Here is a 57,671-nt window from a genome sequence, read left to right as displayed (position 1 = left end):
CGGCCGAGCCGTTCTATCGCCTCGTCAATCCGCGCAGGAAAATTCCGCCTCATATTTCCGAGTTGACGGGGATTACGGACGCGATGGCGCAGGAGGCGCCGGATCTCATGCAGGGCTTGCACGATTTTCTCGATTTTATCGGGAAGCGGGTGCTGATCGCGCACGGCAGCGGTCACGACAAGCAGTTCCTGAACGCCGCCTTGTGGAAGACGTCCAAAGTGAATCTGTCCCATCGCGTCGTCGACACGATGATGGTGGCCAAATGGCTGGAGCCCCGTCGCAAAAGCTATGGCTTAGACGAGCTTCTCGAATCGTACGGGATCGAAATCACCTATCGTCATCATGCGCTCCACGATTCTTTGATGACGGCCAAGCTGTGGTTCGCCTTCCTTGAGCGAATTCAAGCCAAGCAGGTATCGACGCTCGGCGATCTATACGCGTATCTGAGCAGGCATTAGCGCGCGGTCAGCCGAATCTCGGCCCAGGTGCCATCGCGGTTCGCGGCGTATGCGCGAACTGCTTCCGAAGGCCCGAAGCCCACGATCAAGTGACAGCCGCTGCCGTCCCATCCACGAATATCGCTGGCGCTCGGAACCGGCGGACTGGCCGGATGAGCGTGAAAAAAGCCGACGACCTCCCGTCGGCTTTTTTTGCGCTGCGTATGCGGCTTCGATCCAGGCGCTGGGCTCGAAGGCGAAGGCGGCAGCCGGATTGGGAGCGACGTTCGGAATAAATCGGATATCGGACACCGCGATAACGGCGTTATGGGGCGTTCCAAGCAGAACGCCGCAGGCTTCTAGCGGGAACGTTTCGCGACAGCCTGCTACGAGGTCGCGAAGAAGCGTGTCGGTCAATTGAACTTCGGACGGTTTGCGCATCGGGCGTCAACCTTTCTAACGGAAGGAGCTTTATCGGACCGAACTACGTTCAGTATGCGCGAGAACGGCGGTCGGTTGCAATGCCGGCGTCCGAGGGGATGGCATGAAACGGCAGAATCCGTTAAAATGAAGGAAGCGACCTTGGCGAAGCGAGGAGAAGGAATTGAAGCGTAACGTATTTATTGTCGTCCTATTTATCGTAGCGATTGCCGGCGTACTCGTTTATAATCTGGCGGGAAACAGTAAAGACGCGCGCGGGTCTATAGATGGATCGGCGGTGTCGGCAACCGGCGGCGCGCCGGACAAAATAGCGCCTACGAAAGGTTCGTTAGCGCCCGCGCTGAAGCTGTCGTCCCTGGACGATAGCGCGACCTACGAGGTCGATCCGAAGGCTCCGCAGGACAAGGTGCTGATCATCAATTTCTGGGCCTCGTGGTGCGGCCCGTGCGATATCGAAGCGCCCGACCTGGTCAAGCTCTACGAGGAATACAAAGGGAAAATCGAGCTGTACGGCGTAAACGCGACCAAGTACGATACGGTTAGAGGCGCCAAGGATTTTGTCAAGGAGAAGGCCATACCGTTTCCCGTGCTAATGGATAAAGAGGGCAAAGCGGGCGACGATTATAAAGTGTTCTCGTATCCGATCAGCTTCATCGTGGATCGCGACGGCATCGTCCGGCAGCGGATCGAAGGCGCCAAGAGCTTGAAGGAATGGAGAGCGATGATCGACGAGGCGATGCAGGGCGCGGCCTAGTCGCCATATGCCGCCTCGCGCAAGAGAGCGCGCCTTGGGACCGATGTCCTGAGGCGCGCTCTCTTCGTCTTCGTGCTTGTTCCGGCGATGTCAGTGGTTCACCAGACCGAGCGCCTCTCTGGGCGCCTCCGGGGCGAAGTCGCTCTGCGCCATGCCGAGCAGGGCATAGCGTATGCTGTCGATGAGCGCTTCCCAGCTTGCTTCGATGACGTTGGAGGAGACGCCCACCGTGCTCCAGCTGTCCTTGAAGTCGGTCGATTCGATCAGCACGCGAACTTTGGCGGCCGTCGTTTCCTTTTCGTCAAGCACCCGGACCTTATAATCGGACAGGTGGATCTCCCGAATGCCCGGGAAGTACTGGGAGAGCGCTTTGCGAAGCGCGTTGTCCAGCGCGTTGACAGGGCCGTTGCCTTCGGCGGCCGTGTATACCTGCTGTCCGCCCACGTTCAGCTTGACGATCGCCTCGGTCTGCGTGCCGGCCTTCGACTTTTCGACGAGGATCTTGAACGATTCGACGGAAAAAACATCGACGAGATCGGTATAGGCTTCGCGAAGCAGCAGCTCCAGGGACGCGTCGGCACCCTCGAACTGATAGCCCTCGTGCTCGAGCTGCTTGATCCGTTCGATGACGCCCTTCGCCTTGGCGCTGTCGGTCGTCACGTCGAGGCCCATCTCCTGGGCCTTGGACAGAATATTGCTCTGTCCGGCGAGCTCGGAGACGAGCACGCGCTGCTTGTTGCCGACCAGATCCGGCGAGATGTGCTCGTAGGTTTTGGAATCCTTCAGGATCGCCGAAACGTGGATGCCGCCCTTGTGCGCGAACGCAGCCGTGCCGACGTATGGCTGATTGACGGGGAGCATGACGTTCGCGATCTCGCCGACGTAACGCGCCACGGACGTGAGCGAGCGAAGCTGCTCGTCGGAGACGACGGGATATCCCAGCTTGAGCTGAAGCGTCGGGATAATCGAACAAAGGTTGGCATTGCCGCAGCGTTCGCCGTAGCCGTTGATCGTCCCTTGGATCTGGCGCGCGCCGGCGGCGACGGCGGCCAGCGTGTTGGCGACGGCAAGCTCGCAGTCGTTGTGCGTATGAATGCCGATCGGGGCGTTGACTTGGGCGGTGACGCCCGACACGATCTCGGCGATCTCGCTCGGCAGCGTGCCGCCGTTCGTGTCGCACAGTACGATCCAGTCCGCGCCGGCTTCCCGAGCGCGCGTCAGCGCGGCCAGCGCGTATGCGGGATTCGCCTTGTAGCCGTCGAAGAAATGCTCCGAATCGAAGATCGCTTCGAGCCCGTGGCGCTTCAGGAAGGCGATCGATTCGCCGATCATCGCCAAATTCTCGTCAAGCGTCGTCTGAAGCGCCGTATGAACGTGGAAGTCCCATGTCTTGCCGACCAGCGTCGCGGCCTTCGCGCCGGATTCGATCAAATTGCGCAAGTTGCCGTCCTGCTCGCAGGAGCTGTTCTTGCGGCGCGTGCTGCCGAACGCCGTGAGCTTGGCGTTCAGATTAAGCTCGCGGGCGCGCTTGAAAAATTCGATGTCTTTGCTGTTGCTGCCGGGATTGCCGCCTTCAATATAGTGAATGCCCAGCGCGTCGAGCCTCAGGGCGATCTTGAGCTTATCCTCTGCTGTCAGGCTGATGCCTTCTCCCTGGGTGCCGTCGCGAAGCGTCGTATCGAAAATGCTGATGGATTGGGTCATGGATCAAGGTACCTCCCGATAACGGAATAGCCAGTCGGCGAATATTCTAACTATTATAGCATGCGGCGAACCAATTGTAGAGGGAGGAATGACGGAGAACCGGGCGACGGGTGACCGCGGAGGCTTCGCGTATTATAATGTAAGGAGCCGAAAAACGCGCGAGGAGAATGAGCGGGATGGATGGCGGAGTTCGCGAAAAGCGCGGCAGAATTATATTGCATATGGACATGAACGCCTTTTATTGCTCGGTCCATGCGGCAGAGCAGCCCGATCTATATAAGGGAAAGCCGACGGCCGTCGCCGGCAGCGTGGAGCTTCGCAAGGGAATCGTCGTCACGAGCTCGTACGAAGCGAGAGCCAGAGGCGTCAGGACGGGAATGACGGTCAGGCAGGCAGAACGGCTATGTCCCGAGCTGATCCTCATCTCGCCGGACTTCGATCTTTACAGGCAATACTCCCGGGGCTTCAGACGCATCGCGGGAGCTTATACGCCGCAGATCGAATCCGTGTCGATCGACGAGTGCTTTCTCGATATTACCGGCAGCTCCCAGTTCGGGACCGCGATCGAGATCGCCGAGGCGATCCGGCGCAGGGTGAAGGAGGAGCTCGGGCTGCCGTGTTCCATCGGCATTGGACCGAACAAGCTGCTGGCCAAGATGGGCTCCGACATGCGCAAGCCCGACGCGGTTACCGTCGTACGGCGGCGGGACGTGCCCAAGCTGCTGTGGGGCAAGCCCTGCCAAACGTTGTATGGGATCGGCGGCAAAACGGCGGAGAAGCTACTAAGGATGAACATTCGGACGATCGGCGAGCTGGCGGCCGCGGACGAGAAGCTGCTGAAGGATAAATTCGGCGTTTACGGCGCCTGGATGAAACGCGCGGCGCACGGAATGGACGATGCGCCCGTCGAGCCGCTCCGCGAGGCGGCCAAGTCGGTCGGGCATACGACGACGCTCCCTGCCGACCTGACCAAGCGCGAGGAATTCCGCCGGGTGCTGTTGAATTTGGCGGATCAGACCGCGCGGCGGCTCAGGCGGGAAGGCATGATGTGCAGGGCCGTGCAGATCACGATACGCGATCCGGACATGAAGACGATCACGCGCTCCCATACGGTCGACGTGCCGACCGAGAACGCGGAGGACGTATACAAGGTCGCGTGCAAGCTCATGGACGCCAATTGGCGCGAAGGCGAGCCGGTCCGGCTGCTCGGGATTACGCTGCAGAGCCTGTCCCCGAAGACGGAGACGCCCGTCCAGCTCGATCTATTCGAATACGAGGAGACGCCGCGCAAAGAACAGCTCGTCTCCGTCCTCGACCGGCTTCGCGACAAATTCGGCGAGAGCGCTGTGCTCACGGCCGGCATGCTGACCAACGATCCGTCGGCCTTGATTCGCAACAAGAAAATCAGGGGAACTTCCCTGCAGACCGACTTTTTGCGCGAGAAAGAGGACGGCGAATGACGTCGCTATAAACCGAAGCTATAGCCCGGTATTCCTTATTTTTATTTGAAAGTCGCGGTCTTTTGTATTATATTTGGATTTAACCGGCGAACGTTTCCGCGTATTTCAGGCGGGATTGACTTTTTTTAGGAGGCTTATCATCTTATGGCTAAATTTACGTATGTCGATAAAGACACCTGTATCGCGTGCGGCGCGTGCGGCGCCACTGCGCCCGATATTTACGATTATGACGACGAAGGTCTGGCGGAGGTCATTTACAAAGGCGACGCCAACCGCGGAACGACCGAGATTCCCGAAGAATTGTACGACGATCTCCAGGACGCTTCGGACGGCTGCCCGACGGATTCGATCCAAATCGCCGACGAACCGTTCAACATGTAATTCGCGATTTCTTTCGGGTCTCGAACAGATGAGCCTTCCCGGTCGCCATTCGGCACGGGGAGGTTTTTTTGCGACCTTTTTTTGACAAAATTTGAACAATCTTTCCCCGGATTCAAGTATACTAGCAATGAAACGTACGATCGATTCGCAAAGGGCAGGGGAACCCGTGAGAGAGAAAATCAAAAGATTGGCCATCGTAATGAACGTCCTGCTATTGATCGCGCTTTTTTTTCGCGCACAACGAGCGCTGGCTCGGTCGTCTCGACAACATGCTTTACGACTACAATATGAAGCAAGCCGCAGGCAAGCCGCCGAAGGATATCGTCGTCGTCGCGATCGACAACGACTCGCTGGCCGAGCTGGGCCGGTTCCCGTGGGACCGCGCCGTCTATGCGCCGTTCCTCGATATGTTGAACCAGCCGGGCGGCGAACCGAAGGCGATCGGCTTCGATATTACGTTCAACGAAGAGACGAATCCCGACAGCGATCAGGCGTTCGCGGACGCGCTCGCCGCCTATGACAACGTCATCCTGCCTGTGATCGGGGATACGGAGGGGGACGTCTTCGGCGAGACCGTCGCAAGACCCGACTCGCTGCTCAAGGCCTATCGCATCGACGGACCGCTGCCCCGATTCGCGAAGCACGTCAAGCTGGCGAACATCAACCGGGTCGCGAGCCCCGACGGCGTCATCCGGCAGACCTGGCTCAAGATCCAGGACGAGGCCGGCAAGGTTTATCCGTCGCTCGCTTACATGGCGGCCGACATGGCCGGCGCCGATTTGTCCGCATACGACAAGATGACGGACCCCGGCAAAATTTTCGAAAAAAACAACGCGGTCGCCAAAAACACGATCACGATCGACTACCAGCTGAACACCGAGGACGTTACGACCGTATCGTTCAGCAGCGTGCTGAACGGCGAGATCGATCCGAGCGTCTTTAAGGATTCGGTCGTCCTGGTCGGCTTTACGGCGGTCGGATTGTCCGACGATTCAGGACAGGACAGCGGGACGACGCCGATCGAAAAGAAAATGCAGCTCGTGTACGTACATGCCAATATCGTGAACCAGCTGCTCGGCGGTACGTCGGTCGGTTACGCGCCTGCGTGGTCGATCTGGCTGGGCGGACTTGCGCTGTTCCTCCTGTTTGTCCTGCTGCCTTGGCGCCTCAAGAACATTTATTCGATCCTGCTTTATCTCGCGGCGGCAAGCGGATTGATTTACGGTCAAATGCTCGCTTACGACGCTTACAAGATTCAAATCGGCGTCGCGGACGCGATCCTTGCGGTCACGCTCGCCTATTTGACCAACGTGTCGCTCAAGTCCTACCTCGAGAGCGCGCAGAAGCACTTCGTCACGCGTCAATTCGGCCGCTACATATCCCCCCGACCTCGTCAAGCAGATCGTCTCGCAGGACATCGACATCAAGCTGGGCGGTGACTCCAAGACGATCACCGTCCTGTTCCTGGACATCCGGGGATTCACCCCCCCTGTCCGAGAAGCTGTCGCCGCCCGAGCTGGTCGATACGCTTAACACGATGTTCAACATGATCACGGAGACGACGCTCGCCAACCGCGGCACGATCGACAAGTTCATCGGAGACGCGGCGATGATTCTGTTCAATGCGCCGCTCGACGTCGAGGACCATGAACGGCTTGCGGTGAAGACGGCCTACGAGATACAACAGGGCATGAACGAGATCAGGCGGACGATCCGCGAAAAATACGGCTGCGAGGTCAACGTCGGCATCGGCATTCACACAGGCACCGTCGTCGTAGGCAATATCGGATCTTACCTGCGGGTCGACTATACGGCGATCGGCGACAACGTGAATATCGCGGCGCGAATCGAGTCGCAGACGAAGCCGGGGCAGATCATGGTGTCCGACGCCGTCTACGCCAAGACTTCCGCCCACTTCCGGTTCGACGAAGGCGAAGATCGCATGTTCAAAGGAAAGTCGCTGCCGATCCGCGTCTACGAGCTGCTCGGCTTGGCCGGAGCGTCCGCTCCGGCGGTCGAAGTCCCGAAGGCCGGTCAGAACGCGATTTAGAGACTTTTGTCGGATTTTCCCGGGATTTAGCTTCTATAAAATAGTAGGTAATGCAAGTCAATAGATCGAGTAGCCCATGAAGGAGAATGAAAATGAAAGCATGGAATCGCAAATCGGCCGGCGCCGCCGCGGCGCTCGCACTCAGTCTGACCGTTCCCGGCGCGGCGTTCGCGGCGGATACCGGATGGCTGCAATCGGGAGGACTGTACGAGATTCGCACCTGGGCGGGACAATCCGAATGGGGCAGCCAGGACGGCCCGCTCGCGGGGGCGACGCTGTTCAAGCCGCATTCGCTCGCCGTACGCGCTGACGGCAGCCTGGCCGTGTCGGACAGCGGGAACCATCTGATCCGCCTGCTGGCCCCGAACGCGCTGACTACCTATGCGGGACACTTCTCCGGCTCCGACGAGGGCGGCTTGCCGACGGGGTCGTATCACGACGATCTCGCAGACCGCGCGCTGTTCGATCAGCCGCTCGGCATCGCCATCGATGCGGCCGGGAATACCTATGTGGCCGACGCGGGCAACCATGCGATTCGCAAGATCGGGACCGACGGCAAAGTGACGACGCTGGCGGGCAGCGGCTTGTCCGGCGCGGCGGACGGGAAGGGCGGCGCGGCAACGTTCTACGCGCCGTCCGATGTCGCCGTCGACGCCGACGGCAACGTGTACGTGGCGGATACGCTGAACCACGCGATCCGCAAGATCTCGCCGGACGGCACCGTCAAGACGCTGAACGCGCCGTCGACGCGGGTCGGCCAGTACTTGCCCGGCGCGGCCGAGAGCTTCGGCGACTATCTGGACGGCCCGCTGGCGAACGCCAAGTTCAACGAGCCGAGCGGACTGGCGCTCGACGCCAAGGGCAATCTATACGTCAGCGACCGCGGCAATCAGCGCATCCGCTATATCGATTTCGCCGCGGGGACCGTCAGCACGGTCGCCGGCACGGCGCCGGCGCTGGGCGCCGACAGTCCTTACGCCGAGGGCGATTATCTGGACGGCGCGGCAGCCGAGGCGCGCTTCGACGCGCCGGAAGGCCTCGCGATCGCGCCGGACGGCACGCTTGTTATCGCGGACAGCCTGAATCATGTCGTGCGTCTCCTTAAGGACGGCCAGGTGACGACGCTGGCCGGCGAAGCGACGGAGCCGGGTGCCGTCGACGGCGTTCTGTATGCGGCGCGGTTCGACCATCCGACCGACGTCGCCGTCCTGGCGGACGGCAGCCTCGCGATCGCCGACGAAGCGGGCAACAAAGTCCGGCGGCTCGGAAAGTATGCGGGCGCGGCGGGACTAAAAAAGGACGGGGCGATCAAGACGCTGCTGAACGGCTCGCCGCTGAAGTCGGACAAGCTTGCGTTCGTGTCCGGCGGCGCGACGTATTTGCCGCTGCGGGCGGTCGGCCAGGCGACGGGCTTCGCCGTGACCTACGACGCCAAGACCAAGTCGGGCAAGCTGACCAAAGGCGATACCGTGTATGCGGTCGCGAACGGGCAGAAAAAGGTATCCAAAGACGCGGGCGGCGTCAAGTCCGAGCTTGCGCTTAATGCGGCGCCGGTGCTGAAGGACGGAAGCTTCTACGTGCCGGTCCGCTTTTTCGCCGCGGAGGGCGATCTCGACATTCAATGGGACGCGTCCGTGCAAGCCGTTATCATCCGCAGCAAAACGTTTTAAACCGCCCCTTCCCACGGGACCGTCCGCAGCGCTTGCCGCTGACGGACGGTCCTTTTTTAGAATGATAGAAAGTATAAAATCGACAGGTAACGCATTACAGCACTTTACAGCGCCTTAAGCCCCCCTCTTGCATCGTCGCGCGAGGCGAGAGGGGGGAAGTACGCTGGGTAACGCAGGTTTTTCAGCCGACTGGAAGAGCAGAGGAGGAAACGCCTGCCCATCCTTTGCAGGCATTCGCAAGTTATCCCTCGCGCAGACAAATTGCGAAACATGAGCGGCGGCATCCAATCCCCTCCGCTGACTTCACTTTCTAACCTTACGATGACGTTAGGAGGCAAGGTAAGCTTGAGAGGCAATAGAGAATTGCTGGGCAGCCGAATGCAAGCCGAGCGAAGATGCCGGACTCGGATGGACTCCGAGGACGCTATTTCATAAAAAAACGGTGCAATTGCGTTTATTACGGACTGGAGAGTCGTTATCCACCCAGATCCGGGCTAAATAAGTCTCCAATCCCTCAATAAAGGCCTCTGGGTCCGCGAGCTGGCCGCAAATCGCGTTAGGAACAAAAATAAGGGCTCCTCAGTCCGGCCGCTGCGCGACATTGCGCAAACAAAGGCTGCAAGAGCCGTTTTTCTTGCTGGCGCGGGAGGCGGCGCCGACTCAAGGGCTAATGCGATCGGTCCTTCGCACCGACATTAACGATAGCGTTCGCAGCAGGGAGGGAAAAAATAATGTCTAACGACGACCGTCTCGACGAACAGATCAAACAGTTCTACGAGCTCGGACCGGATGTGCACGATGCGCTCCCGATCAAGGATTATTTACTGAAGCACGGGAACAATCAGATGGCTTGGTACTTGCTCGGAAAGGAATACCTGTCTCGCGGGCAGGAGGCGAAGGCGAACTATTGTTTTGCGCAGGCCGGCCCCGTGTACGAGGCGTTCGAGTCCAAAAAAGAGCCCGCAGCTGAAGTCTGAAGAGAGCGTCGGCGCGCCGGGCAAAAATGCCAAGCCCGGCTCTTCCCGAAGACGGCGGGCCGGTTGGCTGGCGCTCGCAGGCGGTGCGGCTCTGCTCGCGATCGGGGTATTCGCTTACGCCCAGCAAGCGGCCGCGCCGCAGAAGTCGGCGCTCGCGACCGGCGGACAAGCCGCGCCGTCGGCTCAGGCGGGAGGCCAGTCGGCGCAGGCCGAGGCTTCGCCATCGCCGGAACAAACGGGCGGCGGAAAAGACGGGACCGCCGCGCAGGGCGGCGGCGGAAGCGGGAACGGCGGCGGCGGACCGGCAAAGCCGACAGGTCTGATGGCGGCGGCCGTCGGTCGCGACGAAGCGGGACAGGCCATCCTGGGCAAGCTGCTCACCGCGCAGGACCAAGCCGCGCCTTCGCTGCTTTTCAAATCGCCCCGGCTCGGCAACTGGATCGATTGGGTAAAGGCCGGTACGCCGATCGCGAAGGTGGATGCGCCGTCCGATCGGGCTGCGGCCAGCGTCGACTGGTACGATTCGGGCTGGTGTCCGTGCGGCACGGCGCAGGATGCCAAGCCGACGGCGGCGCGGATCGCGTCCTGGAAGCCGCTCCAGGAGGGCAAGCTCGTGCTGCGCTCGGCGATGATCGCCTACAAGCAGCGCACGGGCAAATGGCCGGCTTCGCCGAAGGCGCTCGCGGCTGCATACCCGAACAACATCATGTCGGGCTGGAATCCCGAGCAGACGGCATGGTTCGGCGAACTGTCGGCCGAGCTCTCGGCCAAGACGGCGGCTGCGGGCGCGGCGGCAGGATGGCCGAACGAGACGGGACCGGCAGATGGCAACGGCGCGCCGGCAGGGACGCTTGCCGCGCTGGCCGAGCAGCCGATCGAGATCGTCATCGACAAAACGAGGCATCGCCTGGCGGTTATCAGCGGCGGCGTGCTGCTGCGCAATTACGAGGTCGGACTCGGCGCGAAGGACACGCCGACGCCGGAAGGCAGCTTCGTCATTTCGGAAAAGGTAAGAAACCCGAACGGCAGCGCGACCGGCGCGTTCGGCAGCAGAGGGATGACGCTGTCGGATACGCTGTACGCGATTCACGGCACGGACGAGCCGTCGAGCGTCGGCAAGGACGAGTCGCACGGGTGCGCGAGGATGAACAAGCAAGACGTCGAGGAGCTGTTCGATCTGGTCCAGATCGGCACGAAGGTGACGATAAGCAAAGGGGGGGCTGCCCGTCGAGCTGCGCGCGCCGGAGAAGCGCTTCAAGCTGAAGCCTGCGCAGAACGAGACCAACCCCGCCAAAAAATACGAATGGCTCGATTAAACCGGATGCCCGCCAGGCCGGCTACGGATTGACGATCAGGAGGACGGCCACCGCGATGACGATGACGCCGAATACGGTACCCGCGATAATAATGCCGCGCTTGTTGACCTGCTCCTTGGTCTCTGGTTTGCGGTGAATCGGTGCTTGTTTTTTTTGGCGCGCTCATGGGAACCAACCTTTCCGTTTTACATAATCGGCATATGCTACTATTGTAAACGCTTGATCTTTAAAACGCCAGATGAAACGGCAGCCTGCCGGGGGCGATATTCCCTTTTCTTTTGGCGCAGAAAAGGCTAAACTGGTACGCGAGGGTTTTATGCGGCAACCGATGGCGCCGCGATTTGAAAGGATGCTGAAACGCTTGTATAAGTGGGTTAAACCGCTGTTTTTCAAAATGGATCCGGAGGATGCGCATCACCTCGTCGTTGACGGCATGGGCGCCGCCTCGCGGATTCCGGGCGTGCCGGCGCTGTTGTCCGGCATATGGGGCGTCCCGGATTCGCCGGAGCTGGCGGTCGATCTGCTCGGCTTCCGGTTCCGCCACCCCGTCGGACTCGCCGCGGGACTCGACAAGAACGCGAAGGCCGTCAGAGGCTTCGGCAGCGTCGGCCTGTCGTTCCTCGAGGTCGGCACCGTGACGCCGAAGGGGCAGCCGGGCAACGATCGTCCCCGCTTGTTCCGGCTCCCGCCGGACGAAGCGCTGATCAACCGGATGGGCTTCAACAACGAAGGGGCCGACGCGATGGCTGCCCGGCTCGCGCGGCTCGGCAAGCGCAAGGTCCCCTTGGCGGTGAACATCGGCAAGAACAAGACGACGCCGAACGAAGAGGCGGCTTCCGATTACCGGGCTTGCATCGCCAAGCTTTACCCGTACGGCGACCTGTTCGTCGTCAACATCAGCTCGCCCAATACGCCGGACCTCCGGGCGCTTCAGCACGGCGACGAGCTGCGGGACCTGCTGGCCGCGGTCAAGGAAGAGATGGAGCAGCAGGCCGCCGCGCACGGCGAACTGCCGAAGCCGATCCTCGTCAAGCTCGCGCCGGACAACGACGAGGAGCAGCTGTCCTATATGGCGCAAGCGATTGTGGAGAGCGGCATCTCCGGCATCATCGCCACCAATACGACGATCGGCCGGGACGGACTCACGCACCTGAACAAGTCCGAGACGGGCGGTCTAAGCGGCCGCCCGCTCACGCAGCGCTCCACCGAAGTGATCCGCTCCCTGTACCGCTTGACCGAAGGCCGGCTGCCGATCGTCGGCTCGGGCGGCATATTCACGGCCAGGGACGCCTATGACAAGATCCGCGCCGGCGCGTCTTTGGTGGAAGTATACACGTCCCTCATTTACAAAGGCCCGGGGGTCGCCAAGGAGATCGCGGGAGGGTTAAAGCGCCTGCTTAAGCAGGACGGTTTCACCCGGATCACGCAGGCGGTCGGCGCCGATCACCGGCGCTGAGCGCGGCAGGAAGGCATCCGTTCGCAAGGATCACGATAGCGCGGCAATGCGGCAGGAAAGGATGCGTAGACGTATGGACGGAAGAGACTGGAGCAAGTTCCTATTGCCTTACCAGCAGGCCGTAGAAGAGCTTAAGATCAAGCTGAAGTCGCTGCGTACCGAGCTGAAGGCCCGCGACGAATACGCGCCGATCGAATTCGTGACCGGCAGGGTCAAGCGGATCTCGAGCATCCTGGAAAAGGCGAAGCGGCTCAGCGTCCCGATAGACCAGATCGAGACGGGCATCGAGGATATCGCGGGCATTCGCATCATGTGCCAGTTCGTGGAGGACATTCACCGCGTGGCGGACATGATCCGCATCCGCAAGGATCTGCGGCTCGTATACGAGAAGGACTACATTACGAACTTTAAAGACAGCGGCTACCGCAGCTACCACATCATCGTCGAATATCCGGTGCAGACGTCGCTCGGCTCGATGCCGGTGCTGGCGGAGATTCAGATCCGCACGCTCGCCATGAATTTTTGGGCGACGATCGAGCATTCGCTGAACTACAAATACCGCGAGCAGCTGCCGGAGCACGTGCGGGAGCGCCTGCGCAAGGCGTCCGAAGCCGCCTTCGCCCTCGACCGCGAGATGTCGAGCATCCGCCAGGAGATCGTCGACGCCCAGCAGGACTTCGAGGAGAAGTCGGGCATCGTGCGCAAGGTGCTTAACGATATTCAAGGATTGTACTTTTTCCGCCGCGTCCGCGAAGCCGCGCAGTTCCAGCTGCGGTTCAACGAGCTGTGGGAGCAGGAGGACATGTGGGCGCTGGCGGAGCTGTCCCAGGAGATCCAGGCCGCGCTCGCCCGGGCGGGCAAGAGTAACAGCAGCCAATAAGGCTGCGGCGGATGGACTGCGGCCTGCGTTAGACAGCCGCATCGTCGGAGCAGGCTTCCCGCTGCAAGGTTGACGGCAGGCAGTCCGCTAGCCGCGGCCGTCCAAAGCCAAGCGAGGCGTTAAGAGCGTTCGGGCCGGCTGACTGGCGACCGGGGGCTCTCTTTTTTTTCATCTGCGGGTCAGGTCATGGATCGGCGCGAAGGTATGCGGTGGGCAAAGAGGACTGCAGCGAACAGTTGAACGCAAATCGGATAGCGGACATCGGACTCAGGAGACGCTTTCTCGTCAAAATCGGTCCAATCGCGATTGATATCGGACTGGAGGGACGCTATTACCCCGGATCAAGGCTAAACAGGGCCGGCCATTCGGCAATAGCGGCCTCCGTGTCTTCGAGCGGCGAGCAAATCGCGATAAGATCGAGAATAACGGCTTCCCGGTCCTTCTTCTTCGCGCTAATGCGCAAACCAGAAAGGCTGCAGGCGGTTTTTTATACGGAAAGCGACGGATATGGGGCTCCGGCAGGCGGAGAGAAGGAGGCGGGAATGGCGCTCCCGAAGGAATACGTAACGATGATGCGCGAGCTGCTGGGCGAAGAGGCCGAGGCGTTTCTGGCCAGCTACGGCGAGCCTAAGCGGACGGCGCTCCGTCTGAACGCGCTGAAGGACGAGCCTGGCGAAGCGGACGGTGCCGAAAAAAAGGGCGGGGACGAAGAAAACGACGGACCTCAGGCGGGACGGTCGTTCGTCCGCGGCAGAGACCCCGTGGCCTGGGCGGAAGGCGCTTATTATACGGACGAGACGGAGCGTCCCGGCAAGCATCCCTATTACTACGCCGGCCTCTATTACATTCAGGAGCCGAGCGCGATGCTGCCCGCCGAGCTGCTCGATCCGCAGCCCGGACAGCGCGTCCTCGATTTGTGCGCCGCGCCGGGCGGCAAGTCGACGCAGTTGGCCGCCAAGCTGCGCGGCACGGGCTTGCTCGTGACGAACGATCTGGCGACGGAGCGCACCAAGGCGCTGGCCAAAAACATCGAACGGGCTGGCGTCCGCGGCGCCGTCGTCACGAATGAATCGCCCGCGAAGCTGGCGTCCGCGTTCGGCGCGACGTTCGACCGCGTGCTCGTCGATGCGCCGTGCTCCGGCGAAGGCATGTTCCGCAAGGACGAGGACATGGTCCGGCAGTGGGACGCGGAATCGCCGGCCAGATATGCGGCCATGCAGGACGATATTATGAAGGAAGCAGCCAAGCTGGTTGCGCCGGGCGGGCGCCTTGTCTACTCCACCTGTACGTTTTCGCCGGTGGAGAACGAGGGGACGATCGCGCGCTTTTTGGCCGCGCATCCGGAGTTCGGCATCGTGGCGACGCGCTGGCCGGCCGAATGGGGTTTTGCGCCGGGACGGCCCGAATGGCTGACGCCCGAAGAGGTCTCTGCGCTCGGTCAAGCGCGCGCCGCGACCTTGGCCGGCACGATCAGGCTCTGGCCGCATCGGGTGCGCGGCGAAGGCCATTTTGCCGCGCTGCTCCAACGGGCCGGCGCGGAGGGAGCGGAAAGCGAGACGGCGAACGGACCGGCATCCGCGCGCGCCTCGGCCGGGGCGGAAGCGCCGGAAAGGCCGAAGGCGAACGAAAATGCGGCAGGCGGCGGTTCGCTTAAGAGCGCGAAGCGAGGCAAGCGTAACCGAACGGATCGCGGCGGGGCCGAAGCGGCAGGCCGCGGAAGTCCGGCTGGCGGCCGGGAACGGACGGGCGGCGATGCCGATGCGCTCGAACGTTATGACGCATTCGTGCGGGAAAGCCTGCACGGCTGGGAGCCGCCGGGTAAGATCCGGATCAAGGGCGATTACGTGTACGCGGTATCCGAGCTGGCCGGGAATATGCAGGGGCTGCGGCTCGTGCGCGAAGGCTTGCTGCTCGGCCGGGCGACGAAGCACCGGTTCGAGCCTTCCCAGGCGCTTGCGATGGGACTGAAGTTCGGCCAGGCCGCGCTTTGTCTGCGGCTGCGCGGAGACGACGAGCGCGCGATTCGGTATTTAAAGGGCGAAACGCTTCAGCCGGATCCGCAAATGATAACCGGACCGGACGGCGAGCCCTCGCGCATGCGGGGGTGGACGCTGGTCTGTCTGGACGGCTGCCCGCTCGGATGGGGCCGATGGGACGGAGCGACGCTGAAAAACGAGCTGCTGCCGGGCTGGCGTCAGGTGTAGCCGATTCCTTTTCCTGAAGGAAAGAAGGAGAAGCCATGAAAACGAAAATGAGACTCGACAAAATGCTCGGGAACCTCGGGTACGGCACGCGAAGCGGTTTGAAGTCGCTCGTCAGACAAGGCGCGGTGACCGTCAACGGCATTCGCGTCAAAGATCCGGGCATGCAGATCGACCCCCATGCGGACGAGGTCGCGCTGGAGGGCGAGCGTATCGTTTATCGCGATACGGTGTACGTCATGCTTCACAAGCCGGCAGGCTTCGTGTCCGCCACCGAGGACAATCGCGAGCGGACGGTGCTGGAGCTGCTTCCGGAGGCGCTTCGCGTGTTTTCGCCTTTTCCGGTGGGGCGGTTGGACAAAGACACGGAGGGGCTGCTGCTGCTCACGAACGACGGCAAGCTGTCGCACGATCTGTTGTCTCCGCGCAAGCATGTGCCCAAGACCTATCAGGCGCTCGTAGCCGGCCTCGTCGGCTCGGCGGATATCGCGACCTTCGCTACGGGCGTGACGCTCGACGACGGCTACGTGACGTTGCCGGCCGCGCTTCGCGTAGAAGGGAGCGCGTCAGGGGGAACGACTGACGGAGCCGAAGCGGCCGAGCATGCCGGCGTGGAGGCAACGCGGGAGGTGCCTGCTTTTTCGATGGCCAAGGCTGTCGAGCGGCTCGATACGTTTCCCGCGCTGCGGGCGAACCGGACGAACTGGCGGGAAGCGGTCGACGCGGGCGAGACGCTCAGCTGGATCGAACTGACGATCGCGGAAGGGAAATACCATCAGGTGAAGCGCATGTTCGAAGCGGTCGGCAAAAAGGTGCTGTATTTGCGCAGAAGCGAGATGGGACCGCTGCCGCTCGACGAATCGCTGGCGCCGGGCGAGTGGCGGGAATTGACCGAGGACGAGCTCGAGACCTTGCGCAGCTCCAAGAAAACGGAGGATCGTGCGCAATGAAATACAAGCTGATCGCACTGGACATCGACGGGACGCTGCTGAACGACGACCACGAATTGACGCCGAGGGTGAAGCGGGCGGTAACCGCTGCTGCGTCGGCGGGCGCCGAGATCGTCCTCTGCACCGGCAGAGGCTCGGCGAGCGCGCTGTCGGTACTCGCGCAGCTGGGCTTGTCCGGAACGGTCATCACGCACAACGGCGCTTCGATCGTGGATGGCGATTCGCGGGAAATTTTGCGGGAGTCGCCGATCGGCGCGGACGAGACGGCGCGCTACCTGGATCTGTGCAGGGAGCGCGGCATTCACTTCGATCTGAATACGGCTTTCGATATTTACGTGGAGCGCTTGAGCGAGGACACTTCGGCTATGTACGCGAACATGCTGGCGGAGCCGATCCTGCGATCGCGGGAGGACCTGTTCCCCGAGCGGACCGTCAAAATATCGATTTTCGCGCCAAAAGCCGACCTGGACGAGCTGGAGGCGCATTGGCGGGATTGGCGCCACGAGCTGCAGACGATTCGCAGCGGGGATTACTTTATCGATCTTCAGCACAGGGAAGCCTCTAAAGGAACAGCGCTCGGGCAGTGGGCGGAAAAGCGGGCGATCCCGCGGGAAAACGTGCTTGCCGTCGGCAATTATTTCAACGATATCGGCATGCTGCAATATGCGGGATACGGGGTGGCGATGGGTAATTCCCCGCCAGAGGTCAAGGCCGTCGCGGACGCGGTGACGGCGACGAACAACGAAGACGGCGTCGCGCTCGTGCTTGAAGCCTGCCTGGCAGCGGCGCCAACGCGCTAAAGGCTGGCGACGGTTTGCGCCAATGGCGCTTAAGGTCAAGCGGCGATTGGCGCCATACGCGAAAAAGCCGGCCCGAGGGCCGGCTTTTGGCGTTGCCGAGCGGCTTGACAATTAGAAGCCTGCACGAAGGATAATGACGAGCAGTATGAAAAGCACCAGAACGAACGCAGCGGACGAACCATATGCACCTGCAACACCGGACATGCGAATTCCTCCTTTGTCATTCAGTCGGGTCACCGAGGGGGCGGCCGGAACTTCGTTCCCGTAGGCCGCTTCGCCGCTCGGACTAATGTATAGTATGACAAAGTCCCGGAGCGGATTGGACAGATGCCCGGTTTCCTTCATTTTGGGCGCAGACCGGCCGGTGCGAAGCCGGCGCTCGCTTCAGTTCGTTCGCAGACCTTTGGGATAATGATTTTTGAGCTGGCCGCCGCTGGCTTTGAACCAGCCGAGCGGATAGCCGTCCGCGCACAGAAGCCCCCAGCCCTGGGCAGGCCGGCCTTCCCGATCGCCCTGCTCGCTCTGGCTCTGGTCGTCGAACAACGCCTCGCCGCGCAGATAAGCCGACACCGCCGCGCTGTCGGCCGGGTAATCGCGGATCAGCGCGGCATCCCCGGCACATACGGCATGCGCCAGCGCATGGGCCGGCTCGAAGCGGCCCTTCTTGACGTCGCCCAGGTGAAGGCCGGGACGATGCGTCCGCAAGCCGTCAAGCGACGCGGCCGGAAGCGGCGAGCCGGCGGGCTGCGGATACCAATATAGCGACTCGCCGAACAGCAGCGGTACGCCGGATGCAGGAAGCGCGTATCCCGGCAGCGCGCGCGCGGCGAACGCTTCGTACAGCTTGAGCGCGGAGACCGCGCCGGCGACGTCCGGCCGCGGCGATTTGCCGCCTTTGGCGCGCCGCTTGGACGGAAGATCGGAATCGACCGCCGGGAGTCCCTCTTTTTCAAGCACGGCTGCGAAGTGCCCTTCTCCTTCTCCGCGATGCGGCCACATCCGCTTCATCGCGACGAGCCTGAATGCGGGATGCGCCGCCAAAAACCAGGCGATCGTCTCCTCGTTCTCCTCGCGGTTGAACGTGCAGGTGGCGTAGACGAGCCTGCCGCCCGGCTTCAGCATGGCGGCGGCGTCTGGCAGGATGTCCCGCTGCCGGGCGGCGCACATCGCGACCGCTTCGACGGACCATTCTGCGCAAGCTTCGGGCTCCTTGCGGAACATGCCTTCGCCGGAGCAAGGCGCGTCGAGCATGATCTTGTCGAAGGCTTCGGGCAGACGCGCCGCGAGCTCGCCCGGCGTCGCCTGCACGACGACGGCGTTGGCGATGCCGAGCCGCTCGACGTTCTCGGACAAAACGCGCGCGCGCCCCGGATGAATCTCGTTGGCGACGAGCAGCCCCTCGCCTTTCAGCTTGGCGGCGATCTGCGTCGTCTTGCCGCCCGGCGCCGCCGCCAGGTCCAGCACGACGTCGCCGGGCTGCGGATCGAGCAGCTCCGCGGCGATCATGGCGCTGGGCTCCTGAATATAATAAAGTCCGGCATGGTGATACGGATGCTTGCCGGGACGGGTATCGCCATCGTAAGCGAAGCCCGTCCCGCACCAGGGCACGGGGGCAAGGCCGAACCGGGACGTGAGCGATCGCATCGCCGGTTCGCCGTTCGCCGCAGAGAGCTTGGGCGTATGGAGGCGGAGCCCGTACGAGCGGGGCGCCTCCATGCTGCGCAGGAACGCGCCGGTCTCGTCGCCCAGCAGGGCGGCGATCCGTTCGACATAGATTTGAGGCAAAGCAGTCATGGGCGTTCTCCTTACGCTTGATCGAATAACGTGACGCGGTTTTTGCCGGAACGCTTGGACCGGTACATCGCCTCGTCGGCGTGCTTCATGAGCTGCTCGGCCTTGACGCCCGGCGCGGACAGCGCGCAGCCGACGCTCACGGTGACGATCGTCTCCTTGGCGATGCGGGACCGGATGCGCTCGGCGACGGCCGGCGCGTCGGGGGAAGCCGACTGTACGAAGGCGACGAGCTCTTCGCCGCCGTAGCGGCCGGCAAGGCCGATGCCCTCGGTCTCCTCCCGAAGGATGGCGGCCGCCTGCTTCAGAACGACATCGGCGGCCTGATGCCCCTTGGTGTCGTTAAGCTTCTTGAAGTCGTCGATATCGCAAAAAATCGCCCCGACGGTCCCCTGGCCCGCGTGCGCGAGCGAATTCTCCAGACGGGCCGTGAAAAAGCGGCGGTTGTACAAGTCCGTCAGGCCGTCGGTAATGGAGGACCGGTACGCGGTCTGCATCAGCTCCACGACCCGCTCGAAGAGAATCATGAACAGGACGATATAATAGAATACGGGCAAAACGGCGGCCATCAAATCCGCAACGGAATTCGTCAACCCGAAATCCCGCGTCAAAAACGCGGCGAGCTGCCCGAAAAAAGCGAAGCAGAGACTGACGGCATATCGCGTTCGCTGCCTGAGATGAGGCCCGAACATCACGGCGAACAAGCCCGACAGCAATAGCACGTAACCGTCTTCGAACGCCAGCAGCAGGTTCGTCCCTTCCGCGGTGCCGGACTCCCCCGAACGTAACGGCGGTCCCGGACAGGAAGTTGCATACCGCGATCGTGACGCCGACGGCGAGCAAGCCGTAAAACCAGGCGCGGGTGCGCGCCCGCTTCCTGTAGTATAATTCGAAGAAAGCGAAGTTAAGCGCCACGAAAGCCGCCATATAAAGCGCGCCGTTCAGCCGGGACATCATGCGCCATTCGAGCAGGTTCAAAGCGTCGGCGAGCGCCAGGCCGTGATAGACGGCGAGCATGGACAGCGCGAGCAGGAGCAGGCGAAAGGCGCTGCTGCGATTGCCGGCGATCAGCCGGTAAGCCATGAACATCATCAGGCCGATGATGACGGCGGACGCGGCGGAGGAGGAAGCGAGCAGCAGCTCGCGATTGTTCCAGAAGTCTTGAACGTCCATGCGTATCCCCTTGCATCCGGTCCTTTGAGTGCTTGCCGCGCGGGCCGCGCAGACGGCATACCGCCGCCATCGCCGACCCTCGCTTGCAGAAACATATGTTCCACTATATCATAATTTAGACAATACGAGATAGTAGGGCTATAAGGAGGAATCGCCGATGAATATTTTACAGGCGTTGTTTTTCCCCCCGGAGCAGCCGGGCGGCGTATCTTCCATGGTGCCCTATATCGGCGAGCGTTTCCGCAAGATCGGCTGGGACATGGAGCTGTTCTCGATTCCGAAGCGAATCCGGAACAAGGGCCAGGAGCCGTTTGAATTCGATACGTTCGACTGGCGCCCGTACGCGGGCAGCCCCGTCGTCGACAAATACATGCAGACGCTGAAGGACTACGTATGGTGGACGAAGCTCCGGCTGAAAAACGGTTACGACCTGATTCATGCCCATCATCCCGTAGCAGCGCTGGCGCTGCGCAAGATTTACCCGGACACGCCGCTGGTCATGACCGTTCACTCCAGCTTCGAGCGGGAGCTGATCCTGAACGGGCGCATCGCGCAGGGCTCCCCCCCGAGCATTTGTTCCTGACGTCGCTGTACGGCGAGCTGGAGGCCAAGACGGACAAAATGCTGACGGTGTCGCATTCGTTCGCCGCCTATATGGGCGCTTATATGAAAAATCCGGAGCGGATCGGCGTCATTCCGAACGGATACGACGAACGCCGGTTCAAGCCGATCTCCCACGAGAACGAGGTCGCGCAGATCGTCACGGTCTGCCGCCTCGTCCCGGCGAAGGGCATCGACCTGCTCATCAAGGCCTGCGCCGAGCTGCGCAGGAAGGACAGGAGGTTCGTGCTGCACATTATCGGCGACGGCCCGATCCGGCCCGAGCTTGAGCGCTTGGCCCAGGAGCAGGGCATTTACGACGAAACGATTTTTTACGGCTATATGCTCCACCCCGAAGAAATGCTGCCCTTTTTCGATATCTTCGTGCTCCCGTCCAGGGCCGAGGCTTTCGGCTCGGTGTTCGCCGAGGCCGCGCTGTGCCTGCTGTCCCTGATCGGCACCGACGTCGGCGGCATCGCCGAGCAGATCGAAGACGGCGTCAACGGCCTGCTCGTTCCGGGCGAGGACCCGAAGGCGCTGGCCGATGCCATCGACAAGTTCATCCTCGATCCGCATTACCGCTACGAGCTGGCGCGCGCCGCCTGGAACAAGGCCAAAAAAGACGTACTCGCTGAGCCGCGTCATCCAGGAGCTGAAAAAAATATATACCGATCTCGGTCCGCCGGTCGAAGAGACCCCTTGAGGCGCCCGGCGCCGAGATCCATCCTGAATTCGGAGTTGAGAGGATGCAGCCGCCGTTTCGGTTCATGCATGCCGCCGACCTTCACTTGGACAGTCCGTTTCGCGGACTGTCCAAAGTTCCTTATGCGGTCCGCGAGCGGCTTAAAAATTCGACGTTGAACGCGCTAGACAGGCTCGTGGACACCGTGCTGCGGGAAGAGCTGGACTTCGTGGTGCTGTCGGGCGATCTGTACGACGCGGCCGACCGTTCGCTTCGCGCCCAGCTTCGCATGCAGCGGGCGATGGGAAGGCTCGCCGAAGCGGGCGCGCAGGTATTCGTCGTCCACGGCAATCACGATCCGTCGGGCGGCAGGTCCGCGCGGCTCGATTGGCCTGCCAACGTGCATGTGTTCGGGACGGAGGAAGTCGGCTGCGCGCCCGCCTATACGCGCGGCGGGGAGCTGGCGGCGAACGTGTACGGCATCTCGTACCGGGAGGCCGCGGTGAAGGACAATCTTGCGCTTCGCTACCGGGTTCGCGAAGGCGCTCCTTTCACCTCGCCGTCCTGCACGGCAACATCGACGGGCTGCAAGGGCACGACAACTATGCGCCCTGCAAGCTGGCGGAGCTGACGGCCTCGGGCTTCGACTACTGGGCGTTCGGGCATATTCACGACCGCCGCGTGCTGGCGGAGTATCCGCATGTCGTCTATCCGGGCAATATCCAGGGGCGGAGCATCCGGGAAACGGGGCCGAAAGGCGCGTACCGCGTGGACGTATCGGAGCAAGGGCGCGTCGAGCTCTCGTTTCGCGAGCTGTCCGAAGTCAGATGGCTCGTCCGCGAGGTGCGGCTCGGCGAGGAGGACGGCGAGCAGACGCTCAAGGACAGGCTGCTCGAGACCGCGGAAGATGCGCGCCGCGAAGCCGAAGGCAGACCCTTGGTGCTCCGCGTGCGGCTCGCGGGCGGCGGCGCGCTGCTCGAGCGCCTGCTGCGGGACGGCGAGGCGGAGGAATGGGCCGGCGAGCTGAGGAGCTGGCTCGGTTCGCCCGACGAGCGTGACGACTGGGTATGGGTCGAGCGGATCGCCGTCGAAGCCGTCGGCGGTTCGCGCGCGGCGGACGGGGCGGCGGCGTCCGAGGATGGCTTTCTGGGGGGAGCTGCTGCGGCTCTCGGCCGCGTCCGCGTCCGATCCGGACGCCTCGCGGGCGCTGCTGCGCGAAGCGGCCGAACCGCTGAGGCAGCATCCGAAGCTGCGGCAGTGGCTGGACGGACGCGACGACGCGCAGCGGGCCGAGCTGATCATGCGCGCCGGCGAGCTCGCGGCGGCGCTGCTGCGGGAAAGCGGCGATTGACGCATGCGCTTCGCGGGTTGCGAGACGAAGCGGAGTGCGCGCCGCGTGAACCGCTTCGCTTGACGCTTATAATGGCGCCAGGATGGCGCACGCCCGTGCGAATCGCCTGGCGCATGCGGGAGGAAGTGCGATGGCTGGCAATTCGGTCGTGACGGGCATCGCGTCATACGGGCGAAATGAGGTGCGCCGCAGGCGAGTGCGCACGTAGCAGGCGAGTGCGTGAGCAGCAGGCGAGTGAGTGGGTAGCAGGCGAGTGCGTGAGTAGCAGGCGAGTGCGTGGGTAGCAGGCGAGTGCGTGGGCAGCAGGCGAGTGCGTGGATGGAGGCAGCCGTTTTCGTAAAGAGATTCGGGCATCGTCCGGCCGGGAGGCGAAGGAATGTACATAGAGGAATTGCATATCGACGGCTTCGGTCCGCTGGCCGGCGTGCGGCTTCGGTTCGACGCGCGGACGACGGTCGTGTGGGGACCGAACGAAGCGGGCAAGAGCACGCTGCTCCGGTTCATACGAAGCATGCTGTACGGCTTCGCTACGCGTGCGCAGCTGCCCGAACGGGGCGAGCCCCTAAGCGGCGGGCGACATGGCGGCCGGCTCGTCCTACGCGACGAGCGAGGCCGCCAGCGCATACTCGAGCGGCATGCGGACGCGCCGCAGCGCAAGGGCGCGCCCGTCGCGACGCTGCGCGAGGCGGACGGCAGCGAACGGCGTCTTACGCAAGCCGAGGTCGAGCGGCTGCTGCTCGGCGGCGTGTCGGAGCAGCTGTTCAGGCAGCTGTTCGCCGTCAGCCTGGACGAGCTGCACGAGCTTCGCTCGCTGAAAGGCGACGAGATCGGCAATTATTTGTACCATGCGGGGATGGCCGGCGGGGCGGCGTTGACGGCGGCGGGCAAACGGCTGAGGGCCGAGATGGATCGGCTCTACCGTCCGAAGGGCTCGGTACAGGAGATGGGCGAGCTGCTCGCGCGGATCCGGGAGCTCGAGAATCGGCTGCGGCAAGGCCGGCAGGGTCTTGGCGCTTACCAGGAGGCGCTGGAGCGGCACGCGGCGCTGTCCGATCGCGCTGCGCTGCTGGAGCGCGCGCTGCCGCAGCTTCGCGTGAAGGCCGGCGAAGCGAGAGGGGCGCTGGACGGCCGCGAATGGTGGCTGCGCGCTGCCGCGCTTCGCGCCGAAGAGGAGGCGGTTGCGGCAGCACTTGCGGAAGAGGCGCGCGCTGCCGATCCGCTGCCGGCCGAAGCGGCCGCGCAATGGCGACAGCTCGTCGAGCGCAGGGCGCTTGCCGCCGTCGCCGCGGGACAGGCGTCGGCGGCTCGCGAACGGCTTGAGACGGAGCGCGCAGCGCTCGTCTGGGACGAGGGGCTCGTCGACCATGCGGGCGAGCTGGCGGCAATGGATGTGCGCGGGGACGCGCTGGAGGCGAGGCGGAGCGAGCTGGCCGGGCTTGAGTCGGACATGCGGCTCGCGGAGGAGTCGGCGGCCGCGGCGCTGCTTCGGCTCGGGCCGGACTGGCGGGAGGCGGATGCCGAAGCCGTCGCCGCGCTCGGGGAGCGTGAGGAAGCGCGCGTCATCGGCGAGCGGTTGGCGGAGGCGGATCGAAGGCGCGAGCTGCTGACCGCGGAAACGCAGCGTTTGCGCCGGCAGCTCGCGGCGTTCGATCAGGAGGCGGAGCGCCGCGCGGGCGATGCGGCAGCTTTTGCGCGCGACGGGGATATCCGTTTCAGGCCGCGCACGCGAGACGCGCTGCTCCAGGCCTGGCATCGGCTGGACGACGCGCTGCAGGCTGCGGCCGCGGCGCGGCGCGAATACGCCTGGGCGGCATCGGCCGCGGAGACGGCGGGACTTGCCGCGCCTGCCTCCGAGAGCGGCGGGGTGCCGGGCGACGGCCAACGATCGGAGACGCGTATGCGCGAAGCGGGCAGACGGACTTCAGGGCGCAGGGGCAGGCCGGTCGCGAGCCGTCGCGACCAAATGCCTGGCGCGGGGGGCTTCTATGCGCTCGCGCTCTTCCTTGGGCTTGGAGCGACCGCCGCGCTGATCGCGGCGTTTGCGTCGGACGAAGGGCGAATCGCATTCGCGGCGCTCGCGATCGTCCTCGGACTCGGCGCCGGCGCGTCGGCATGGGGCGGGAGAAGACCGCCCGTCGCGGCCGGAAGCGCGGCCGACGGCGCGGCTCAGGATCCTGCCGCCGCCGACGCGCTGCTTCGGCGGCTGGCCGCCGCGCGAGAGGCGGATCGACGGACGCGGCGGGAGGCCGGCGAGTCGTTAAGGCAGCTGCTCGCGCAGGAGGCGGCCGAGGCCGAAGCCGCGGCGTCGCTTGATCGCGAGCTGCCCGCGGGAGGCGATACGGCCGAAGCGGACGCAGCCGGAGCCCTCAGGCTCCGGCTGCGGGAAGCGGTGTACGGGGAGCTTGAGAGACTCGGGGAAGCGGATGCCGAGCAGTCCCGTCACGCCGAGCGGCAAGCCCGCAGAGCGGCGCTCGCGCGCGAGCTCGCCGGCGCGGAAGGGGAGCTGGCGGATGCGGAGGCGGCCATCCGCGCCGTTCGCGCGGACTGGTCCGCCTGGCTCGCGGCGCGCAAGCTGCCGCCCCAGCTGCAGCCCGCCGCGCTCCCCGAGCTCGGCCAGCTCGCCGAGCGGGCGCTGCAGCAGCTGCGGCAGCGGGCCAGGCTCGCGGCGCGGGCCGACGCGCTGCGGGCGGAGCGCGCCGCGTTCGAGGCCGATGCGGCGGCGCTGCTGGCCGCATGCCCGCCCGCCGCGCACAGCGGCGGCGACGCGGCGCTCGCGGTGAAGCTGCTGCACCGCGAAGCGCGGGAGCAGCTCGACAGAGCGGCCGCGGCCCGCGGGCTGGCGCAGCGGCTCGAACAGGCTGCCGCTGCGGAGGCGGCCGCGAGGTCCGCGCTCGCGGTCGCGGAAGCGGCCGTCGCAGCCGTCGTGCACGCCGCGGGCGCGGCCGGCGAGGACGCCTACGAACTGCGCCTGGAGGCGGACGAGCGCCGCAGGACGCTGCGCCGGGACCGGGCGGCGGCGCAGCTTCGGCTGTCCGCCGGCCGCGGCGAAGAGGAGCTGAAGGCGCTGCTGGACCTGCTGCAATCGCATGACGAAGTCGCGCTGGAGATGCTGGCGGACGAAGCGCGCAAGGCGGTGACCGCCCGCGAAGCGGAATTGGCCGAGACGCTGGAAGCGCGCGGACGTTTGGCAGAGCAGCTTGAGCGCCTTCGGCGCGAAGCGGAGACGGAGGAGACGGCGTTCGAGCTGGAGGAACTGCAAGCCGAGCTCGAGCGGCTGGCGGAGCGGTACGCGCTGCTCGCGACGACGGCGGAGCTGATCAGGCGGACGCGCGTCACGTTCGAGGAGGAGCGTCAGCCGGCCGTGCTGAAGCAGGCCTCTGCCTTTTTCGCGGAACTGACGGAAGGGCGGTACGCGCGCATCTCGGCGCCCGGCGACATGCCGGACCTGCTCGCGGAGACCGCGGATCGCCGGATCGTCGGCAGCGCCTTCCTGAGCCGCGGAACGCAGGAGCAGCTCTATCTCTCCCTTCGGCTCGCGTTGGCCGGCGCCGCTTCCAGGGAACAGGCGATGCCCTTGCTGCTGGACGACTTGTTCGTCCATTACGACGAACAACGGCTCAAGCGATGCGCAAACGTTTTGAACGAGCTGTCGAAGAGCCGTCAGCTTCTCCTTTTCACCTGCCACCGGCATGTCGCCGACACGCTCGCGCAGGGCGTGTCGGGCTCCCGGCTGCTCAAGCTGCCGTCCCTGACGGCGCAGCGGGACAGCGTAGACGCTTGACGATCCGACTATTCCTTCGGGCGAAGCGCCTTACTCAATGATCTGACTATTCTTTAGGGCGAAGCGCCTTACTTCATGATCCGCCTATTCGTCTCCGGCGAAGCGCCTCAAGAAAAGCCTTCCGGCGGAACGGACGGCGGGACGGGGCGCACCCGGTCCCTGCCCATGAGCATCACCCATCCCAAGCTCAGCATGCCGAAGATCGGGTACAGCGTCGTCAGCAGCGGACCGAAGCCGAACTGGCCGGCCATGAAGCACAGCAGCAGCACGAGGACGACGAGGGCGTTCAGCGGTATTTTCACGCGTTCCTGCAGTTGCAGGGAAAGACCGTAAATGTCCGCGACGAGCGTCGTGAAAATTTCCATGAAAATCAGAAACACGAAAATCCAGTGGATCCACGGTCCGATCTCTCTGGCGATGCCGCCCATCGGGATGTCGAACTGCTCGATGCCGGGCATGCGCGAAGATAACGCCAGGTGGCCTGCCAGCAGCATGCCGCCGATGCCGATGCCGCCGATCCAGGCGCCTCTGCGCAGCACGACCGGGTCTCCGATCCGCGCGCCGAGCGGCACGAGCACGGCCTGCGACATGGACAAGTTGAAGGCGCCGTACAAAAAAGGGAGACAGGATGGCCGCCCAGGGAGACAATTCCATCGGCAGGGTCATCCAGCGGTCGGCGCCGGGACCGCGCAGCGTCTCGACGACAAGAACGGCCGTGAATACGATCATGACGGGCACGACCAGCGTATTGATGGCGAGAATCGCGCTCATGCCTTTTCGCAGCAAGACGAAGCAGGCCGTCATCGTAAGGAGGAGGCCGGGCTGGTAGTTCAGATTCAGATGCTCCGAAAAAAGCGAACCGGCGCCGGCCAGCATGACGGCGTTGACGCCCAGGAGCACGACCAGCATCAGATGGCTGATCCATGCGCCCGCCTTGGCCCCGAACAAATGCTTGTTCAGGTCCTCGTACGATCTCGCGCGCATGGCGGCCGCCATCAGCATCATCTTGGCCCCGAGCCAGACGAACAGCGCGGTGGATACGAGGATCATCGGGCCGGCCCAGTTGCCGAACCGCGTAAAAAATTGCAGCACTTCGCGTCCGGTCGCGAACCCGGCGCCGACGACCGTGCCGATGAACGTGAATGCAACTTGCAGGCTTAAGCCCCATCGCCTCATCTTCGGCGGACCTCCCCCGACTCGTCCATGACTGTCCTTCTCTGAAGTCTATGAGCGAGCGGGACTGGCCATGACAAGCCTGTGAAGGGTCAGACGAGCGCCGAGCCGATCAGCTTGATCGTGAGGACCTCGTCCGACACGGGATCGAGATCCAGGCGGAGGATGCCGCCCTCGACGTCGGCGGTCATCGAGGACGAGGAAGGGACCGCCTTCAGCGACAGCCTGCGGGCGGCATCCGAGATCGAGCTGCCGACTTCGACGTTCGGCAGCCCGGAAGCGATTGCCGCGGACGAAATTTCTACGTAGACGACATGACCGGACGTATCGACGCCGACCGTCAATCCGCCGTATTCGCGAAGCTCGACCGTGCGTCCCGCGTCCGGCAGCGAATAGCTGTCGCTCGGCGGACCGCCGATCTCGGCTTCGGCGTCGGCCAGCGTCATGCCGAGCGAGATGCCGCCGATCCTGGGCGCATGCGAGTAGGCTGTTTCGGGCGTTCCCGCGGCATCGTCGCCAAGCGCATGAATCGACACCTCGGGCGACGGGGTCGGGGATGCACGGGAAACTTCGGCGGAAGAGGAGGCCGTCGATGCTTCCGGTTGAACGCTATGCGAGCTGCCGCATGCCGCGGAGAAAATAAGAATGCCGGTCGCGAGTACGCCGAGGAGCGAACGTCGCTCGTTGTATCGGCTTGTATGCATGAAAACACCGCCTTACATTCTTTTCTATATTTAGTTTGACCCGCCGGAGGGCGATAAAGTTGCTCGTCCGAACGGATTTGAGCGGATGCGCGCAGGTCTTTAGTTGCAGTATGCGAACGATAGGGGTACAAGGTCCCGGTATCCTGGCGCGCCGGCGGGTGTTGCGCGAACGCGCGGGGATATGGTATTTTATTCGGAAAAGAGTGGACGGAGAGATCGTAATGGAGATACTCAAACAACGGATTCTAGAGGAAGCGACCGTCGTGAGCGCCGGCGTCCTGAAGCTCGACTCGCTGCTGAATCACGGCGTCGATCCGGGCCTGACGATGGAGCTCGGCAAGGAGTTCGCGCGCCGCTTCGAGGGAAGGGACATCACGAAGGTGGTGACGATCGAATCGTCCGGCATTCCCGTCGCTTTCGCAACCGCGCTCGTCCTGAACGTGCCGCTCGTATTCGCCCGGCGGAAGAAGACGCTGCTGAACGAGCCTGACGCTTACTGCGAGCGCGTGCCATCCTTTACCAAAGGCATCGTCACCGATCTGCTCGTCTCGCGGCATCTGCTCAAGGCCGAGGACCGCGTGCTGTTCATCGACGATATTATCGCCAACGGCGACGCGGCCAGGGGGCTGCTGAAGATTCTCGAGCAGGCGGGCAGCGAGGTGGCGGGCATCGGGATCGTCCTCGAGAAGTCGTTCCAGGCAGGCGGCAGGACGCTGAGGGAGCTCGGCTATCAGGTCGAGTCGCTCGTCAAAATCGCTTCTTTGGAAGATAACGCCATAACGTTCGAAGACTAGTCCAATATTATTGTCATATAATCCCAAGCCCAACCTTGAAGAGGGGTCTTCCCGTCGGGCTGACATTTGTTCTATAATAAGGCTAAGTGCAGAGGGAGGCGAGCAGCAAATGGGAGACATGAATGTGTCGCAGCAGTTTTTCTTCGACAAGCTGGAGCAAGCCAAGATCCATTTCGAGCGCGCGCTCGACTGCAAGCATACGGAGTTCGACGACCTGTATCCTTATATGATCGAGCATCCGCAGTTTTTCTGGTACAAGCGATACGTCGCTTGGTCGGAGCTGCTCACGATCGTGAAGCTGTGCGACGAGCTGGAGATCACCTGGACCGAGCAGTTCACCGAGCGCCAGGCAGAGTACGTCCGCGGCCGCGTCATGTCGAGCAAGGTGCTCGATTATTGGTACGAGACAAACGAATCGCGCGAGCATGTCGGCTAACCAGCTGCCGCGTAGCATAGCAGGAGGACCCGGACGAGACGGCCGTCTTGTGCGGGTCCTGTTTTTTTGTATCTCTCATGCATACGGACAAGGAGGCCGCCATGGCTATCAGTGACGAGCAGCTCGATCAATACCGCGTCGAAGGCATTAAAGTTCGCGTCGTGCGGGACATTCTCCAGATCAACGACGTGCGGGGCATCGTCGTGGCGTGGGACGACGAATACGTGCTCATCCGGAGACCGAATCGCCGCGTCGTCAAGCTGCGCCGCAGCTATGCGATCGGACCTGCTTCGGAACCCCGGCAGGCGCCTGCGCTCGACGGAGCGCCATTTGACCTCGAGGATATCGGCGAGCCGGACGACGCAAATGACTGAAAATTACAACTTCGCGAACAAGCTTGACTTCGTTTCCCGGCCCGTGCTATTATGAGTCTCGTGATTGCGGAACATAAAGCGCAGCGCCGTTAACGGACAAGCGTACATCGTTCCAGACAAACGCATTTGCGGTCGTGGCGGAATTGGCAGACGCGCTGGATTCAGGTTCCAGTGGGCTAACCCCCCCGTGGAGGTTCGAGTCCTCTCGACCGCACCACTTCTGATCATCAAGATCTTGAATCCGTTTCGTAGACGGCGTTCAGGATCTTTTTTTGCATGCCCGGAAAATGCAGCGTGTTGCTAAGCCGCTGCGCTGGCCGGAGCGCGAATGGAGCTGTAGTCTCCCGTTCGTGAATGGAGCCGTAGCCGCCCGTTATTGCGGCACGGCAATTTCCGCTCCGGATCTTTGCGACTTGTACACCGCTTCGATGACGCGCACGACCGAGCGGCCGTAGGCTCCCGAGCAATACGGCTGTTCGCCGTCGCGGATGCATGCGAGCAAGTCCTCGAATTGCAGCCGGAACGGGTCGACGGAGTTGTCCGGCGTCGCTTCCCGATACAGCCCGCCCTGCGACAGCCAGACCGAACGGTGGCTGACGATTTTTAGCATGCCGTAGGTGAATACCAGCTCGGTTTCCTCGCGAGTGTCGCCGGCGTAGCCGGACAGATTTACCGTGCACGGCACGCCTGAGGATGTCGTAAGGAAGATCGCCGCGCTTCCTTCCACGTCGGGGTAGCCTTCGGCTTCATAGCTTAATGCGGCACGCACGTTTACGATCCGACTGTCGGTCAGCCATTGGATCTTGTCGATGGCGTGTGCGCCGAGATTGGCGACGATGCCGCCGCCGGACTTGGCGGGCTCGAGAAACCAGGCCGGCCGCTGCGGCGTGAAATAAGGGCTGTGTCGGACGTCGTTAATCATTATCAGCTTTCCCAATTCTTTCGATCGGATCAACTGTTTAGCCAGCAAGTTCGCCGCCAAAAACTGCTGGGTATGGCCGACGAACACGATTCGCCCATTGCGTTCGGCCGAAGCGAGGATTTCGTCGCATTCAACTGCCGAGATCGCCATCGGCTTCTCGATCAGCAGGTGGCAGCCTCGATCCAGGCAATAAAGCGAGGCTTCCTTGTGCAGAAAATGGGGAAGCGCGATAATCGCGATCTCCGGCCGAACTTCGTCGATCATGACGCGATAATCGGCATAGGCTTTTACGCCGAAGCGCTGCGCGCTTCGTTCTCCCCGCTCGGGACTGACGTCCGACAACGCGACCGCCGCGATTCCCTCCATGGCGGCCATCGCCTCCAGATGCGCTGCGCCGATGGCTCCTGCTCCGATTAACGCCGCATTAAAGGTCATAAGTCCGATAACTCCTTCACCATTTGATTGAAAAATACGGATAGAATTCTTTTTCTTGATCGACTGAATTGCGCAGCTTACGTGACGATTCCGGCTCTTGTTTGCACCGTTAAAAAGTCTAACGAAGGGTCTGATGCCGCACAATAGGCAACTTTTAAGCGGTAATCATTTATTGATCGGGAACGTTGGGTCTTGCGATCCGGCCCAATGGGCCAAAAAAGAGCTATCGTATAAAATGGTCTATTTTCATTAATTGAGCGATCCAGAATACTAGAAAGGGGTGCGCACCCGAAAACGGGCAGCGGATATGCGAACGATCGACGGTCGGCTGACCCGCCCGAAGCGAAGATGGAGGAATCGAATCTTGGAAGGGATGTGTGAGGATGAAGGCGAACAGAGTGGGTGCAGGTTGGAAAAGGCAATTGGCTGTTTTGCTGGTCGTGCTGCTGGTCGTTACCGGTTTTACGCCCCGATGGGTTTTGCCCGTAAAGGTCGCCGAAGCCGCGGATCCTGTACTGGCCAACGGCGGTTTCGAGGATGTGACGTCGGGCCTGCCGGATCATTGGACCGTCGTGAACGGGACGGTTGCCTCCGATACGTCTCAGGTACATAGCGGAACGCGCAGCCTCAAGTTGACCGATCCGAGCGCGACCGCCCAGGTATTGGTACGCAGCGACAAAATGCCGGTGATTCCGACGAAGGAATACGAGGCAACGGCCTATTCCTACAATACCCAAGGAGAGTCGATGCTGTATATCGAGTTCTGGGACGCCAACCAGACGCTGGTCGGGATCAACTATCTAGCGAACTCGACCTTGAACCAATGGAACCAGCTGGTCATCAAGGCAAAGGCGCCAGCCACCGCGGCGACCGCCAGCGTGCGGCTATATTCCCTGGCGACGAATGTCGGCACGAGCTACTTTGACGACGCGAACTTCAACCTGATCCCGCTGGGAATCTCGCTGCAGAACGGCAATATGGAAACGATAGAAAACGGCATGCCGAAAGACTGGACGCTTCTGAATACGACGAGCGTCGTCTCGCCGGCAACGGACAAGGTGCACGGAGGCACTTACAGCGTCAAGCTCACGGACAACAGCGCGACGGCGTCTACCGGTTTGCGAAGCAACAAAATCGCCGCTTCGCCGGGGCAGGCGTACGAGGCGACCGTTTTTTCGTACAATACGCAGGGCGTATCCGAGCTGTACGTCGAATTTATGGACGCCAATGATCATTATGTATCATACTTGACCGGCTTGAACAGCACACTCGATCAATGGAAGCAAATCAAGGTGACCGGCACGGCGCCGGCCGGCACGGTGTACGTCACGATTCGCTACTATTTGCATGGCGCGAACGTGGGAACCGCCTATTTCGACGACGCCGCGTTCCGCATGCAATTGGGCAAGCCGGTGCCGAACTTGCCCAATGGCTCTTTCGATGTGACGGCGAGCGGGAGTCCGGCGTCATGGACCGCCTCCGGCGGGACCGTAACCTCGGAGAACGCTACCGTTAGCGGCAGTGTTTACAGCGCGCTGATCGACAGTCCGGCAGATCCGAACGCGATCAAACTGCGCAGCAGTCCGGTACTGGTCGATGCCGGGGCTTCCTACGAAGCGACCGTCGATGCCTATGCCTTGTCGGGCGCGGGCGAGCTGCAGGTCGAATATTGGGATGACGGCGGCACCCTGCTGCAGGTAAACGCGGAGCAAGGAACCTTGACCAACCAATGGGAACCGGTCACGGTGAGCAGTACGGCGCCGGCCGGAGCGAAAATGATCACTCTGCGGCTCGGCGCAGGCGACGGTCTGGCGGGAAAAGTTTATTTCGACGACGCGACGTTCCGCAGGACCACGGCGCTTGCGAATCGAAAAACCCGCTCGACGATTTACACCGAAGCGAAGATCGACGCGGCGAGAGACAATATCGGGCTTTACGACTGGGCGGCCGCTGAGCGCGACAGTGCCGTGGCGAGGGCGAACAAGCTTTTATCCAAGGGACTCGACTTTTTGTGGGATTCGGTTGCCGGACAGACGCTGCCGCGCAGCTATGCGGTGAACCAGACGCTGGGAAGCCCGGTTACGGGCAAGGCCATCGATGCGTACGGCAACTACCCGTATCGCGCCGATCCGGTACTCGAACCGTGGAAGATCACCGATCCCAGCAGCGGCTACAAATTCCCGACCAACGACTTCGGCGCTTATTACGACAGCGGTTTGGACGAACACGGCGTGTTCCGGCCCGAGCTGGCGGACCGCAGCTTGCTGGTGAACACGCTGTATCCGGAAAAAGGCCCGACGTGGGGAGTCGACGACGGATTCGGCTGGGTGGACGACAACGGCAACCGGTATACGTTTATCGCCTATTACATGCACTGGTTCGATTGGTACGACGGCTCCAGCATGGTGCAAGGCGCGCTGGCGACGCTGCGCAACGCCTATTTGTTCACGGGCGATCTGGATTATGCCCGCGCCGGGGCCATTGTACTCGACCGGGCGGCGGACCTGTATCCGGAAATGGACATTTCCTTCCATGACAGAACGAAGTATTTGAATTCGCACGGCAATCGCGGTCAGGGCAAGGCGATCGGCTCGATCTGGGAAACGTATTTCATCAAAGATTTGATTAGCGCCTATGACGCCTTCTATCCGATGATGGACGATCCGGATCTCGTCGATTATCTGGCGGACAAGTCGGAGACTTACGGCTTGACCAATCCGAAAAGCACGGGCGGCGACATTCGCCGCAATATTGAAGACGGCATCATCCGGCAGGTGTATCCGGCCGTGCAATCGGCCCAAATCTACGGCAACGACGGCATGCATCAAAGCGCGCTGGCCATGGCCGCGGTCGTATACGACACGCTTCCGGAGACGAAGGACTGGATCGATTTCATCTTCCAGACGGGCGGCCTGCTGACGAACCCGTATCGGATCACCGGGGGCAATATTCTCAATTCCGAAGTTGCCAACGTGGATCGGGACGGCAGCGGAGACGAAGCGGCACCGGGATACAATACGGGATGGCTGCAAAATCATCGGCTTACCGCGGACGTATTGGAAGGCTACGACCTTTATTCGCAAGCGGATCTGTACGACAATCCGAAATTCAAAACGATGTTCGACGCCTACTATCCGCTCCTGATGAGCGAGAATTACGTGGCCAATATCGGCGACACCGCTTATACCGGCAATCCGTATACGGCGCCGCTTCGGCTGAACGATATGCTCAAGGCGTATACCGCATTCGGCGATCCGATCTACGCCCAGCTCGCCTATTATCTGAGCGGGAACTCGACGGACAACTTGCACGGCGACATCTTCACGGCCAATCCGCAGCAGGTCGGCGAAGATATCGCGGAGGCGATTCGCAACTACGGCACCCTGGATCTGCCGAGCGACAATCTGAGCGGTTACGGCTTCGCTTCCTTGCGCGACGGCAAGCACATTCTTTTGGACAGCGTTCCGTCCTATTCCTTCCCGGACATGAACGTTTCAGCCTCCACCGAAGCCTATTCGCTGTTCCCGGCGTCGGGCACGCTGCAGCTGGATGCGAATACGTCGGGCAAAAGCATCTCGTTTACGTTCGACGTCGCGAAGACGGACGAATACGACGTGAACCTGCTGCCGTTCCTGGCGGGCAGCTACGGCATTTACAGAATTTCGATCGACGGAACGCCGGTGGAAGATTACGATTTTTACGGGACGAACAACAACCAGTTCGTAACGCTGGACCGGATGACGCTGACGGCGGGAACGCACACGATTTCTTTTGCCAATCTCGGCAAAAACGCCTCGTCAAGCAATTACAAAATGGGTCTGCGCTCGCTGCAATTGATGAACGAGGCCTCCCGCAACGCCCGCGACAATCTCGGAGACAGGGAAAATACGCTGCGCGATTTCTGGACGTATTACGGCCGCAATTACGGCCACGGCCATTACGATACGTTGAATCTGGGCATGCATGCGTTCGGCCTCGATTTGTCGCCGGACCTGGGCTATCCGGAATTCGCCGATCCGTTGGACATGCACCGCGCCCAATGGGTCATCAATACGGTCAGCCATAACACGGTCGTCGTCGACGGACGCAAGCAGGCGGTTCAATGGGATGCCGAGCCGAAGCATTTCGACGACAGCGAGCAAGTGAAGCTGATCGACGTGGAGGCGCCGAAGGTATATCCGCAAACCGATTTGTACAAACGGACGACCGCGATGATTCGCGTCGACGAACACAATTCGTACGCGGTCGACTTTTTCCGGGTGAAAGGCGGCCACGACCATTATTTCAGCTTTCATAGCGCGGATGCCGCCGTCGCTACGGACGGGCTTAACCTCGTCGAGCAGCCGACAGGCACCTATGCCGGCCCTACCGTGGATTACGGGGTGCGCGTCGACGACATGGCCGGTTCGAACTATCAGGGAAGCGGATTCCACTATTTGAAAAACGTATCGCGGGACACGTCCCCATCCGGTCCGTTCAGCGTGGACTGGAACGTCAAGGATACGTGGAATGTATTCGGACAAGGCGCCGGAGCGGGCACGGACGTGCATCTTCGTCTGACGATGCTCGGCGACGTCGACGACGTGGCGTTGGCCAAAGGCGTGCCTCCGCAGAACAAACCCGGCAATCCGGCGACGCTGCCTTATCTGATCGCCCACCGCGGCGGATCGAACCTCGTCAGCTTGTTCACTTCGGTCATCGAGCCTTACAAGGAAGACCGTTACGTAGACGAGATCGAGACGGTGCCGGTCAAGCAAGCGGGCGTACTCGTCACCGACCATTCCGTCGAAGCGGTCAAGATCACCCTGACGACCGGGCGCGTCGATTACGTCATCAACGCGCTGGATCCGACGATTGCCTATACGGTGGACGACAAGCTTAAATTCACCGGGTTTTTCGGGGTCTATTCGGAAATCGACGGCAAGATGACGACGAGCTATCTGCATGACGGCGCGATGCTTGCTCCGATCGCCGATACGGTCGCTCCGGTTACCGGAGCGGTGACGGGGACGATCGAGGATTTCACGCAGACGCTGTCTGGCAGCAACGACATTACCGTGTCGGCGAATTTGGGCGGCGTGAATCCGTCCGACCTGATCGGCAAGACGATCGTGGTGGAGAACGACGGCGTACGCAACGCGACGTACCGGATTCTCGGCGTCACCGACCTTGGCTCCAATCTCTATAAGCTCGATATCGGCGAGAAAACGCTTATCCGTTCCTATGTCGACCCCAGTAACTTTGGCGCCGGGTTCGTGTACGATATCGCGGAGGATGCCGCATTCCGCATTCCGCTGACCCATCTCGATTACGCGGTGCGCACGACGGCGGCGGTGACGGGGGATAGGGACGGCGTATGGTATACGGAAGCGGTGGCCTTATCGTTCACCGTAGACGATAAAGCCAACGCGGCGGTATCGACCGAATACAGCATGGACGGCGGCGCAACCTGGTTGCCGTACACCGCCCCGGTCGTCGTGGACGGCAACGGCACCCATCTGATCGCGTACCGTTCCTCCGATGCGGCGGGCTACCAAGAGGAAGCGCGCACGTTGATCATTCGGATCGACCATTTTTAAGCGATAATCATTTTTTGATCGGAAACGTCCGGCCGCGCAAGTTTTAACGATCGGCCAAAAAAGGGCTATCGGGATAAAACAAACTATTTTCATTTGATTGGCTATCCAGAATAATAGAAACAGGGTGCGCACCCGAACAAGCACAACGCTAAAAGGGAGGGCTCGTTCGTTTGAAATCATTCCAATATGCACTCGCGACCATGCTTGCGCTGATGCTTTTCTTATCGGCCTGCTCGTCGGATAAACAAGGAGAATCGTCAAACGCGCCGTCGCCGTCGTCATCGCAGTCATCCGCCAACCAGACAGAAATACCGGAAAAAATAAAGCTGTCGATGATGATCAATTCCACGGCAGCCGACGCCAATCTGCCGCAGGATCCGTCCGAGGACTTCGTCCGTCAGGCGATCGAGGAGAAGTTCAATGTCGAACTGAAAATCGTCTACATGCCGCTCGGAACCGATTACGTCAACAAGCTCAACACCCTGATCGCGGCCAATGACACGCCCGATATCTGGCGGGAGGGCAACGTCGACGGCGGCAACAAACTGGCGCTCAACGGCGTATTGGCGGACATGACGCCATTCGTATCGGCGGACGCCATGCCGAATTATTTCAAATATTGGCTGACGGATAAGGAAGTGAAGCAGTTCCAGATTCAAAATCAGTTCCTGCGCCTGCCGATGCCGTTCAACCGGAACGTATACCGTTCCTATTACATTCGCAAGGATTGGCTGGATAAGCTCGGGCTCGCGGTGCCGACGTCCTATGAAGAGTATTACAAGGTGCTGCAAGCTTTTACGAATAACGATCCGGACGGGGACGGCAGGAAAAATACGTACGGTTTCTCGACTTCGGGCATGGGTAGCTCCATCGGGCTCGAATGGCCGGAATTTATCAAAAATGGATTGACCTTTGCGTCCTTTATCGAAGACAACAAATTCGTCGATATGCAAACAGATCCCCGCATCAAGCAAGTGGTGGACGACATTCTGAAGGTGATGAACGAAGGGCTTGTCGACCCCGACTGGTTCCTGAACAAAGGAACGAACAGCTACGACAATGCGGTTCAGGGCAAAGTCGGCATCGTGCTGTCGAACGACAAAGCCTTCGCTTACGACTCCAACCCGGCAAGCTTGCAGAACGACAGCAAGGCGCTTAATCCGAAAGCCGATTGGGAACCGTTCAATCCGCTCGGCCAGACGGCCCTGCGTACGGCGCCGTTACCCGGACCGCCGGTCCTGTTCTCGAAAAAAACGGCGGACAAGGATCCTGAGAAGATCAAACGCGCCGTGCAAATTCTCGATTGGCTGGCCAGCGAGGAAGGCTTTCTGATGACGCACTACGGCATTGAAGGGAAGCAGTATACCCGCAGCGGCAATACGATTACGCTGAACCCGCAAGCGTATCAGGAGGATATCGGCAAGAAGGGGAACTTCCTCGATATCTGGCAGTTCTTCACGCCGGCTACGCCGGAAGCGCTCGGCTTGGAAGTCATCGATCCGGGCGAAACCGACCGCGACCGGGAGATTTATAAATTTGTGACAAGCATTCCCGTACGGAACAATATCGGCACGTTCATCGCCGTTCCTGAAGGAATCGATCTCGGCGCTTTCCGCGGACGGCAGAATGAGCTGCAGGTGAAGATGGTTCTGGAAGAGAAATCGGGAGCGAAATGGCCGGAATACCGCGAGGAAATCATGACCAAGTATAAGGGCAAGATGTTGTTCGACGCCTATGAAGATCAAATCCGGGCGGCCGGCGGCATCAAGTAACCGAAAAGAAGGGCCGTTACAGGAAAAAGAGCAGGCGATCGTCAAGATAACCTGCTCTTTTTCGTATTGCCGCATCGCGATTCCAGCCGTCTAATTGGCGTTCGTTTTTAATCTGTGGCTGCCCGGCGTGATGCCGGTTATTTTTTTTGAAGACGCGTATGAAGGTGAGGGAATTGGCATAGCCGACCTGGACGGCGATATCCTGGATGAGGTCGGTCGTATGCTCGAGCAGGCGAACGGCATGCGCAATGCGAACTTGCGTGACGTAATCGATAAAATTCATCCCCAGCTCTTCCTTGAACATCCTGCTCAAGTGGCTCGGGCTCAATTCGAACAATTCGCCGATGCGCGACAGAGAAAGATCCGGGTCCGCGTAACTTTCCTCAATGTATCGTTTGACCTTTTGAATCACATGGAAGCGGGTGTCGTTTTGGCGCAGGCCATCCATGCTCGCGGCGGCTTCCTCTAAGATGCTCTCGAAGGACAGGCCAATGCCTTTTAGCGTATTGACCCGTTCCAGCGCTTCCTCCAGCCTTGGGGCCGTGTCTTGGGACCAGATGTCTTGAAACGGCTTTGGCAGCTCGGCCATCTCTTTCTGCAAATGATAGATCAAATACTGAAAGAGATTAATCAGGTCTTCCTTCGAGAAAAGCTGCCCTTGCAGCTTGCCGTAGAACTCGCGATACAGGCTGATCCACTCCGCATGTCCTAAACGAAACTGCTGGGCGATCGCGTGGATATGATTCAGTTGCCGGAACAACTCGCCCTTCGGCTGGTTGGCCAGATCGTCCGCGTCCATGACGCGATTGCCGCCCAGCGAAGTCTTGTAGGCCAGCGATCGCAAAGCCGACTCGAACGATGCCGCAATTTCTTCCGCCGCGCTCACGCAGGTGCCGCAACCGATCGTCACCGTATATTCGAGGTTCAATTCGACACTTTGACGCACGCGCTCGCTCACCTGGAGCGTTCCGGTATCGGGCTGGTCGACCGGGCAAGCGTGAATCGCCCCCAACAGGTTCGGGGCGATCCACTCCGACCACACCGGCAGCTGCGCCGATGCGGCGACTTCCTCCACGATCGTCTTCAGCATGAAGCGAAATTGCTCCCGGTCTTTCGCGGGGAAATCGGCTTCGAACGACGGATAATCGTCGATTTCGATGACGGCGACCCGAAACATCCCATGGGCTTCGTGAAGGCCCGAACGCTTCAATTCCGCCAGCGGGTCGTTATGCCGGTAAGAGAAGTTGCCGTTCAACAATTCCTGAAATAAATACGGCCTGCGGTGCAGGACATGCTGATTGTTCTCGTCCTGCAGCTGATGGGAGGTCACGGAGAGCTTCTGAAGGGCCGAGCTGATGTAACGGAACTCGTCTTTCCCGATCGTGGCCGCGTCCAGCTTGGACGAGAGCGTCTGATCGATTTCCTTCAGAATCGTCTTCACCGGTTTGTAGTGCCGCCGTGAAGCGACGATGACCCAAACGACGCCCAAGAAGACGATGGCCACGGCGATGGAAACCCAGACGTAGAACAAGTTCGAAACGAAGCTGAACAATTTGTCAGAAATAAGGAAGGTTCGCAAAGTCCAGCCGGTGTAGTCCGAGGTCAACTTGCTGCCGGAGCCTGAAGCCGTACTTTCGGCGGCTGCGGCAGAGCTTGCGAGCAACGGCTGTCCGTCCGCGTTCGTCAGCCGCACCTGATTGACGTCCAGCGCTACCGATTGTTCAATCAAACTGCGCAAGGCGGACGTCCGAACGTTGACGACGATCAGGCCGGGCGCGATAAAGTTGGGGGCGCGGACTAACGTGACGACCTCCTGCTCCGCGCAAAATTCCAGACAGTCGCGGTAACTGCGCGGACCTTCCCATTCGAACCTGTCCAGGCTGCCCATCGACTTGCGGATAAAGTCGCCGTCGCCGAATTGCTGCAGCGACGCGATTCGATACGGCGTCACCACCGTATCGTCCGCAGATCGGTAGAGGTAAGCGGAATCGACGAGCGGATTGTCGAACAGCACGCTTTTAAGGGCCACGGCTGCCCGATATCCGATATAGTCATCGTCGGCCGTGCGGGAGTAAAAGTCGGCCAGTGCCTGATTTTTCGTGATTTCCTGCATCATCGCGGTTTCGATCTCGTTCAGGGAGGCGTCCAATTGCTGCATCAGGTTCAGCGTCAATACATCGTTGGAATGCAACGTCGCTTTTTTCGAAATTTCGCCGATGACGAGGAACATCGTCGTGAGCAAGCTGGCTGAAATGATCAGAAATGCGGGCAAATACGAAATCAACAGACGGTTGAACCAGTTCTTGGTTTGCATACGCTCCGCCTCCGAACGCGTGATGAATTCAGCTCCTCCGACAGGCTTGCCATCCATCTAGTATAGAGGAAGCCTTTGAAAAGGGAATAGCTCATTTTCGACCGATAGACGGATTTTGCATCCGATGGACAAGCGAAGCCTGCCCGTCCCTTCCCAAAAAAAGAGCTAGCGTTCAAAAACGGGCTGTTTACGAACGAACGGCGCGTTAACTACAATTGGCCATGCGATCGCTCTCGCCGCAGCTGCGGAACATCCGTTTGGTCCAACTCTACGATTTGAAATTACTTAAGGAAGGGAGTCATTCATGCAGACGACGCTCATGCCGACTCGCCAACGCAGCCGACTGCGCGATTGGAGCCGCCGAACCTGGAGATATCGCTGGCTGTACCTCCTGATGGTTCCGGGTGTCTGTTATTACCTTGTGTTTCACTACTTGCCGTTGGGCGGATTGTTGATCGCCTTTCAAGACTACAATCTGATGAAAGGGATTTGGGGCAGTCCATGGGTCGGCGTGCAGCATTTCGAGGCGTTCCTAACGAGCCCCGATTTTCCGCGACTGATGAAAAATACGCTCATTCTGAGCGTGTACCGCATCGTATTCGGCATGCCGGCCGACATTATTCTGGCGCTGGCGTTGAACGAGATTCGCGTTCGCTGGTATAAAAGGGTCGTGCAGACGATCACGTACGGGCCTTATTTTCTGTCGTGGGTGATCGTATACGGCCTGACCTTCGCTTTCCTGGCTCCGAACGCCGGGAACGTCAACGTATGGCTAACGGATCAGGGCCATTCTCCGATTGCCTTCTTCACGACGGAAGCATACTTCCGCCCGATGCTCATTCTGACGGACATGTGGAAAAGCACCGGGTTCGGGGCGATCATCTATCTGGCGGCGCTGTCTACGATCAACCCGGAGCAGTACGAAGCGGCTGTCGTCGACGGTGCGAGCCGGTGGCGGCAACTGTGGCACGTCACCTTGCCGGGCATCCGCGAAGTATTCGTCCTGCTCCTGATTCTTCGCATCGGTCACATTTTGGACGCGGGCTTCGAACAGGTGTACATCTTTCTCAATGCGCGCGTCTACGCGGTCGGCGATATTATCGATACCTGGGTGTTTCGCGCCGGGATCGAACAACTTGATTTCAGCAAGGGGGTCACGACCGGACTGTTCAAGTCGGTCATCGGTTTCGTCCTCGTATGGGCGGCGAACCGGTTTGCGAAAAAGATGAACGGCTCCGGAATTTGGTAGAGGTGATGCTATGGCTGCCTTATGGAAAAGATCGAAGCTGGAGCGCGGAGCGGACGCCGCGATCTACGTCGCCCTTGGCGTATTCTGCCTAGCGACGCTGTTTCCGCTGTATTATGTGTTCGTTATGTCGGTTACTCCCTACAGTGAAGTGATGCGGCACGGCGGTTTCGTTCTGCTGCCGCGCAGCCTGACGTGGGACGCTTACCGAATGATCTTCGAAAGTCCGGTCGTGCCCAGAGCGCTGCGGGTGACCGTGTCGATCACATTGGTCGGGACGTTCCTGAATTTGCTGGTGACGACCGGTCTCGCTTACCCGTTATCGAAAAAATATTTGCCTGGCCGAAGTCCCGCGATTGTGGCGATCGTATTCACGATGCTGTTCTCGGGAGGCATGATTCCGCTCTATCTGGTCGTGAACGCGGTCGGTATCATGAATACCCTATGGGCGTTGATCCTCCCCGGTCTCGTGTCCACGTTCAACCTGCTGATCATGAAGACGTACTTCGAGAATTTGCCCTCCGAAGTCGAAGAAGCGGCGAAGATCGACGGCTGCGGCGATATCGCTACGCTCACGCGCATCGTCCTGCCGCTATCGCTGCCGATCATGGCCACGCTGGGACTGTTCTACGGGGTCGGGCATTGGAACGCATATTTCAACGGGATCATGTACTTGAACGACCGGAGCCTGTATCCCATTCAGGTGGTGCTCCGCAACATGATACAAATGCCGAACGTGAGCCAGGAGCTGCAGACGCAGAATCCGCAAGCGCTCGCCCGACTGCCGGCGGAAACCGTGAAGATGGCCACGGTTGTCGTCGCGATCCTGCCGATGCTGGCGGTCTATCCATTTTTGCAGAAGTATTTTATCCAAGGGATGCTGTTAGGTTCGGTTAAAGGTTGAACACTCGGGAGGGTTAACGGGAATGTCCAAAAAAATAAGAACGGCGGTTGTCGGGCTGAATATGGGCTTGCAGCATGCTTATGCGTTTCATGAATCGGAACAGGCGGATTTGCGCTGGGTCGTCGATCTGGACGAAGCGCGCGCCAAGTCGGTTGCGGAGGAGCTTGGCTGCTCGTACACGTCGGATTGGACGGCGATTCTGGACGAGGTCGACGCAGTCAGCTTGTGCACGCCGCATCACCTCCATGCCCCGCAGGCGCTGCAGGCGATTGCGGCCGGCAAGCATGTGCTTGTGGAGAAGCCGCTCGCCAATACGGAGGAAGATTGTCTGCGCGTCATCCGGGCGGCGGAGGAGAAGAAAGTCACGCTTATGATGGCCTACGTGCTGCGCTACATCCCGGCGATCGTACGTTTGAAGGAAGTGCTGAACAGCGGAAGGTACGGCCGTCCGATAAATGCGAGTTGCTGGGTGGAAGGGTTTTTGCCGCCGAACCCGGACAGCTGGTTTGCCCGAAAAGAGAAGCTTGGCGGCGGCGTACTGTTCAGCCATGGTTGCCATTATGTCGATTTGCTGCTGTGGTTTTTCGGCAAGCCGGAGCTCGTCGCTTCGCTCGGTACGCGATTGGGAACGGAATGGATGGAGGGCGAAGGGACGGCTCACGCAACGATCGCGTTCTCGAGCGGGACGCTTGGCCATGTCAGCTGCAGCTGGGGCATCAAACATTCGGGGGCTCCGGCCAGGTTCCACATCCAAACGACGGAAGGGCTTCTTGCGCTACCCGCGGATTACCGCAAAATTGAGTGGGTTACGGACAAAGGCACCGAAACGATTTATGAGGAGGCCCCGGCTTCGATTGAGCGCAAGAGCGGGAGCGTGAAATACGAGGTTGAGCACTTCCTGTCATGCATTGCCGGAGGGCGGGAACCGGAGACGAATGGAAGGGACGCGCTTCGCTCGCATCGGACGATTTGGGCGATGTACGCTTCCCGAGGCGAAAAGGTTCCAGAAGCCGCTCGTTAGGAAACAACGGACTTTGAAAGCCGAGAAGGGGGATTCGAGTATGTTAAAAGTCGGCATTATCGGCTGCGGATTGATGGGAAGCCTGCATGCGCGAACGCTTTATCGCATGCCGGGCATTGAAATAGCGGCGCTCTACAATCCTTCCAGGGAGAAAGCCGAGATATTGAGCAGGGAAGTGGGCGGGCGCGTTTACGACAGCTGGGAACAGCTGCTCGAGCAACAGATCGATGCCGTATATGTAGCGACGCCCGACCATTTGCATACGGAAATTGCCATTGCCGTGCTCGAAGCGGGCAAGCATTTGTTTCTGGAGAAGGTGATCGCGACATCGCCGGAAGACGGGGCGCGAATTGTCGCAGCGAGCGCCAAACGCCCCGATTTGCTGGCCATGATCGGATATCCGCTGCGCTTTGCGCCCGGCTATCGGAAGATGAAGGAGCTGTTGGCCAAGCGGGATGCGGGAAAGATGCTGCAAGCCTGGTCGATGCGCGCGCACTTTCTCGTACCGTCGCAGCGCGTATACGATAAATACAGGGACCAACATTACGATACGCCGAACTGGTATTTCGCCGGCAGCGACAAGGCGGGGCCGATTTATTCGCACGCTTCCCACGATTACGATTTGCTTCATTGGTACGGAGGCGACATCGACAGTGTATTCGCTTATGGCGCAAGCAGCGAGGCGTCTCAAGGGCTATCCGATGCGTTCACGCTGGCGGTCCGCTATAAGAGCGGCGCGATCGCTCAGGTGAGCACCCCCTGGGTGACGCGGGTCGAGAACGATACCACAGGCGTAGCAACGGAACGGATGACCATCGTCAATACGAACGGCGAGCTCCGCATCAAGGACGATAACGGCCCGGAAGAGCGAATATCGTTCGCCGACAACGATATGTGGGAGCGATTGAACGGCCATTTCGTCGCTTGCCTCCGCGAGAAGCGTCAACCGCTCGTGTCGCTTGAAGACGGGCTTCGCGCCATTGCCGTATCGGAGGCGGCGCTTCGCTCGCTTCGCGAACGCCGGGAGATCGCGGTCGATTACGGCGCGGTTCCTTCGAAGACGGGGGCGGCGATCGGAGGCGGCGGATGATCCGGCTCGCCTGCATGACTTGGCCGTATACGGCGTTTTCGTTCGAGCGGGCGCTTCGGGGAATCGCCGGGGCCGGCTATCGTTACGTGGCCTTCGGCTTGCCTCACGAAGGGAAGCGGGTGCCGGAGACAAGCGACGAAGCCGAGGCACGGGCCATCGTTCGTCAACTGGACCGTTTCGGGCTGGAGGCGATCATGCTGGCCGGAACGTCCTGGCTCGCGCCGGACCAACCGATCGAACGCGCGGCACGACTGTTTTCCTTCGCTCGCCTGGTCGGCGCTACCGAAGTCGTCAGTCTCGGCACATGGGGCTACGGCAGCTTTCCGGATGAACCGCTCGAAGCGGCTCGGCGCGCCTCCGACGACGAAGCGTTCGCGGCGCAATTTCGGCGGGTGGCGGACGAGGCGGAGCGTGCGGGCATTACCGTCACCCTAAAGCCGCATACGGGCAACACCGCGACGGCGGCGATTCTGAAGCGAACATTGGCTTCCATCGGTTCGCCTGCCGTCAAAGCTTCTTACGATCCGGGAAACGTCCGCTTCTATGAGGGAATCGATCCTGCGGCGGATTTCAAGGAGATCGCAGGAGAGGCCGTCTCGATGATCGCTAAAGATCACCGGGGTCTCCGCGCCAACGCCGATTTTCCTGTGCCGGGCGAGGGTGAAGTCGATTTCGCGGCGATCTTCCGCGAGATGCGATCGACCGGTTTTGCGGGATCGGTCGTCGTCGAGCGCGTGGACGGAACGGATGGCGGCGCGCTAACCGCAGACGAAATCGATCGCCGTATCGCCGCAGCACGCATCGGGCTCTCGCGATTGCTGGCGGAGAGCGGGCTGGAAGCGGAGTGAACGCAGCCCGGCGAACGGCGACGATTCGCCGGGCCATGAAAGCCGAAAAGGGGCCATTCGAAATGAAAAAAATAGTTTTGGTTGGTGCTGGCGCAAGAGCCCTTCAAATGTACGCGAAGCCTTTTGTAGAGGAATTGGGAGAATACGTTGATTTTTGCGGCGTTTATGATATTAATCCGATGCGCAGCAAGCAGTTAAGCGAGGAATGCGTGAATGTGCCTGTTTTTTTTGACTTTGCTCAGATGCTGGATACCGTGCGTCCGGATCTTGTCGTTGTTGCGAGTACGGATCATACGCATCATACATATATCGTCGGAGCGTTGGAATCGGGCTGCGATGTCGTATCCGAGAAACCGATGACGATTGACGAGCATAAGTGCAGGGAGATCTTGGAGGCAGAGAAAAGAACGGGCCGATCGTTAACGGTTGCGTTTAATATGCGTTTTATGCCATATGCGGCACGAATTAAGGCGTTATTAAAGGAAGGCGCGATAGGGGATATCCATCACATTGCGCTCGATTGGTATCTTGACCGCTCTCACGGCGCGGATTATTTTCGCAGATGGCATGCAGAGCTTGAGAAAAGCGGCGGGCTGCTCGTGCATAAATCGACGCATCATTTTGACCTGGTGAACTGGTGGCTGGATAGCAGACCCCGGGAGGTTCATGCTTTCGGAACACGCAAGTTTTACGGTCCGACCCGTCAAGAGCGAGGCGAGCGTTGCTTGACATGCGGATATAAAAAAATCCTGCGAGTTCGATTACGATATTTCGCAGAATGAATTTTTAGATAATTATTATTTGAAAGCGGAGCAAGCGGATGGATATATACGGGATCAATGCGTTTTTGGCGAGCGCATTAATATTTACGATAGCATGTCTGTAAATGTTCAATATGAAAGCGACGCGCTCCTGAGTTATTCACTCGTTGCCTACAGTCCGTTCGAAGGCTGGCGGGCGATACTGACCGGCAACAAGGGGCGGATGGAGGTTGGGAATATCTATAGTGGACCAGAGACTGAAATGGATACGAGCACGATACGGGTTATAAGGCCTGAGGGTGATATTGTCGAATATAAAGTGCCGCTGGGGTCGGGCGATCATGGGGGGAAGCGATGTGCGGATTCGCAGAATGATTTTCGCGGGCGATCTCCCGGATCCGCTTGGTCAACAGGCTAGCAGTCATGCAGGCGCGATGTCGTTGCTCATAGGCGTTGCCGCTAATAAAGCGATTGCCGAAAGGAGAACGATCGTCATTGCTGAATTAATAGATTAAAGGCTTTTATAGGGAGAGACGCGTAGATGAGCGCAACAAGGAATTTTTCGATGCAGCGCTACTGGATGGAAAAAATCAAAGACTGGGAACCGCTTTTTGCGTTTAAAGGGGCAACGCAAACGGATTGGCAAAATTGGTATAAGACCGCCTATCCGAAATTTCTTGAATTGCTGGGCGATTTTCCGGAAAAGGTTGCTTTGAACGCGGAAGTGGAATATGCCATCGAAGATGGGGACTTGATAAGAGAAAGAGTTGTATTTGATTCGGAGGCATGTATGTCGGTGCCTTGCCAGGTATTGCGTCCGAAGACCATGAAACTTGACGGAACGAATGCCGCTATTATCTGCAGTCACGGTCACGGGAAATACGGCAAAGATCCTGTTGCGGGCATTATATCTACCCCCGAACATGCGCAAGACATTAAATCCATGAACTATAACTACGCCGAGCAGATGGCCAAAGCAGGCTATCTGACGATAACCCCCCGATTTAAGAGGATTCGGAGAAAGACGGGACGGATTGGACCCTTTTCCGGGCAGAGATGCTTGCAATGTTAACTTCATTAAAGGCGCACTGCTTGGTCTATATACGCTGACGCTTAATATTTGGGATATCACGTGCTGTATCGATTATCTGGAGACCCGACCTGAAGTGGATGCGAACCGGATCGGAATGATGGGATTGAGCCAAGGGGGGAACCATGACGACCTTCGCGGCCGCAGTGGATCGGCGAATAAAAGCCGCTGACATTATCGGATACATCAATTCATGGGAAGGGTTTGCCATCGATAGGGCCAACTTCTGCGGATCCCAGATATTGCCTGACATATTCAGGTTTTTCGATGTGGACGATATCGCCGGTTTGATTGCCCCTCGACCCTTGTTGATTGAAATGGGTATTCACGACGATTGTTTTTTTTATTCAGGATCTGCTGAAAGGGTATGAAGGTGTCGAAAAGATCTACAAAGCTGCAGGAGCCGAGGAGAGGCTGTGGAAAGATGTAGGTCCGAGTGGTCATGCCTTTTTAGGCAATAAGGCGTTTGATTTTTTTTAAGGAAAATCTATGACTTTTCCAGCATCTTAACGAACGATAAGCTCCCGAACGTCCTTGCGACGATTCGGGAGCTTTTTTACCATTCGCAATCGGCGCGATCCGAGTCGTGCGGTATTAATTGGCAGCCGATCGGGGAACGCTATAGCGTATGAAGTCGGGAGGCATGCTGATGGCCGATTATTCTTCCTCGTCGATTCCCGTCCCATTCGATATGGACAGACCGATCTTGCCCGATCTGGAAGCGAACAGAGCGGCGCTTAACGAAGTGTTGAACGATTGCGCGGATGCCGTCCTTCATCCGTTTGCGACGGGCGACGGCAGGGCGGCGCTCCTGATTTACATATGCGGGTTGTCGGACAAGGCGCAGCTCGAAAAGATGGCGATGGAGCCGCTCATTCGAATGTCTTCCGAGGCGGACGGCAGCCTATCCGCGATAGCCCGTAAACTGCCGATCGCGGACCTGCACGAGGCGACGGCGATCCGAGAGCTGATCGAAGGGCTTTTTGTCGGTATGCCGTGTCTGCTGGTGGACGGGCAGGCTTGCGGGCTCATCATGAATATGGCCGATTGGGAGAAGCGCGGGATCGATGAGCCGATGGCGGAGTCGGTCGTGCGCGGCCCGAGAGAAGGCTTCGGTGAATCGCTCGACGTCAACATGTCGCTTATGCGCAGAAGATTGAGGACGCCGGACTTCAAGATGAAGACGATGACGGTAGGACGGCTGACCCGTACGAGAGTCGTCGTTTGCTATATCCAATCGGTGGCCAAGGATTCGCTCGTTCAAGAGGTGCTGAGCCGGCTGTCCCGCATCGATACCGACGGCGTGCTTGAGAGCGCGAATATCGAGGAGCTGATTCAGGACTCGACGCTTTCTCCGTTCCCCCAGCTGCTCTCGACCGAGCGTCCGGACGTTTGCGCGGCATCGCTGATGGAAGGCAAAGCGATGTTGATGATCGAAGGTACGCCTTTCGCGCTGATCGCGCCGACGTCCTTGTTCGCGCTGCTGCAGTCGCCGGAGGACTATTACCAGCGCTTCATGATGGGGACGGTGATCCGATGGCTGCGCTACACGTTTTTTTTGCTTGCGCTGCTGTTTCCTTCGCTGTACGTCGCCATCCTGACGTACCATCAGGAGATGGTACCGACCACGCTGCTGCTCAGCATCGCGAAGTCGCGCGAAGACATTCCTTTCCCGGCTTTGGTCGAGGCGCTGCTCATGGAGGTCTCCTTCGAAGCGCTGCGCGAGGCGGGCGTTCGCCTGCCCAAGCAGGTCGGCTCGGCCGTCAGCATCGTCGGCGCGCTCGTCATCGGCCAAGCCGCGACGGCCGCCGGACTCGTGTCGCCGCCCATGGTCATGGTGGTGGCGCTGACCGGGATCGCTTCGTTCATGATTCCGCATTATTCGGTCGGCATTTCGGTTCGGCTTCTCCGCTTTCCGGTGATGCTGCTTGCCGGATTTCTAGGCTTGCTCGGCCTGATGCTGGGCGTCATTGCGCTCGTCATTCACCTGGCGTCGCTGCGTTCGTTCGGAGAGCCGTATCTCGTCTTTTTCCGAAGAGGCGCCAGGCATGCCTGGAAAGATACGCTCATTCGCGCGCCTTCATGGGCGCTTGGCGAACGGCCGGCGACCGCGCAAAAGGCGAATGCCGACCGACAATCCATGCGAAACAGACCGACGCCTCAAAAAGAAGGCGGTTGAATTCATGAAGTGGGCCAAGATGTGCCGCATACTCGCGGCGAGCATGGTTCTGCCGCTGAGCGCGGGCTGTTGGGATCGGCTGGAGATCAACGATCTGGCGCTTGTCATGGCGACGGGACTCGACGAGGCCGAGGACGGGCAAGTCAAACTGTCCGTGCAAATCTTCGTGCCGAAAAAGGCGGGCGACACCCCAAACGTCGGGGGCGACCAAGCATCCGGCGGCGGAGGCGGCGGCTCGCAGACGATCGTAAAGGAAGCGACGGGCATCTCGGTCGCGGACGCGGTGTCGCGCTTGCAGACGATGATGTCGAGACGGCTCACTTGGGAGCATGATGAAGTGTTTATCTTCGGAGAGAAACGCGCGGCGCACGGCATCGAGGAAGATATGGATTATCTGCTTCGATCCAGGCAGACGAGGGAGCGCGCCAATCTGTTCGTGAGCGAAGGCATGGCGATCGACGCCCTGCGGCTGAATCCGCGTCTTGAGAGAGACGTGGCGGAGACGCTGCGGGAGATGACGCTATTGCAGATCGGACCCGACGTCTCTCTGTTCAAGCTGCTGCGGATGATGCGAAGCGCGGGCAAGTCGGCGGTATTGCCCTATATTCAAAAGCTCCCGAGTCAGCCGGGCGTGAACCCGGACAACACGGTCTCGTATATTACGGGCGGCACCGTGCTGAAAAACGGTAAAGCCGTCGGCCGTCTGAATATGCGGCTCACCCGAGGGCTGCTCTGGCTGCACAATGAAACGAAGGAGGCTACGCTCACCTTCAAGCCCGAAGGGATGCCGGGCAGCGTCGCTTTGCGTATGCTCCGTTCGAAGGCCGTGCTCGTCCCATCGATTAGAGGCGATCGGTGGAGCGTGCGCGTAAAGGTCGACAACGAGGCCGTGCTGCTGCAAAATACGACCGGAGGCATCGTCACAAACGAAGCCTGGGTGCAAAAAATCGAACGTGCCGCTTCGCAAAGCATAAGGTCGCGCATCGAAGAAACGGTGGAGGCCGGCCAACGGCAATTCAATGCGGACATATTCGGCATCGCCGACCTTTTCCGCAAGCATTATCCGAAGCACTGGAAAGAGGCGCGGACGAACTGGGACAGCGTCTTCAAGGAGATCCGGATTGAGATCGACGTTCATACGCACGTCAAACGTCCGGGCATGTCGAACGCGTCTGTGCCCTATTGAAAGAAAGGGGTCATACCTTGCCGATGAAGCTGGTTTATCTCGCGGGTATTCTGCTGTCGGCCGCAGCGATGACCTGGGCGGATAGAAAAGATCTTAAAGGCAGTAAGCATCGCCGTTGGGCATACGGAGGCGTGATGGCCGCCGGGGTGCTGTTGTGCGGCATTCATCTGCTCGCGCCGCGCGTGCCTGGCCCTACCGATTGGGTACGACCCTTGTTCGAGCCGCTGGGGAAGTGGCTGACCCCTTAAGGTCGGTTGCCTATATCGCAGTAGAAGGAGTCGACGACTTATGGCGGGGAAAGTCCAAATATCCGCCGCGCAAATGGGCGCTTTGCTTTACTTGTCCACCATAGGCACCGCGTTTCTGGTCATGCCGTCGGCCGCGACGCTGATGGCCGGCAGCGATATGTGGCTGACGCCGATATTCGCCTCGCTCGGCGGGTTCATCCCGGTATGGGCGGCGGGGCGGTTCCATCGATTGTATCCGGGCAAGCATTTTTTTTGCCGTGATCGAGGCCGTTCTGGGCCGCGTTGCGGGCAGAGCGGCCGGCATTTTATTTTTGTTGTTCCATTTGCATATCGGCGGCGCTACCATACGCGATTATTCCGAGTTCATCTCGGGCAATTTTTTTCAGCGGACGCCGATTCTGGTCATTACCGCTTCCATGCTGCTGGTTTGCGCCATGGTCGTTAAGTCGGGCGTGGAGACGATCGCCCGCTGCGCGCAAATTTTTATGCCGGCCGTGCTCGCGCTGCTTCTGATCAATGTCGTTCTGTTAATTCCTGATATGGACATCACGGAGATGCTGCCCATCCTCGGAAACGGTCCGCTGCCCGTCGTGAAAGGGATTTTTGTCGTTCAAGGCTGGTTCTGCCAGTTTGTCTTGATCACGTTTCTGCTGCCCTATGTCGAAGGCGACAAAGCGAATCGAGCCGGATATTGGAGCGTGGCGGCGGCCGCCGCGACGATGGTGCTGATCAATCTGACCGTGCTTTTCCTTTTCGGCATCGATGCTTCGCAGTTTTATTACCCTTTCCTGATGGCGTCCCGCTACATTCGCGTAGCGGATTTTATCGAACATGTCGAAGCGATGGTCATGGCGAGCTGGGTGCTGGGCACGTTCGTGCGAATTTCCCTTTTTTTATTACGCTGCGACCGTGGGAGCGGCATATTGCACCGGGGTCAAAGCAGAAAAGCTGTTCGTTTATCCTGTGGGATTGCTGCTGATCGTGTCCGCATTTTGGGTCGCCCCCAGCATGCAGGCGCTGCTGAGCTTTATCTCGACCTGGGGAAATATGTATATCATGACGGGATATATTGCCTTTCCTGCGTGTCTCGCCTTGATCGGGATCGTTCGCAGCGCGACGGGAAAATAATCGCTTTACTTTTATGCGCTTACCTTATATAATCAATTTTGTCGTCTTGAGAAGCATAGCTTGATCGGGACGCTCATACGCGGTCGTGGCGGAATTGGCAGACGCGCTGGATTCAGGTTCCAGTGGGCTAACCCCCCCGTGGAGGTTCGAGTCCTCTCGACCGCACCACTCTATCAATCGACTAGCTCTTGAATTCGTCCTTGTGACGATTCAGGAGCTTTTTTTGCATGACGCATGAACAGAAGCGGAGGGGGTGCCATGACAAGCCGGACAGTTGCTTTTATAGACTTCTTCCCGCAAGCCGTTTAAGTCGTTTCTTTCAGCAAAGCTTTAATGTCGCCCACAATTTGTTCATTGTTCATATCGACGCCCATCTTGTAGACGCGGCGAATTTTTTGCTTGCCGTCGATCAATATCAATGAAGTGGTCGTATGAACGAATTGACCGTCGCCGAGATTTTGTACGGTTACGCCATACCGGCTCGCAATCTCTGCCGTCTCTGCTTCATCGCCCCGCAGCAGCACCCATCCGGACATGTCCATATTCATTCTCGCGGCATAGGCCCGCAGGATATCCGGCGTATCCCGTTTAGGATCGAACGTGACCGCGATCATTTTCATTTTGTCGCCGAACAGTCCTTGGCTTTTCAGCTCATTCTGGATCAGCACCATGTTATAGCTCGTTGCGGGGCAAATGTCCGGACAACTCGTGAACATGAATTCCATCAGCCTGACGGTCCCGTTCAGGTTGTCGGAGCGGAACGGCTGGCCGTTCAAGTCCTGCAGTTCAAAGCCTGGCGCGGCGCCGACGACGCGAAGGCCGTTATCCGGATGGAACCTGCCGTATGCGATGTAAGCCACAAGTACGACCAGGATGATGCTCAGCGCCAGCGGAAAAAAATATCTTCGTAACGTTTTGGACATTTTTTCGCTCCTCCTTGTGTAATCGTTTCCCATTTTAACACTGGGCATAATTGGGGCACTATGACTCTAAAGTGTCAAACATGATTGGAAAAGACACAAAATAGACACCTGTATGTCATACAAAGAAATCGAAAAGAACAAATGCGCCGAATCGTCTTGTCAGCGGAGCATGCGTCATGACTCTAACGGGTCATTTCACATTCCGAACGCATCGTTATACTGAGACTGCGCGAAGCAGATTAGATCGGAGGCGTAGATTCATTGAGCGAGATTGTCAAGGCCCCATTCGGCCGGCCCCCCTATCAAACAAGCAGGAACGAAGCAAGTTAAGCAAGCGGTATATCAGGCGGTGTGGAGATGGCACTTTTATGCGGGCATTATATTCGCGCCGTTCCTGATGATTCTCTCGATCAGCGGAGCGATGTACCTGTTCAAGCCGCAGATCGAAGGTTACCTGTACAAGGACCTGTTGACTGTCAGCGAGGCCGGCCAACAGGCGCTGTCGCCTGGAGCCGTTATCGCCAAGACGGAAAAGGGATATCCGGGCTCCAAGGTTTCTTCCATCACTTTGACAAACGACAAGACCAAAACGTATGCGATGTCCGTCGACTATTCAGGATCGCCAACGACGATGTATGCCGACCCTTACACCGGCAATCTCAACGGCTCCATGAATAGCGAAAAGACATTCTCGGCTTTCTTCAAGAAGATGCACAGTCAGTTGCTCGTGGACGGCACATGGACGAATCGATTGGTGGAGTTAGCGGCTTGCTGGGCGCTTATTCTTATATTAACCGGATTGATTCTGTGGTGGCCCCGCAACAAGGCCAGCGTCTGGGGCACGATACTGCCTCGGCTGAGCAAGCCGGGCAGCCGAATGTTCTGGCGCGATCTGCATGCCGTGCCGGCCTTCTGGGTGTCTATCGTCATCGCCGCGATTATCCTGACCGGCTTGCCCTGGTCTGGCGTGCTCGGTCCTCGCATCAGCAACCTGGCCGACCAGACCCATACGAACGTCCCGCCGTTTGCCTACAGCTTCGGCGCCAAGCCCGAATCGGCTACGGTCGCGAAGGATATTGCGGACGACTTGCCATGGGCCACGCAGAACTTGCCGGTGCCGGCATCGTTCGCGAGCGGCGGGTACGTCCCGCTCGGCGTCGACGACATCGCGGTCATCGCCGGCAAACAGAACGTGCTTAAGCCCTATACGATTACGCTGCCGCGCGGTGAGACAGGCGTATTCACGGTATCGACGGTTCATGACAAGCCTGGCACAGATGCCACGCTGCATATCGACCAATATAGCGGGGCCGTGCTGAGCGATGTGCGATTCGGCGACTATGGCATCATGGGGAAAATGATTTCATGGGGGGATCTCCTTTCACGAGGGCCATCTGTTCGGCTGGCTGAACCAACTGCTCGGTCTGCTGGCGACGATCGGACTGGTATTGGTATCGATCAGCTCCTACTTCATGTGGCGCAAACGCAAGCCCGAAGGACTGGGAGCGCCTGCGAGGCCAAAGAGCCGTAAAGTTACGGTGACCGTGCTCATTCTGCTGCTCGTCTGCGGCGCGCTTATGCCGCTGCTGGGTCTATCGCTGGTCGCCGTCGTGCTGCTCGACTGGCTTGTCATTCGGAGAATCAAGCCGTTGAAGCGCTGGTTCGCAGCCTAGTAGGAGGGGAACCGTCATGAGATTACGAAATAGATCGATAAGAAATAGATCCATAATAAGCGGCATCGCATTTGCGGTTTTGGCCCTTGGTTTGAGCGGCTGCACTTCGGATACGAGCAAGCGGGACGCGAACGGCTTAGCATCGCACCTCACCGTCGATCTGAAGGTGACGGCGCCGGAGAAGGCGCAGGCGGAGATTCCGTTGACCGTCGAGGTCAGCAAGGACGGAGAGCCGCTGGCGCAGGCCGACAAGGCAGAATTCGTCATCTGGCCGGAGAGCGATCCCGGCCGGGCGGTAACGGTGCCCGCGAAGGCTCAACAGCCGGGTGTATACACGGCCGATTATGTATTCGGCGCGGAAGGCTTATACATTGTACAAAGCCGGATCGCTGCCGCCAATCTTGAAGCAATTCCCGCGAAGCGGGTCGCCATCGGTCAAGCCGCCGTTGAAAAGCTGTCGCAAATGGAACATGCGGGAGAGGAAGCTCCCGCCGAATCCGGTGGCGGTCACCAGCATAGTCATTAAAATGATTGTTGATAATGCTGCATTGGGCATTTTGTGCCACAATGTGCTGCCTCTGATCAGATCGGCTTCCGCAAACTGTCGGCTTGAACCAAATTCAAGTTATCGTATTTGGGCGTGCCATCCTTGTGTTTTGCGAATGAAATAAATTCTATAAAACAGCCTTCTTTGCGCATGCCTCATTTTTCGCATAGCCAGCGTTCGTTGCCGACAACGGGTATCGCTATTACCGTCGCAGCCACTCGGATACCGTCGGTATGATTCATGTCTTCGAGGAATTCGGCATGTCACTCGAGGAAATCCGGGAGTTTCAGAGCCGGCGAACACCTGCCCTTATGCTTGAATTTCTGCGAAAACGGGATGAAATGATCTAATTGCAACTGTCGAAGCTTGAACGGACCCGGCAAATGATCGGCTTTGCATGGCCAATCATTCGGAAGAGCAACAATATATGCCAGAGGGATTTTACCTGTATAGAGAAGCAACAATATGTTGTCATTGGCGATGCATACGAGGAGTACTTGCTTGATGAGGTGTCGCTGCAAAATCCGAAGGCGTACCTGGTCAGAATTATGGTTCATATTAAAGAACCTTCCGACTCCGGCACTGGAGCAAAAAAAGCGCCCCCCGACCGCATCGAATGGCGGAAGGGGGGCGCTTGACGTCGATTTTACTTTCGGTTGAACATATTCCAGCCGCCCATGGTTGCGGGATTGCCCGCATCGTCTTCGAGCAATTCCTTGTCGTTCAACGCCGCCTTGCGAAAGGCGAGCGCCCGCTCATAGATCTCCCGGTCGTCGCGCCGCTTCCTCATCTTCCTGAGTAACGATCGGCCGGGTAAAGAGATCTCCGGGCGCGTCGGGTACCGCCATCGGACCGCCGAACAACGCATCGTTTAGCTTTCCTCCGCCTTCCGGAAGAAAGTCGCGACTTTGCGGATCGCCGTCGCCATGTCGCGAATATCGTCCGTCGTGTAGAACTCGCTGATCCCCATGCGGACGGACGTCTGCAGCACGGCTTCGGCGTTCGGGCAGATTCCCCGATCGTAGGAAACGTCCGACAGGCTGAAGGGATAGTTCGTGCCCGGATAAGCTTCTTTTTTCTGAAACATAGGCTGCAAGTAGATCGGCTGCGGAATATACCCGCGAATGCACGGAATGCCTTCCGCGTTCAACGCGGCGACGAACGCGTCCACGGTAGCGTTCAGTAGATTCGTATCCAAACGGAACAAATAAAACCAGTAGGTGCTCGAGGAGCCCTCCGTGACGGCAGGGGGGGAGGATGCCGGGGATGCCGGTCAGCCCGTCCGTCAGCATGGTGCCGTACTCCTGACGCTTGTCGCAGATCCAGGCAAGCTTGTCCAATTGGGCGATGCCGACCGCGCCTTGAAGCTCGGTCATGCGATAGTTCGGCGCCAGATGATGAATATCGCGGGATACCTTCGTATCGAATCGCTCATAGTTTTTGTCGGCGAACGCATGGACGATCGCATA

The 57,671-nt window shown here is 59.9% G+C and carries 49 protein-coding genes, 2 tRNA genes and 4 pseudogenes (2 of these 55 only partly in view); 42 read left to right on the top strand and 13 right to left on the bottom strand.

Annotated features, from left to right (window positions below; all coding sequences use genetic code 11):
- A protein-coding gene (locus OMP40_RS33285) for an exonuclease domain-containing protein (protein WP_277537699.1) crosses the window boundary here: on the top strand, nt 1-458 show its 3' portion. Its footprint begins 280 nt before the window's first position; only the last 458 of its 738 coding nucleotides appear in the window; its start codon lies beyond the left edge, outside the window; its stop codon occupies nt 456-458.
- Here the strand turns inward: OMP40_RS33285 and OMP40_RS42675 are convergent.
- The gene (locus tag OMP40_RS42675; protein ID WP_420872069.1) at nt 455-778 is read right to left on the bottom strand and encodes a Mov34/MPN/PAD-1 family protein; all 324 of its coding nucleotides are present in this window, start codon (nt 776-778) and stop codon (nt 455-457) included. The genes OMP40_RS33285 and OMP40_RS42675 overlap by 4 nt on opposite strands.
- 263 nt (nt 779-1,041) lie before the next feature.
- Between OMP40_RS42675 and OMP40_RS33280 the strand changes: the two genes are divergently transcribed.
- A complete protein-coding gene (locus OMP40_RS33280; protein WP_277537697.1) occupies nt 1,042-1,632 on the top strand; it encodes a TlpA family protein disulfide reductase in 591 nt (196 codons plus the stop codon).
- A 90-nt stretch (nt 1,633-1,722) separates the two neighbouring features.
- Here OMP40_RS33280 and cimA read toward each other — a convergent pair whose 3' ends face one another.
- Nucleotides 1,723-3,336: a citramalate synthase gene (gene cimA / locus OMP40_RS33275; protein ID WP_277537695.1), complete on the bottom strand. Its 1,614-nt coding sequence runs from the start codon at nt 3,334-3,336 to the stop codon at nt 1,723-1,725.
- Nucleotides 3,337-3,512: 176 nt separating this feature from the next.
- On the opposite strand from cimA, the gene OMP40_RS33270 reads away from it, so the two are divergent.
- From OMP40_RS33270 to OMP40_RS33215, 12 genes and pseudogenes are all read left to right on the top strand, one after another.
- Nucleotides 3,513-4,796 carry a DNA polymerase IV gene (locus tag OMP40_RS33270; protein ID WP_277537693.1) on the top strand — a complete coding sequence of 428 codons (1,284 nt, stop codon included), beginning with the start codon at nt 3,513-3,515 and terminating at the stop codon, nt 4,794-4,796.
- Between the two features lie 144 nt (nt 4,797-4,940).
- Nucleotides 4,941-5,177, top strand: coding sequence for a ferredoxin (locus tag OMP40_RS33265; RefSeq protein WP_090115658.1), 237 nt, complete (start codon nt 4,941-4,943; stop codon nt 5,175-5,177).
- 263 nt (nt 5,178-5,440) lie between these two features.
- A pseudogene (locus OMP40_RS33260) lies at nt 5,441-6,616 on the top strand (CHASE2 domain-containing protein); the annotation flags it as partial.
- Nucleotides 6,613-7,227 (top strand): adenylate/guanylate cyclase domain-containing protein, encoded by a 615-nt coding sequence (locus OMP40_RS33255; protein ID WP_277537691.1) that lies wholly within the window; start codon nt 6,613-6,615, stop codon nt 7,225-7,227. The pseudogene OMP40_RS33260 and the gene OMP40_RS33255, both read left to right, overlap by 4 nt.
- A gap of 92 nt (nt 7,228-7,319) precedes the next feature.
- On the top strand, nt 7,320-8,897 hold the full coding sequence (locus OMP40_RS33250; RefSeq protein ID WP_277537689.1) for a stalk domain-containing protein: 1,578 nt from the start codon (nt 7,320-7,322) through the stop codon (nt 8,895-8,897).
- 731 nt (nt 8,898-9,628) lie between these two features.
- On the top strand, nt 9,629-9,874 hold the full coding sequence (locus OMP40_RS33245) for a hypothetical protein (RefSeq protein WP_277537688.1): 246 nt from the start codon (nt 9,629-9,631) through the stop codon (nt 9,872-9,874).
- Complete coding sequence (locus tag OMP40_RS33240; RefSeq protein ID WP_277537686.1) at nt 9,810-11,222, top strand: L,D-transpeptidase; 1,413 nt, start codon at nt 9,810-9,812, stop codon at nt 11,220-11,222. The genes OMP40_RS33245 and OMP40_RS33240 overlap by 65 nt, the downstream gene beginning before the upstream one ends.
- Before the next feature lie 317 nt (nt 11,223-11,539).
- Nucleotides 11,540-12,646, top strand: coding sequence for a quinone-dependent dihydroorotate dehydrogenase (locus OMP40_RS33235; RefSeq protein ID WP_277537684.1), 1,107 nt, complete (start codon nt 11,540-11,542; stop codon nt 12,644-12,646).
- A 73-nt stretch (nt 12,647-12,719) separates the two neighbouring features.
- Complete coding sequence (locus tag OMP40_RS33230) at nt 12,720-13,526, top strand: GTP pyrophosphokinase (protein ID WP_277537682.1); 807 nt, start codon at nt 12,720-12,722, stop codon at nt 13,524-13,526.
- Nucleotides 13,527-14,068: 542 nt separating this feature from the next.
- Nucleotides 14,069-15,730: an RsmB/NOP family class I SAM-dependent RNA methyltransferase gene (locus OMP40_RS33225; RefSeq protein ID WP_277537680.1), complete on the top strand. Its 1,662-nt coding sequence runs from the start codon at nt 14,069-14,071 to the stop codon at nt 15,728-15,730.
- Between the two features lie 35 nt (nt 15,731-15,765).
- A complete protein-coding gene (locus OMP40_RS33220; protein ID WP_277537678.1) occupies nt 15,766-16,677 on the top strand; it encodes a pseudouridine synthase in 912 nt (303 codons plus the stop codon).
- Nucleotides 16,674-17,477 (top strand): Cof-type HAD-IIB family hydrolase, encoded by an 804-nt coding sequence (locus OMP40_RS33215; RefSeq protein WP_277537677.1) that lies wholly within the window; start codon nt 16,674-16,676, stop codon nt 17,475-17,477. The genes OMP40_RS33220 and OMP40_RS33215 overlap by 4 nt, the downstream gene beginning before the upstream one ends.
- A 111-nt stretch (nt 17,478-17,588) precedes the next feature.
- Here the strand turns inward: OMP40_RS33215 and OMP40_RS42670 are convergent, their stop codons facing one another.
- The 3 genes from OMP40_RS42670 to OMP40_RS33205 form a co-directional block, all read right to left on the bottom strand.
- The gene (locus OMP40_RS42670) at nt 17,589-17,681 is read right to left on the bottom strand and encodes a YjcZ family sporulation protein (protein WP_090115666.1); all 93 of its coding nucleotides are present in this window, start codon (nt 17,679-17,681) and stop codon (nt 17,589-17,591) included.
- Nucleotides 17,682-17,861: 180 nt separating this feature from the next.
- Complete coding sequence (locus tag OMP40_RS33210; protein WP_277537676.1) at nt 17,862-19,271, bottom strand: RsmB/NOP family class I SAM-dependent RNA methyltransferase; 1,410 nt, start codon at nt 19,269-19,271, stop codon at nt 17,862-17,864.
- An 11-nt stretch (nt 19,272-19,282) separates the two neighbouring features.
- Nucleotides 19,283-19,990: a GGDEF domain-containing protein gene (locus OMP40_RS33205; protein ID WP_277537674.1), complete on the bottom strand. Its 708-nt coding sequence runs from the start codon at nt 19,988-19,990 to the stop codon at nt 19,283-19,285.
- Nucleotides 19,991-20,598: 608 nt separating this feature from the next.
- Between OMP40_RS33205 and OMP40_RS33200 the strand changes: the two are divergent.
- The 4 genes and pseudogenes from OMP40_RS33200 to OMP40_RS33185 all read left to right on the top strand — a co-directional run bounded on the left by OMP40_RS33200 (nt 20,599) and on the right by OMP40_RS33185 (nt 26,855).
- Nucleotides 20,599-21,744, top strand: a pseudogene (locus OMP40_RS33200) (glycosyltransferase family 4 protein).
- A gap of 43 nt (nt 21,745-21,787) precedes the next feature.
- A complete protein-coding gene (locus OMP40_RS33195) occupies nt 21,788-22,354 on the top strand; it encodes a metallophosphoesterase family protein (RefSeq protein ID WP_338131307.1) in 567 nt (188 codons plus the stop codon).
- Between the two features lie 50 nt (nt 22,355-22,404).
- Nucleotides 22,405-23,226 carry a hypothetical protein gene (locus OMP40_RS33190; protein WP_277537672.1) on the top strand — a complete coding sequence of 274 codons (822 nt, stop codon included), beginning with the start codon at nt 22,405-22,407 and terminating at the stop codon, nt 23,224-23,226.
- 224 nt (nt 23,227-23,450) lie between these two features.
- A complete protein-coding gene (locus OMP40_RS33185; RefSeq protein ID WP_277537670.1) occupies nt 23,451-26,855 on the top strand; it encodes an AAA family ATPase in 3,405 nt (1,134 codons plus the stop codon).
- Nucleotides 26,856-26,962: 107 nt separating this feature from the next.
- Here the strand turns inward: OMP40_RS33185 and OMP40_RS42665 are convergent.
- Nucleotides 26,963-28,031 (bottom strand): annotated as a pseudogene (locus OMP40_RS42665) (YkvI family membrane protein).
- Nucleotides 28,032-28,120: 89 nt separating this feature from the next.
- Nucleotides 28,121-28,732, bottom strand: coding sequence for a hypothetical protein (locus tag OMP40_RS33175; RefSeq protein WP_277537668.1), 612 nt, complete (start codon nt 28,730-28,732; stop codon nt 28,121-28,123).
- Between the two features lie 221 nt (nt 28,733-28,953).
- On the opposite strand from OMP40_RS33175, the gene OMP40_RS33170 reads away from it, so the two are divergent.
- The 4 genes from OMP40_RS33170 (at nt 28,954) to OMP40_RS33155 (ending at nt 30,553) form a co-directional block, all read left to right on the top strand.
- Nucleotides 28,954-29,526, top strand: coding sequence for a xanthine phosphoribosyltransferase (locus OMP40_RS33170; protein ID WP_277537667.1), 573 nt, complete (start codon nt 28,954-28,956; stop codon nt 29,524-29,526).
- A gap of 109 nt (nt 29,527-29,635) precedes the next feature.
- Nucleotides 29,636-29,962 (top strand): hypothetical protein, encoded by a 327-nt coding sequence (locus OMP40_RS33165; protein WP_277537665.1) that lies wholly within the window; start codon nt 29,636-29,638, stop codon nt 29,960-29,962.
- Between the two features lie 101 nt (nt 29,963-30,063).
- The gene (locus tag OMP40_RS33160) at nt 30,064-30,336 is read left to right on the top strand and encodes a hypothetical protein (protein WP_277537663.1); all 273 of its coding nucleotides are present in this window, start codon (nt 30,064-30,066) and stop codon (nt 30,334-30,336) included.
- A 128-nt stretch (nt 30,337-30,464) separates the two neighbouring features.
- Nucleotides 30,465-30,553: transfer RNA gene (locus tag OMP40_RS33155), tRNA-Leu, on the top strand.
- Nucleotides 30,554-30,709: 156 nt separating this feature from the next.
- On the opposite strand, the gene OMP40_RS33150 is transcribed toward OMP40_RS33155, so the two are convergent.
- Nucleotides 30,710-31,693: a Gfo/Idh/MocA family protein gene (locus OMP40_RS33150; RefSeq protein ID WP_277537661.1), complete on the bottom strand. Its 984-nt coding sequence runs from the start codon at nt 31,691-31,693 to the stop codon at nt 30,710-30,712.
- A 383-nt stretch (nt 31,694-32,076) separates the two neighbouring features.
- Between OMP40_RS33150 and OMP40_RS33145 the strand changes: the two genes are divergently transcribed.
- Entirely contained in the window at nt 32,077-37,272 is a 5,196-nt protein-coding gene (locus OMP40_RS33145) for an OmpL47-type beta-barrel domain-containing protein (RefSeq protein WP_277537659.1), read from the top strand.
- Nucleotides 37,273-37,420: 148 nt separating this feature from the next.
- Here OMP40_RS33145 and OMP40_RS33140 read toward each other — a convergent pair whose 3' ends face one another.
- Nucleotides 37,421-37,621, bottom strand: coding sequence for a hypothetical protein (locus tag OMP40_RS33140; RefSeq protein WP_277537657.1), 201 nt, complete (start codon nt 37,619-37,621; stop codon nt 37,421-37,423).
- On the opposite strand from OMP40_RS33140, the gene OMP40_RS33135 reads away from it, so the two are divergent.
- Nucleotides 37,605-39,044: an extracellular solute-binding protein gene (locus OMP40_RS33135; protein WP_277537655.1), complete on the top strand. Its 1,440-nt coding sequence runs from the start codon at nt 37,605-37,607 to the stop codon at nt 39,042-39,044. The genes OMP40_RS33140 and OMP40_RS33135 overlap by 17 nt on opposite strands.
- A gap of 16 nt (nt 39,045-39,060) precedes the next feature.
- Here OMP40_RS33135 and OMP40_RS33130 read toward each other — a convergent pair whose 3' ends face one another.
- Entirely contained in the window at nt 39,061-41,358 is a 2,298-nt protein-coding gene (locus OMP40_RS33130) for a helix-turn-helix transcriptional regulator (protein ID WP_277537653.1), read from the bottom strand.
- Between the two features lie 304 nt (nt 41,359-41,662).
- Here OMP40_RS33130 and OMP40_RS33125 point away from each other — a divergent pair, with 304 nt between their 5' ends.
- The 13 genes from OMP40_RS33125 to OMP40_RS33065 all read left to right on the top strand — a co-directional run bounded on the left by OMP40_RS33125 (nt 41,663) and on the right by OMP40_RS33065 (nt 53,227).
- A complete protein-coding gene (locus OMP40_RS33125; protein ID WP_277537651.1) occupies nt 41,663-42,607 on the top strand; it encodes an ABC transporter permease in 945 nt (314 codons plus the stop codon).
- Nucleotides 42,608-42,617: 10 nt separating this feature from the next.
- Entirely contained in the window at nt 42,618-43,508 is an 891-nt protein-coding gene (locus OMP40_RS33120; protein WP_277537649.1) for a carbohydrate ABC transporter permease, read from the top strand.
- 22 nt (nt 43,509-43,530) lie between these two features.
- Nucleotides 43,531-44,529: a Gfo/Idh/MocA family protein gene (locus tag OMP40_RS33115; RefSeq protein WP_277537647.1), complete on the top strand. Its 999-nt coding sequence runs from the start codon at nt 43,531-43,533 to the stop codon at nt 44,527-44,529.
- Nucleotides 44,530-44,569: 40 nt separating this feature from the next.
- On the top strand, nt 44,570-45,619 hold the full coding sequence (locus OMP40_RS33110; protein WP_277537645.1) for a Gfo/Idh/MocA family protein: 1,050 nt from the start codon (nt 44,570-44,572) through the stop codon (nt 45,617-45,619).
- Nucleotides 45,616-46,467, top strand: coding sequence for a sugar phosphate isomerase/epimerase family protein (locus OMP40_RS33105; protein ID WP_277537643.1), 852 nt, complete (start codon nt 45,616-45,618; stop codon nt 46,465-46,467). The genes OMP40_RS33110 and OMP40_RS33105 overlap by 4 nt, the downstream gene beginning before the upstream one ends.
- A 35-nt stretch (nt 46,468-46,502) precedes the next feature.
- Nucleotides 46,503-47,249: a Gfo/Idh/MocA family protein gene (locus OMP40_RS33100; protein WP_277537641.1), complete on the top strand. Its 747-nt coding sequence runs from the start codon at nt 46,503-46,505 to the stop codon at nt 47,247-47,249.
- A gap of 520 nt (nt 47,250-47,769) precedes the next feature.
- Nucleotides 47,770-48,300 (top strand): alpha/beta hydrolase family protein, encoded by a 531-nt coding sequence (locus tag OMP40_RS33095; protein ID WP_277537639.1) that lies wholly within the window; start codon nt 47,770-47,772, stop codon nt 48,298-48,300.
- 143 nt (nt 48,301-48,443) lie between these two features.
- A complete protein-coding gene (locus OMP40_RS33090) occupies nt 48,444-48,689 on the top strand; it encodes a hypothetical protein (protein ID WP_277537638.1) in 246 nt (81 codons plus the stop codon).
- Nucleotides 48,690-48,967: 278 nt separating this feature from the next.
- Nucleotides 48,968-50,497, top strand: a complete 1,530-nt coding sequence (locus tag OMP40_RS33085; RefSeq protein ID WP_277537636.1) for a spore germination protein — start codon at nt 48,968-48,970, stop codon at nt 50,495-50,497.
- 4 nt (nt 50,498-50,501) lie between these two features.
- A complete protein-coding gene (locus OMP40_RS33080; RefSeq protein WP_277537634.1) occupies nt 50,502-51,683 on the top strand; it encodes a Ger(x)C family spore germination protein in 1,182 nt (393 codons plus the stop codon).
- 23 nt (nt 51,684-51,706) lie between these two features.
- On the top strand, nt 51,707-51,931 hold the full coding sequence (locus tag OMP40_RS33075; protein WP_277537631.1) for a hypothetical protein: 225 nt from the start codon (nt 51,707-51,709) through the stop codon (nt 51,929-51,931).
- 257 nt (nt 51,932-52,188) lie between these two features.
- A complete protein-coding gene (locus OMP40_RS33070; RefSeq protein WP_277537630.1) occupies nt 52,189-53,091 on the top strand; it encodes a GerAB/ArcD/ProY family transporter in 903 nt (300 codons plus the stop codon).
- A 47-nt stretch (nt 53,092-53,138) separates the two neighbouring features.
- A tRNA-Leu gene (locus tag OMP40_RS33065) sits at nt 53,139-53,227 on the top strand.
- 137 nt (nt 53,228-53,364) lie between these two features.
- Here the strand turns inward: OMP40_RS33065 and OMP40_RS33060 are convergent.
- On the bottom strand, nt 53,365-53,982 hold the full coding sequence (locus tag OMP40_RS33060; protein WP_277537629.1) for an SCO family protein: 618 nt from the start codon (nt 53,980-53,982) through the stop codon (nt 53,365-53,367).
- A 349-nt stretch (nt 53,983-54,331) separates the two neighbouring features.
- On the opposite strand from OMP40_RS33060, the gene OMP40_RS33055 reads away from it, so the two are divergent.
- From OMP40_RS33055 to OMP40_RS33045, 5 genes and pseudogenes are all read left to right on the top strand, one after another.
- Nucleotides 54,332-55,513, top strand: coding sequence for a PepSY-associated TM helix domain-containing protein (locus OMP40_RS33055; protein WP_338131304.1), 1,182 nt, complete (start codon nt 54,332-54,334; stop codon nt 55,511-55,513).
- 7 nt (nt 55,514-55,520) lie between these two features.
- Nucleotides 55,521-55,655: a hypothetical protein gene (locus OMP40_RS40775; protein ID WP_338131303.1), complete on the top strand. Its 135-nt coding sequence runs from the start codon at nt 55,521-55,523 to the stop codon at nt 55,653-55,655.
- 16 nt (nt 55,656-55,671) lie between these two features.
- Nucleotides 55,672-56,181, top strand: a complete 510-nt coding sequence (locus OMP40_RS33050) for a FixH family protein (protein WP_277537628.1) — start codon at nt 55,672-55,674, stop codon at nt 56,179-56,181.
- A gap of 218 nt (nt 56,182-56,399) precedes the next feature.
- Nucleotides 56,400-56,552: pseudogene (locus OMP40_RS42660) on the top strand (MerR family transcriptional regulator); the annotation flags it as partial.
- On the top strand, nt 56,553-56,840 hold the full coding sequence (locus tag OMP40_RS33045; protein ID WP_277537626.1) for a hypothetical protein: 288 nt from the start codon (nt 56,553-56,555) through the stop codon (nt 56,838-56,840). It abuts the pseudogene before it with no gap.
- Nucleotides 56,841-56,848: 8 nt separating this feature from the next.
- Here the strand turns inward: OMP40_RS33045 and OMP40_RS33040 are convergent, their stop codons facing one another.
- Both OMP40_RS33040 and OMP40_RS33035 read right to left on the bottom strand, forming a co-directional pair.
- The gene (locus tag OMP40_RS33040) at nt 56,849-56,992 is read right to left on the bottom strand and encodes a hypothetical protein (protein WP_277537623.1); all 144 of its coding nucleotides are present in this window, start codon (nt 56,990-56,992) and stop codon (nt 56,849-56,851) included.
- Nucleotides 56,958-57,671 carry the 3' portion of a DegT/DnrJ/EryC1/StrS family aminotransferase gene (locus tag OMP40_RS33035; RefSeq protein ID WP_277537621.1) on the bottom strand. It continues 648 nt past the right edge of the window, so 714 of the gene's 1,362 nt are visible here — the last part of the coding sequence; its start codon lies off the right edge, out of view — the gene reads right to left on this strand; the stop codon is at nt 56,958-56,960. The genes OMP40_RS33040 and OMP40_RS33035 overlap by 35 nt, the downstream gene beginning before the upstream one ends.

It is taken from the genome of Cohnella rhizosphaerae (assembly GCF_029525575.1).
Taxonomy (GTDB): Bacteria; Bacillota; Bacilli; order Paenibacillales; family Paenibacillaceae; genus Cohnella; species Cohnella rhizosphaerae.
Note: the sequence above shows the minus strand (reverse complement) of the source record. Positions and strands in the feature narration are given on the sequence as shown.

Bases quoted from the DNA above. Each gene is read 5' to 3' on its own strand.
- cimA (WP_277537695.1), bottom strand. From the start codon at position 3,336: ATGACCCAATCCATCAGCATTTTCGATACGACGCTTCGCGACGGCACC.
- OMP40_RS33270 (WP_277537693.1), top strand. From the start codon at position 3,513: ATGGATGGCGGAGTTCGCGAAAAGCGCGGCAGAATTATATTGCATATG.
- OMP40_RS33265 (WP_090115658.1), top strand. From the start codon at position 4,941: ATGGCTAAATTTACGTATGTCGATAAAGACACCTGTATCGCGTGCGGC.
- OMP40_RS33250 (WP_277537689.1), top strand. From the start codon at position 7,320: ATGAAAGCATGGAATCGCAAATCGGCCGGCGCCGCCGCGGCGCTCGCA.
- OMP40_RS33245 (WP_277537688.1), top strand. From the start codon at position 9,629: ATGTCTAACGACGACCGTCTCGACGAACAGATCAAACAGTTCTACGAG.
- OMP40_RS33235 (WP_277537684.1), top strand. From the start codon at position 11,540: ATGCTGAAACGCTTGTATAAGTGGGTTAAACCGCTGTTTTTCAAAATG.
- OMP40_RS33230 (WP_277537682.1), top strand. From the start codon at position 12,720: ATGGACGGAAGAGACTGGAGCAAGTTCCTATTGCCTTACCAGCAGGCC.
- OMP40_RS33225 (WP_277537680.1), top strand. From the start codon at position 14,069: ATGGCGCTCCCGAAGGAATACGTAACGATGATGCGCGAGCTGCTGGGC.
- OMP40_RS33220 (WP_277537678.1), top strand. From the start codon at position 15,766: ATGAAAACGAAAATGAGACTCGACAAAATGCTCGGGAACCTCGGGTAC.
- OMP40_RS33215 (WP_277537677.1), top strand. From the start codon at position 16,674: ATGAAATACAAGCTGATCGCACTGGACATCGACGGGACGCTGCTGAAC.
- OMP40_RS42670 (WP_090115666.1), bottom strand. From the start codon at position 17,681: ATGTCCGGTGTTGCAGGTGCATATGGTTCGTCCGCTGCGTTCGTTCTG.
- OMP40_RS33210 (WP_277537676.1), bottom strand. From the start codon at position 19,271: ATGACTGCTTTGCCTCAAATCTATGTCGAACGGATCGCCGCCCTGCTG.
- OMP40_RS33195 (WP_338131307.1), top strand. From the start codon at position 21,788: ATGCAGCCGCCGTTTCGGTTCATGCATGCCGCCGACCTTCACTTGGAC.
- OMP40_RS33185 (WP_277537670.1), top strand. From the start codon at position 23,451: ATGTACATAGAGGAATTGCATATCGACGGCTTCGGTCCGCTGGCCGGC.
- OMP40_RS33175 (WP_277537668.1), bottom strand. From the start codon at position 28,732: ATGCATACAAGCCGATACAACGAGCGACGTTCGCTCCTCGGCGTACTC.
- OMP40_RS33170 (WP_277537667.1), top strand. From the start codon at position 28,954: ATGGAGATACTCAAACAACGGATTCTAGAGGAAGCGACCGTCGTGAGC.
- OMP40_RS33165 (WP_277537665.1), top strand. From the start codon at position 29,636: ATGGGAGACATGAATGTGTCGCAGCAGTTTTTCTTCGACAAGCTGGAG.
- OMP40_RS33160 (WP_277537663.1), top strand. From the start codon at position 30,064: ATGGCTATCAGTGACGAGCAGCTCGATCAATACCGCGTCGAAGGCATT.
- OMP40_RS33150 (WP_277537661.1), bottom strand. From the start codon at position 31,693: ATGACCTTTAATGCGGCGTTAATCGGAGCAGGAGCCATCGGCGCAGCG.
- OMP40_RS33145 (WP_277537659.1), top strand. From the start codon at position 32,077: ATGAAGGCGAACAGAGTGGGTGCAGGTTGGAAAAGGCAATTGGCTGTT.
- OMP40_RS33135 (WP_277537655.1), top strand. From the start codon at position 37,605: ATGATGATCAATTCCACGGCAGCCGACGCCAATCTGCCGCAGGATCCG.
- OMP40_RS33130 (WP_277537653.1), bottom strand. From the start codon at position 41,358: ATGCAAACCAAGAACTGGTTCAACCGTCTGTTGATTTCGTATTTGCCC.
- OMP40_RS33125 (WP_277537651.1), top strand. From the start codon at position 41,663: ATGCAGACGACGCTCATGCCGACTCGCCAACGCAGCCGACTGCGCGAT.
- OMP40_RS33120 (WP_277537649.1), top strand. From the start codon at position 42,618: ATGGCTGCCTTATGGAAAAGATCGAAGCTGGAGCGCGGAGCGGACGCC.
- OMP40_RS33115 (WP_277537647.1), top strand. From the start codon at position 43,531: ATGTCCAAAAAAATAAGAACGGCGGTTGTCGGGCTGAATATGGGCTTG.
- OMP40_RS33110 (WP_277537645.1), top strand. From the start codon at position 44,570: ATGTTAAAAGTCGGCATTATCGGCTGCGGATTGATGGGAAGCCTGCAT.
- OMP40_RS33105 (WP_277537643.1), top strand. From the start codon at position 45,616: ATGATCCGGCTCGCCTGCATGACTTGGCCGTATACGGCGTTTTCGTTC.
- OMP40_RS33100 (WP_277537641.1), top strand. From the start codon at position 46,503: ATGAAAGCCGAAAAGGGGCCATTCGAAATGAAAAAAATAGTTTTGGTT.
- OMP40_RS33095 (WP_277537639.1), top strand. From the start codon at position 47,770: ATGAGCGCAACAAGGAATTTTTCGATGCAGCGCTACTGGATGGAAAAA.
- OMP40_RS33090 (WP_277537638.1), top strand. From the start codon at position 48,444: ATGACGACCTTCGCGGCCGCAGTGGATCGGCGAATAAAAGCCGCTGAC.
- OMP40_RS33085 (WP_277537636.1), top strand. From the start codon at position 48,968: ATGGCCGATTATTCTTCCTCGTCGATTCCCGTCCCATTCGATATGGAC.
- OMP40_RS33080 (WP_277537634.1), top strand. From the start codon at position 50,502: ATGAAGTGGGCCAAGATGTGCCGCATACTCGCGGCGAGCATGGTTCTG.
- OMP40_RS33075 (WP_277537631.1), top strand. From the start codon at position 51,707: ATGAAGCTGGTTTATCTCGCGGGTATTCTGCTGTCGGCCGCAGCGATG.
- OMP40_RS33060 (WP_277537629.1), bottom strand. From the start codon at position 53,982: ATGTCCAAAACGTTACGAAGATATTTTTTTCCGCTGGCGCTGAGCATC.
- OMP40_RS33050 (WP_277537628.1), top strand. From the start codon at position 55,672: ATGAGATTACGAAATAGATCGATAAGAAATAGATCCATAATAAGCGGC.
- OMP40_RS33040 (WP_277537623.1), bottom strand. From the start codon at position 56,992: ATGAGGAAGCGGCGCGACGACCGGGAGATCTATGAGCGGGCGCTCGCC.